Origin of the sequence: Pantoea sp. GM01 (assembly GCF_000282675.1) — a bacterium.
Lineage (GTDB): Bacteria > Pseudomonadota > Gammaproteobacteria > Enterobacterales > Enterobacteriaceae > Pantoea > Pantoea nemavictus.
On record NZ_AKIU01000044.1, the window covers coordinates 1 to 57671 of the forward strand.

Consider the following 57671-nt stretch of genomic DNA (forward strand, 5'->3'; position numbering starts at 1 on the left):
GCGGCGCAAAAAGCTGCCTCCGTTTCATGTTGCTGGTAGCTAACCAGCAACACATTCAAGATACAAGCGGCGCAATTTATTGCGCGATAAATCGCGCCGCTACCGAATCTTCGATGAGGAAATAACGTGCATCACTGGCCGTCATTACGCCATTCATGGCGACCATTTTTTTAATCCGCCAAATGTAACCAGATGAAAAAATATTCGCAGACTTTGCGTCAGTTGTGGCTGAAGATTTCTTAACATCTAATTAGCAATTAAAGCTAAAACGCTTAACGTCAAAAGGTGTTTATTAGCTCTACCGGCAATCATCACCAGCCGTGAGCATTGAGGGAATGTGAAGCGCTTTATCAACAATTGAACAACTCGCAGCTTTAGCCATTGGCTCAGCTATTATTTCCGAGGAGAATGGCCATGAAACAATTAATTAATGACGTAATTTCTATTTTTACACCGCAATCTGTTAAACCCGTTTTAATTCGCGCGGATTTAACCCATCGTGAACTTTCTTCGATTCATCCGGTAGGATTTACTTCCGTCAGCTGGGCCACCTCGATGGAAGAGTTGAATGACGCTTTCGTGCAAAAAGCCCTTGCTGCTGGCGCGGTGGGTTATCACATCACCGACGTCGAGTCACACGAACCGGCGCACGATGGTCAACATGTTATGGCAGCCACAGCGACTCTCTATCATATCAATAGCAAAGTGGCTTATGGCTAATCCCCGTCATTCTTCAAGCTGCAGGTGCGATAGCCGCGTATGCTCACCCCGGTCACTTACTAAAATAAGCTCCCGGGGATTCGCGTTCTTGCCGCCTTCCTGCATCTGGAATTATTTAGGGTATTAACTCTTAATCTTTCATCATCGGCAGGCTTTTTTCTGCAAAGTAATCAGCGAGAAAATCAATAAAGATCTTAATGCGCGGTGATTCAGAAGCGCGTTGGGTATAAACCGCCCAGATATTTGCTTCCTGATACCACTGCGGTAAAACGTGCACCAGTTTATTTTCGGCCAAATAGGGCGTCACATCCCAGGCAGAACGTAATGCAATGCCGTGTGATTTTAAAGCCCAGTTGAGAATGACTTTTCCGCTATTCGATGCGTAATGGCTATTCAGCCGACAAACGATTTTATTATCGCCATCGGTTAAGGTCCAATGACCAAAGGTATTGTTATTTTCATTAATGATAAGACAGCTGTGATCGATTAAATCATCCAGCGTCTCAAGCGGACGCGATTGCGCTAAATAGCGGGCGGATGCACAAAGAATACGCCGATTCGACGCCAGTTTTCTGGCGATATAGGCGTGATTGACATCATCACCCACGCGAATATCCACATCCGTTCCTGACTGCAATAAATCGATATCGCGATCGGTGAGAATTAGTTTGATGTTAAGCGAAGGATGGCGCGTCATGAATTCTGCCACCGCATCGGATAAATAATCCTGCCCAAAGCCAAATGAGCAGGTGACGGTCAAATCGCCGGTTAATTCTCCGCGCCACTGCTGGAAGTTATTCAGGAAAGCGTCCATCTCGTGCACCACCTGCAGCGCGCCTTCCAGCGCCTTTTCACCTTCGGGCGTCAGGCGCATCACGCGATTGGTGCGGAAAAACAGCCGGGTTTCCAGCTGCTTTTCGAGGATGGCAATACGTTTGCTAATGTAGGAAGGCGACTGGCCCAGCTCCGTGGCGGCTCGGCCAAAGCCTTCATAGCGCGCCACGCTGATAAACACATACAGATCTTCGACCGAAGGCCAGCCCTGCAGCGGCTTCTGATAACTCTTCCCGGCAAGCAGTATCTTCATAACCATCACAGCGTTAGAGAAATTTTGCTGGTTATAACACAGAATCCAGAAAGCGCTGAAGCTGGCTTAAAAACAGTTCCGGTACTTCTTCGTGCGGTGAGTGGCCGCAAGGTAAGGCGTGGCCTTGCACATGACGCGCTTTATCTCGCCAGGTATCAACCACGTTATAGAGCTGGCCCACCGTGCCCTGCTCTCCCCATAACAGCAATAACGGCGATTCAATCCGTTTATCGCTGTCCTGCGCATCGTGTTCTAAATCAATGGTGGCCGCCGCGCGATAATCTTCACACACCGCATGAATCATCGCTTCATTTTGATAACAGCGCAGATAATCGTTAAAAATTTCCTCTGACGTCGCGCCCGGCGTTTTTAATTGGCCATTAATGTGCTTACGCAGGAATAAAGCCGGATCGTGACCGATCATGGTCTCCGGTAATGGCGAAGGCTGAATCAGAAAGAACCACCAAAAATAACGCGTGGCGAACTCTTTATTGGTTAACGCATACATGGTGGCGGTTGGCGCAATATCGACAAATACGCAGCTGGAGAGTTGTTCCGGATGATCGAGCGCCAGGCGATGACCCACGCGCGCGCCGCGATCGTGGCCAACAAAGGCGACGCGTTCCAAATCTAACGCATCAATCAACTGGCTGATGTCTTCTGCCATCACCCGTTTCGAGTAGGGACGATGCGTCTCGTCGCTCGGCGGTTTGTCGCTATCACCATAACCACGCAAATCCGGCAGGATGACACGGTATTTCTGTGCCAGCTGCGGCGCAATTTTACGCCACGCCAGATGATTTTGCGGATGACCGTGCAGCAACAGCAAAGGTGGACCTTCGCCCCCCATCGCGACGCGCAAAGTTATGCCGTTCGCTAAACGCACATCGCTGAGCGTAAAGCCTGCGATAAAAGGTGAATCGCCGCGCGCTGTTATCTCACTCATGCTGTTCATCCTTCACGGTATTGCCGCGTTTGAACCACGGACGTTGTGCAAAGTGTTGTGTTTCAAACTGCGCGATATCCGCTTCATACTGCAGCGTCCAGTCCACTGCACTGCCACCGCCCAACAACATTTCGCGTTTCAAGGCGCTAACCGAGAACGCAATGCGTTGATTATTGAAGAGGATCGCCTGCTCTTCCAGCGACACGGTAATGCGGTTGTTAGCAGGATCGTTCGCCACCTCGCTCAGGCGCTGATAATCTTCTGCGCTTAACGCCAGCGTCAGAACGCCATTGCGCTGACAGTTGTCGTCAAAGATGCCGGCGAAACTGGTACCAATAATGGCGCGAATTCCCAGCTGATTCAGTCCCCACACCGCGTGTTCCCGGCTGGAACCACAGCCGAAATTGGCGCCCACCAGCAAGAAAGAGGCTTTTTCCCAGCCGGGCTGATTGAGGATGAAATCGGGATTCGGGCTGCCGTCAGGCAAAAAGCGCAGATCGAAGAACACACCACGATCTAAACCTTGACGATCGATGCCTTTGAGAAACTGCTTTGGCATGATCACATCCGTGTCAATATTGGCCGCCGGTAACGGCGCGAGCGTGCCTGATATGTGGTTGAAAGCTTCCATATTAAACCTCTTCTGTCATGAAACGGCGGACATCAACCAGATGACCGGCAATCGCGGCGGCGGCAACCATCGCCGGACTCATTAAGTGCGTACGGGCACCCGCGCCCTGACGGCCAGGGAAATTACGGTTGGTGCCTGAAGCACAACGGTCGCCGGGCGCTAATACATCCTCATTCATTGCCAGGCACATTGAGCAGCCCGACTGGCGCCATTCGAAACCGGCATCAACGAAAATCGCGGCCAAACCTTCTGCTTCCGCCTGCTGACGTACCTGAGTTGATCCCGGCACGATAATCCCGCGCACATGCGGCGCGATTTTATGTCCTTCAACAATCGCGGCGGCGGCGCGTAAATCTTCAATGCGACCGTTGGTGCAGGAGCCGATAAAGGCGTGGGTAATGGCAATTTCCGCTAACGGCGTGCCGGGTTCCAGTCCCATATATTTCAGCGCGGTACGCAGCGTTTGCTGTTTAACCGCATCTTTCTCCTGCGCGGGATCGGGAACGCAGCCGGTAATCGCGCTGGCTTGATCCGGGCTAATCCCCCAGGTCACTTTGGGTTCGAGATCGCTACAGTCGATGGTGATGCGGCTGTCGAACTGTGCATCAGCATCGCTGCGCAGCGTACGCCACTCCGCGAGGGCTTGCTGCCATAGTGCGCCCGTCGGCATCTGCGGCTTACCCGCGATGTAGGCAAAAACTTTTTCATCCGGCGCAATAATCGCGCCGCGCGCTCCGGCCTCAACCGCCATGTTGCACAGCGTCATGCGCCCTTCCATGCTCAGCGCCTCAATCGCTGCACCGGCAAATTCGATGGCATAACCGGTCGCGCCTGAAGCACCAATTTCTTCGATCAGCGCCATGATGATGTCCTTCGCCGAACAGCCAAACGGCAGCTCGCCGTTCACCGTGACGAGCATGGTTTTCAGGGTGCGATAAATCAGGGTTTGCGTGGCAAGCAGATGTTCGATTTCTGAGGTGCCGATACCGAAACCGAGCGCGCCAAACGCGCCGTAGGTAGTGGTATGACTGTCGCCAGCGGCAATCACCATGCCTGGCATCACCAAACCTTGTTCGTGTGCCACCACATGTTCAATCCCCTGGCGCGGGTCCATCACATCAAACAGTTCGATACCGAAATGCGCGGCGTTTTGCCGGAAGTAATCAACCTGTAATTGCCCGCCGGCATCGGTCATCGCTTCATCACGCGCGGGGCGCGTGGGGTTAACGTGATCAACATTGAGCAGAATGGTGCCCGGATTACGCACCGGACGCTGGTGATCGCGTAGGCCGCTAAACGCCTGCGGGCTGGTGTATTCATTCAGAATCGAGCGGTCGATGTAGAGCAGCACATGCCCTTCATTATCTAACTTGCGAACCAGATGCTGATCGATCAGCTTTTCATACAGTGTTTTGTTAACCATGTCGTTGCCCACGCGAAAGTGTAAAACAAGTCATTAGAGACGTTAGGGTAATACAGTTTGTCGGCGGGGAATGAACACGCTCCGTGGAGTGATGTTTTATGAAATGTGCAGAACGACTGACAATCGCCTTGAATCATGGTGGGCCGTCATTCATAGCGGCTTAGTTAGCGGCTCATTAATGAATTTGTCTGAGGGTTTTATTTGACCTAAGTCGCGTCTATCGATATAAAGAATAACCGCGCTGCTTAAGCGGTTTATCCCGGTTTTATTTCCTCTTCTGCCTATATTTCACGCTATTTTCTTTTTTGTAAGTTAATTAATTAACACCAATACTTTATTAACTAAAAACAAGTTAATCATTTCGTAACAATCTCTTAATGTGCAAACCGAATTTTTAACGTTCACCTGCATTGCATAATAAGTAGGACTGGAATGACTCACACCAAAAAGATCGTGTCTGCCCTTTCGCTGGCAGCGCTGCTTGTCTCTTCAGCGGTACGTGCTGAAGATGCACCGGAAAAAACTGACGTTCTGCTGATCGGCGGCGGTATCATGAGCGCCTCGCTCGGTACCTGGCTGCAAGAGCTGCAACCGGGCTGGAAACAGTTGATGGTTGAGAAGCTCGACGGCGTAGCGCTGGAATCGTCCAACGGCTGGAATAATGCCGGTACTGGTCACTCTGCTAACATGGAGCTGAACTACACGCCTGAGCGTGCAGACGGTTCAATCGACGTTAGCAAAGCGCTGGAAATCAACGAATCCTTCATGATTTCGCGCCAGTTCTGGACTTCACAGGTGCAGCGCGGCGTCTTGCACGATCCACGTTCGTTCATCAACTCGACGCCGCACATGAGCTTCGTCTGGGGCGACAAAAACGTCGAGTACCTGACCAAGCGTTATGATGCGCTGCAGAAAACCACCCTATTCCAGGGCATGAAGTTTTCTACCGATCATCAGCAGATCCAGCAGTGGGCTCCGCTGGTGATGGAAGGTCGCGATCCGAATCAGAAAGTTGCAGCCACCTGGACGCCAGTCGGCACCGATGTTAACTACGGTGAAATCACCCGTCAGCTGATCGGTAGCCTGAAAAAAGATCAGAACTTCAAGCTGGAAACCTCTGCAGAAGTGACTGATTTTAAGCGTAACGGCGACAACTCATGGCACGTGACCATTAAAGATGTGAAGAGCGGTGATAAGCGCTCGGTTGATGCGAAATACGTGTTTATCGGTGCGGGCGGCGGCGCGATCAAGCTGCTGCAGAAAACCGGTATCCCGGAAGCAGACAACTACGGCGGCTTCCCGGTCGGCGGCTCGTTCCTGATGACCGAAAACCCAGAAATCGCTAACCGTCACCTGGAAAAAGTGTACGGTCAGGCTTCTGTGGGTGCGCCACCGATGTCTGTTCCCCACATCGATTCACGTACCCTCGACGGTAAGAAAGTGGTGCTGTTTGGCCCGTTCGCGACCTTCTCTACTAAGTATCTGAAGAACGGTTCGCTGTTCGATCTGCTGAGCGCGACCACCACCAGCAACATCATGCCGATGACGCATGTTGGTATCGACAACTTTGACCTGGTGAAATACCTGATTGGTCAGGTAATGCTGAATGATGATGACCGCTTTGCGGCGCTGAAAGAGTACTACCCGAACGCACGTAAAGAAGACTGGAAACTGATTCAGGCCGGTCAACGTGTACAGATCATCAAGAAAGATGCAGAAAAAGGTGGCTTGCTGAAACTGGGCACTGAAATCGTGACCGATCAGCAGAAAACGCTGGCCGCTCTGCTCGGTGCATCACCGGGTGCATCAACTGCCGCGCCAATCACGCTCGATGTGATGAAAAAGCTGTTCCCAGAACAGTTCGCTTCACCGGAGTGGCAGCAGAAGATTCGCGCTATCGTGCCAAGCTTTGGCCAGAAGCTGAACGGCAACACCGCGTTGACGCAGCAAGTTTGGGATAACACCGCAGCCACGCTGCAGTTGACCAAACCGCCAGTGATTAACATGGGCGACCAGACTGTTGCACCGACGCAGGCCAAACCGCGTACGGAATCAGGCAAGCAGGATATGGCGCTGTAATTCACGCCAGAACGAAATCAAGCCGGACAATGTCCGGCTTTTTTTGTATCCGCAAATCGCCAGGCGTGGAACGGGCTATTACGCGTTTAACTTAGATAAACGCCCAGAGCACCCAGGTCAGAGCGAAACCGCTAAGCCCCATAATCGTCGTCAGTACCGTCCAGGTTTTCAGACCATCCGCCACCGACAAGCCAAGATAGCGCGTGACAACCCAAAATCCCGAGTCATTAACGTGCGATAAGCCCAATGCGCCAAAGCAGGCTGCAAGCGCGAGCAATACCAACTGCATGTCGCCCAATCCTACTGAAGCCGTGCTCAATAATCCGCAGGTGGTGACGATGGCCACGGTGGCTGAACCCTGCGATGCGCGCAACGCTAAAGAGAGAATAAACGCAGCAGGAATAAGCGGCAGATTGATCGTTTGCAGCGATCCGGCAAGCGCTTTACCTACTCCAGATTCCACCAGGACCTTGCCAAACGCGCCGCCCGCGCCAGAAACCAGAATGACACCCGCCGCCGTCGAAATGGCGTTATTGGATAAACTTTCCAGTTTGTCTTTGGTCCAGCCACGACGAATCCCTAATAACCAGCCCGCTAACGCCACGGTCACTAACAGTGCAATGCCCGGAGAGCCGACCAGCGTTAAGGTATTGAGCAACATGCTATCAGGAGCCAGATACGGAGGAAGTAATGTGCCCAGCGTAATCAGGATTATGGGCAAGACAATTAATCCGGAAATTAACAGCGCGCCAGGTACGTTTTGCTTAGCTTCAACGACTGGCTTCTGGTCGCAGGATTCCGTTAGCTGCAATTGCTCGAGCACCTGCACCGATAAATTATATTTTTTGCGATTAATCGCTTTAGCAGCGAAATAGCCCACCACCCCAACCGGAACAGAAACCGCAATGCCCAGCATCATTAACCAACCTAAATCCGCATTCAGCAGCGTAGCGGCCGCTGCAGGCCCCGGATGCGTGGGTACAGTGACATGCACCATCAACATCATACCGGCCATCGGCAAACCAAATTTCAGGGTTGATACACGCAGCACCTTGGTAAAGCCATAAATCAGCGGGACAACGATGATAAAGCCGACATCGAAAAATACCGGTAATCCAAGGATAAAGGCCACGGTAGTCAACGCTGCGACCATTCTTTGCGGACCGCACAGCTTTGCAAAACGGTTTGCCAGAGCGTCTGCGCCCCCTGAGGCTTCAATAATGGCCCCCAGAATGGCACCCAATACAATGATCAGCGCAATGTTACCTAATAAACCGCCCATACCGCCCAGGATCACTTTCATGATATCGCCAGCCGGGATGCCCGTGGTTATTGCTACGAATAGGCTGGAAACCAGCAAAGCAATAAAGGGATGAACTTTGGCTTTTATCACCAGTATTAACAGCAGTAAGACGCTTGCCAGCGCGATGGATAAGAGCAATGTGGTAGACATCTGATAAACCTCTAATAATTTTATGCTGCAGGTAACTATAAAAAAAATGGTGTTGGCGTAATGACAGACAAAGCGACGCACACCGATTGGCTATAAATCGATGTGATCAATAATATTTTTAATTTTGTGTGTGAAAGATTGGGAATGGATGACTCTTCGCGTGTGAAGTAGGTAAATCCAGGGTACGTTTTAGCATTATCAATCCTTGATAGTTGGCATTTTATTCGATGATTCTTCTCACCCTGCGCCGGTCAGATGCAGGGTTTCAGGAACAATCGTCATGTTAAAATAAGTTAATATTTGTTTGTTAGTGTTAACTTTGCCAGTTATTCAAGTTAATAAATGCGCTGCAAATCACATTAAATGGACAAATCTGCCAAATAAAACAATTATTCACATAACATTTCATATCTTCACAAATGGGAGTTGGTGAGCTAATCAGGCTGCCGGGCAATAAAGTTTTTTGCGAAATGGGAAGAGAGTTTGCAGAGAGCGAGTGACGACAAGGCGGTTACCTATCCCCAGCAAGGCGGATAGGTGGTGAATTCGCAGCGTTATGCTCCGGTTCCAGCAGGAGGGGTGGCGGGAATGCGTTTCCCTTTCAATATATTTCTCAACGCTGGTTCGGCATATTTAGTGATTAAGAAAGCGATGTAGTACAGCACGGTAGCCACCACAATTGGCATCAGCATCATGACAAACTCATTTTTAATATGCACGTTGAGCTTAATCAGCGTAGCGATCATCAGATTTTCATGGATGAGATAAAAAGCGTAACTTGCGAAGCCGACTGCGGTGAAAAAACGTAGCGAGAGAATGCGCTCCAGCTGCTTAGAGTAGAAACTCACAATAAAGAACAGCATCACCAGCACCAAAGGAATAAGCGTGATGACTCCCGCATTCTTAACGAAGTAGCTGAAATTAATCAGCAGCGCCAACCCTACAATGGCGTAATGAAACAGTTTATCGCGTGCATGCATGCGCTCATAAACCAGGCAGCCAACCATAAACCACGCATAATGAATGAAGCCAAACTTGGATATAATATCGATTAACAGCGGGTGACCTAAAGATTTAAGAACCGAGGATGCGGAAAGCAGCAACATCGGTACTAATAATGCCGGCAAACAATATTTTCTGCCCAGCGTAAAATAGACTGCACCGATAATCAGATAGAAAACCGCTTCGACATACAGTGACCAAAACGATCCCGCCATTGATTTAAATTCAATCCCGGTTAACTGCGTCAGGGTTTCTGGATTGGTGAATATCAGCCCAGGCAACAGATTCCTGACATACGGTGTCATCACCGACCATTCCGGGAAGAAGCCCCCCACCGCGAACAGCAGCATACTGGCAATAAACATGGCGGGAAACAGGCGCAGCCAGCGTTTTTTTAGAAAACTGAGGTAGCTCTCTGATTTATCCAGGGTCATAAAAATGACAAAACCTGAGATCATGAAAAATAACTCTACGCCGAGCCAGCCATAGTTAAATATTGGAAAATGTTGAGTTGCCGTGACATAGGGTAATAATTCCGGCCATCGCGCATAAGCATGATAACCAATAACCAGCAGAATCGCTAAGCCGCGCATTCCATCAAGATGCGTTATACGTGCGTGCATAATTCCCTCAGGAAAGATGACCGGAAAAAGATAACTCAAATTAACCTGACGCAGTTTTACAAGCAATAAGACTAATTCTGATTAACGACATCATGAATAAACAGCAGACCTAATAAATAGACTCCGTTATTAACACTGAAAAGTGGCATTGATAAAGTTGTTTTTATGGCATCGGATTGAGAAGGCTCATTGCATTTAAATGATTTTTTCTAAGATAGAGAAAATAAAAACAGGCCATTTATGAGTTAAGCATTAGATGGCCTGGGGAGAAATATCGCCTGTAAAATTAATCCCTGCGGAATTTCTGCTTTAACTATCACAATTTGTTATGAGGGCCGGGACCTACCGATTCACGCACCATCAACTCACCCGCAAAAGTTTTATCATTACGCATTTCGCCACCATCCAGCATTGAGATCAGGCGTTCGATAGTTTCCTGAATCATCTCGGTCACCGGCATCTTCACGCTGGATAGCGCCGGAATGGTGAACGGAGCCAGCGGAATATCGTCAAAGCCCATTACCGCGACTTGTGCCGGTACGGCAATGTGGTGATCGGACAACGCTTTCAGCGCCCCCACCGCCATATCATCGTTACTCGCCACCAGCGCACTAAATACACGCCCCTGTGCCAACAGGTGTTCCACCGCCGCCATGCCGTTTTGCGCCTGCCATTTGCCTTCGACGATTAACGCCTCATCAACCGCAATACCCTGTTTTTCCAACGCGGCTTTGTAACCCGCCAGTCGTTCGCGTCCCGTCGGAGAATCGAGCGAGCCGGTGATAAAAGCTATCTCGCGATGTCCGAGGGCAATCAACTGCTCAACCGCTGCGGCGCTGCTGCGCTGCTGATCGGAGTAGATGCAATAGCTATGGTGCTGACGCAGGCGACGATTGATCACCAGGATCGGGTGTTTGTGCTGTGCAATGATGCTATCCATCTCATCGGTAGTGAGAAAACGCGGATAGATAATCACACCATCGCAGCGCAGATCGAGCAGGAACTGGATCGCGGCGCGCTCCTCCTCGGCGCTGTGTTTGCCATCAACCAGTAACAACTGCCGCCCCTGCTGTTCCATCAGGCGTGCGGAGTGCTGCATCAGTTCGGTGAAATAGCTGCCGGTATACAGGGTATTGGTGATTACCAATCCGATGGTTTGGCTGGATTTGGTCGCCAGGTTTCGCGCCAGCAAATTAGGGCGAAAATCGGTTTCGGCGATGGCCTGGTACACCTTCTCACGCTTTTCCTGGCTGACATAACCGTTGCCGGACAGCACCCGGGAAACCGTCGCTTTCGATACGCCTGCTACTTTTGCCACCTCAAGTATGGTCGCCATGTTTCACTCTTTTTCCATGCTGATGGCATCAGTTTACCTAAGCTGCGAATTATTCGGCAATTTTTCTACCCTCACGGATTCATGCCCTGCCGCTGTTAAACGATCAACTTCACACTTTCATCCAACAATTTTTAAATTTCTTGCCTGATGCATCTGGCATCTTCATGATTTTGTGAAACCGGTTTCTCATGACGAACAATCGCGCAGAAAACCGCTGTACCTCTACTTAAAAAAATCAGAGACCAAAAATCCATGGCTAAAAATTATGCGGAAGTCTCACGTGCCATCGTGGCTTCGCTCGGCGGCTTAAACAATATTGAAGCGGTGACGCACTGCATGACGCGCCTGCGTTTCGTGGTGAAAGACAGCAGCCAGATCGACAACGCCAGCCTGAAAGCGACTCCCGGCGTCATGGGCGTGGTACACACCGACACACAGTGTCAGGTGATTATTGGCAACAACGTTAACCTCGCCTATCAGGAAGTGCTGAAGCTCGGCACGCCAAACAGCGACGGCGCCGCGCCGGCGAAACGCAAAATCACCCTGCGCAGCATCGGTGCTGGCATTCTTGACGCGTTGGTTGGCACCATGTCGCCACTGATTCCAGCCATTATCGGCGGATCGATGGTGAAGCTGCTGGCGATGATGCTGGAAATGAGCGGCGTGCTGGAGAAAGGTTCATCGACGCTCATTATCCTCAACGTGATTGGCGACGGGGCCTTCTTCTTCTTGCCCATTATGGTGGCAGCTTCGGCGGCGTTGAAATTCAAAACCAATATGTCGCTGGCCATTGCCATCGCCGGCGTGCTGGTGCATCCAAACTTTGTTGATTTGATGGCCAAAGCGGCGCAAGGCCAGGCGGTGGAGTTTGCCGCTATCCCGGTAACCGCGGTGAAGTACACCTACACGGTTATCCCGGCGTTGGTGATGACCTGGATTTTGTCGCACATCGAATACTGGATTGATCGCATCACACCTGCGGTGACCAAAAACTTCCTTAAGCCCATGCTGATCGTGCTGGTGGCCGCGCCAATCGCCATTGTGCTGATTGGCCCGCTCGGCATCTGGATTGGTAGCGGTATTTCCGCGCTGGTGTATACCATTCACGGTTATCTTGGCTGGTTATCAGTGGCGATCATGGGTGCGCTGTGGCCGCTGTTGGTAATGACCGGCATGCATCGCGTGTTTACCCCCACCATTATTCAGACCATTGCCGAAACCGGCAAAGAAGGCTTGGTGATGCCTTCGGAAATCGGTGCCAACCTGTCGCTCGGCGGCTCTTCCCTGGCCGTGGCGTTTAAAACCAAAAACCCTGAGCTGCGCCAGACGGCATTTGCCGCCGCGGCTTCGGCGATTGTCGCCGGTATTTCCGAGCCCGCGCTGTATGGCGTGGCGGTAAGGTTGAAACGCCCGCTCATCGCCAGCCTGATCAGCGGCTTTATCTGCGGCGCGGTGGCCGGTATCGGTGGACTGGCCAGCCACTCAATGGCTTCGCCCGGTTTGTTTACCAGCGTGCAATTTTTTGATCCCAGCAATCCGATGAGCATTGTCTGGGTCGGCGGCGTCATGGTGCTGTCGGTGGTGCTCTCTTTCATTCTCACGTTGATTCTTGGCTTCGAAGATATTCCGGTCACGGATGCCGCACAGCCAAAAGCGGCCGTCGATGAGACCAAGCCAGCCAACGTTAATTTATCCAAGGTGTAATTTTATGTCTGAAGTGACATTTCCAGCAGGATTTTTGTGGGGCGGCGCGTTAGCCGCCAATCAGTCAGAGGGGAGCTATCTGGCAGACGGTAAAGGCTTAACCACGGTGGATATGATTCCGCACGGTGAGCACCGCATGCCGGTAAAACTGGGACTGGAGAAGCGTTTTGCGTTACGCAGCGATGAATATTATCCCAGTCATGACGCCATCGATTTTTACCGTCGTTATAAAGATGATATCGCGCTGATGGCGGAAATGGGCTTCACCGTATTTCGCACTTCCATTGCCTGGAGCCGCATTTATCCGCAGGGCGATGAATTAGCCCCGAACCCGCAAGGCATCGCCTTTTACCGTAGCCTGTTTGCAGAGTGTCAGAAATACGGCATCACGCCGCTGGTCACGCTAAGTCACTTTGACGTGCCGATGCATCTGGTGACGGAATACGGCTCGTGGCGCAATCGTAAAATGATTGAGTTCTTTAGCCGCTACGCGCGTACCTGCTTCGAAGAGTTCAATGGCCTGGTGAAATACTGGCTGACCTTTAACGAGATCAATATCCTGCTGCACAGCCCGTTCTCTGGCGCCGGTTTGGTGTTCGAACCGGGCGAAAATCCGGAGCAGGTGAAATATCAGGCAGCGCATCACGAGCTGGTCGCCAGCGCGCTGGTAACGAAGATCGCCCATGAGATTAACCCCGACAATCAAATTGGCTGCATGCTGGCGGGCGGTAATTTTTATCCGTGGTCATGCAAGCCGGAAGACGTCTGGGCGGCACTGGAGAAAGATCGCGAAAATCTGTTCTTTATCGATGTGCAGGCGCGCGGTGCTTACCCCTCTTATGCGGCTCGGGTGTTTCGCGAAAAAGGCGTTGAGATCGCCATGGAGCCGGAAGATACCGCCACGCTGCGGCATACGGTCGATTTCGTCTCCTTCAGCTACTACGCCTCACGCTGTGCATCGGCAGAGATGAATGAGCAAAACAGCAGTGCCGCCAACGTGGTGAAATCACTGACCAATCCGCACGTGAAGCGCAGCGATTGGGGCTGGGGCATCGATCCGCTCGGCCTGCGCATCACCATGAACATGATGTATGACCGCTACCAAAAGCCACTATTCCTGGTGGAAAACGGTTTAGGCGCCCACGATGAAATCAACGCCGACGACGAAATTAATGATGATTACCGCATCAGCTATTTGCGACAGCATATTCAGGCGATGGGTGAAGCGATTGCCGACGGCATTCCATTGATTGGTTATACCACCTGGGGTTGTATCGATTTAGTGGCGGCATCGACCGGAGAGATGAGTAAGCGCTACGGCTTTGTCTATGTCGATCGCGACGACAAAGGCAACGGCAGCCTGCAACGCATTCGCAAAAAATCGTTCTGGTGGTACAAGCAGGTGATCGCCAGCAACGGACGTAATCTGGAATCGATGTAATTACGGGTAAAAACGAGGATTTTGTAGGGTGCGCATGGATGCGCACATGGAGGCCATACATAGCACCCTACAGATCCCGATTATGCCCCTCCAACGACAAAACGCTGTCGCTGCAGGATTTCCGCCTGGCGCGGCGTGGCAATTGGCCAGGCTTGCTGCGGGAACAGATACAGCCGAATACTGAACAGATGAAACAGCGGCGTCAGTACCCGTTCATCGCGCTTCGCTAGCTGCTCCAGCATCAACAGCAGCAAATCCAGTTCATCCTGTAAATCCGCATGCGGCGGCGTTTGTAGCGATTTCAGACGTCGCTTCAGAAACAGCGCCAGCTCATGAAACATCTGTCCGCTATCCAGCTGATAGTGCTGCAGCAGTGCTTTATGCCGTGCGTAATAATCAAAGCTGTTGACGCCCAGCCACACTTCTTTGAGCAACATCCCGGCTGAGCGCATATCCGGATGCGGATCAAGCCGTAAACGCGGCAACACCACGTTAACCTTATCCAGCATCAGGCTAATAAAACGTTGTCGTCCCAACAGTGATGAACCATTACGCTCGGTCTCTTTAATAAAGCGCAGCAGCTCGCGCAGGCCTTGTCGCACCGCACGGCGCGCGGTCCAGGACGGCCGTTTATTGCGCATAATGGCGGTGATGATCACGGCGATCAGCACGCCCGCCATCGTGGCGATGGCATTGTTGATCAGTAAAACCAGATCGGGTTTCAAATGGTGACCCAGCCCAATAAAGCCGGGAATTTGAATCGCTACGCTCAGGCCAATCATATTGGTGGAGGGACGGGCGATCATCAATGCAAGCATCATCAGACCGGGCGCGAGGCAGATCATCAATGCTTCAAACGAGGTGGCCTGTGGCAGCAACAGCGCCACATAAATCACGCTGATAATAATTGCGACGATAACGCCACGTACAAACAGCTTCATCGATGTCAGTGGCGTATCCTGGCTCGCCAGCAGCGAGCAGAGAATCGCCGCCATCACCGGCGCTGATGCGCCATCACGCCAACCCGACGCCATCCACAACAGACAGGATCCAAAGGTGGCGCAAAACGCGGTTAACGCCGAAAGTCTAATCAGCCCTTTGTCGAAAAAGCGGTGGGTGCGTTTGCCGCGCGCCAGCGTAGTGTCGCCAGAAAGATCGCTCACCAATCCCCCGACACTTTGATACGCCCCGGCAATACGCACGAAATCCGCCAGCCGCTCCATCAATCCGGTGAATAACAGCCAATTTTCCGTGGGCAACGCGCCCTGCTGCCATGCGGCGTTGAGTTCAGCCTGGCAGTCGCTCAGCGTCTGCTGGATCGCGCTGGTTTCCCCTACCGCTTCGCCGTCGTTAAGCCAGTGCAGAAACAGTTGGAAAGTGTGCGCGACGTTTTCGGGAAAGGTGATTTGCAGGGTGGATAGGCGCTGCAGGCGCATCTCGATCGCCGTCAGCGTCGGAATTAAATAGGAGAGATGCTGGTATTGCACGCTCACCAAACGAATCAGCCGCCGCGCGGCATCTCCCTCATACACGCAGTGCGTGATCAGCACTTCCACCTGCTGTGGATGAGTCGCCATACGAATCAGGATGTCATCGCGCTCGGGCGAATTATCGCCCGGAATACCGGACAGCAGGTCGCTGCAGAGCTTGCGCGCATTGAGATACCAGTGACTGACGCTCTGCTCCAGCAGGCTGCGCATCGATACCGGGAACAACAGCGCATGCACCAGGCTGCTGCAGACAATGCCGAGCGTGATCTCTTCGATGCGTGATATCACCGTACTGGTGATGGACAGCGGCGTAGCGACTTCCGGGAAACCCATGATCGCCGCGCTGTAACCGGCGAGCATAAACACGTAACTTTTTGGCGTACGGTCATGCAGCGACAAATATAAGCAGACGCTGACCCATAACGAGACGCAGAAACAGAACAGCAACGGATGCTGTACCGTCGGCGGAAAAATAAAGAAGATGAATACGCCGCCCAATAAGGTGCCCAGCAGGCGAAACACCGATTTAGAGATGGTCGAGGCTGAATAGAGCTGAGAAGCCAGCAGCACGGTAGTGACGGCCCAGGCGGGTTTATCCAGATTGAGTTCAAGGGCGAGATAGAGTGCCAGAAAGGCGGCCAGACAGGTTTTTACAGCAAAAAAAACGGCGTTTTTTGAAAACCACTGCATGACACAAAGACCAGGATGTACTGAATGTTGCGTATCCTGCCAGAATGTAAAAAACCCTCACCCCGATAAATACGTCAAATTGTTTCGTAATCGAAAAACATGTTCATCAACCGCATTGTTAGCACGGATGAAACGTAAGCGTGGCTAATGGAGTTAACCTGATGAGTCCCGTATTTCCGGCTAAAATGCCCACTACCCGCCGATTCACCGGTGGGAAACAGGGATCAGTTATCAGGCAAATAAATGTGTACTGGATCACACTTTGCTGCAACCCACCCTGTTGTTCTGGTTATCCATAAAATAATTTCGCGCATAAATCTCCCTGGTAAAAGCGACAGCGCAGCAAGAACGTTCGCCAGTAATGGCAAACGGAAGCATCAGTACATTTTTAAGCGCAGCGATGTTAATATTTACGCGCTTAATCAGGCGCTGATCCTTGCGAAGAACTTTCGGGAACGCAGTATGTTATGTAAACAACTTCATCATCGGCAAGCTGACTTGCTCCTCTCCCTGCTTCACGCCTGCAAGATTTTAATTAATGCCGTTTTCGTGCTGTTGTTTATTTCTCATGCGGCTTTTGCTGAAATAAAAGACGATAAAGCCAACCGTATTGTCAGCGGCATTATTAGCTTTACCCATTGGCCGCAATTAACCCGTGCCCCGCAACTCTGCGTATTCTCTTCGGCCCAGCATCTCTCCTTGCTGCCCAAAGCTGCGCCTGCGGCAACACCCTTCAGCGTGGTCTATTTGACCAATGAAAGCGAACTGGCGTTACAACACTGCGACGCGGTCTATTTCGGCGACCAGTCGCCGCAGCAACAGTTAGAACTGGCGAAACAATTCCAGGGCAAAGCCGTGCTGACGCTCGCGGAGAATAACGCAGACTGTACTGTTGGCGCCGCGTTCTGCCTGATCTTCAATACCGATCACACGCTGTTCTCCGTCAATCTTGATTCGCTTGCTCGCAGCGGCGTCAAGGTGAGTCCGGATGTGCTGTTGCTGTCGCGCAATGGAAGCAAATAAGATGAAATTCGAAAAATTAAGTCATGAAAAATCATCGATCCGCAATACGCTGCGCAAAATTAGCACCATTAACTCTGCGGTTATTTTACTGCTGTGCTGGCTGTTGCTCTCGTCTACTTCCCTACTGTTTATTAAAAGCTACGAGAAAAGAAATCTCGAGTTGATTGCCGCCACGCTCAGCACTACTTTGACTGCCGCCACGGTATTTGAAGACAGCTACGATGCGCATAATAAAATCGCGCGATTGGGCAATGAAGGGATGTTCGACTCGGCGAAACTGGTGACGGACGATAACACCGTGCTGGTCGACTGGCATGATCAACAAGAACAAACCGGCTGGTTCTCGCGTTTATTGCGCGAGTGGATTTATCTCAAGCCGCTCACCGTTAATATCAACCACTCTGAAGCCACCGTCGGCATGCTGACGCTGGAAGGCACCGTGACCGGCGCTGCCGAATTTATTCGCTACTCGCTGATGATTTTGACCAGCGGTATGTTGTGCGTTTTAATTATCTCCTTCCTGCTGAGTGAATTCCTGCATCGCGGCATTCTCGCCACGCTGCGTAACATCACCAGCTCGATTCATTACGTGATTCAATCTGGCGATTTTTCCTTACGTATTCCGGAGAGCCCGACCCGCGAATTCCAGCTATTTTCCGATGACCTCAACTCGCTGCTGAGCGAAATGCAGACGCTGCAGACCTCGCTAATGCGGGATAATCGCTCGCTGGCCGCCAAAGCGCTGGAAGATCCGTTAACCGGTCTGGCGAACCGCACGGCGTTTGTCGCTCAGCTCACCCGATTACTCGATCAACAATTTGCCAAAGAGCGCTTTGCCTTGCTGTTTCTTGATGGCGATCGCTTCAAAAGCATCAACGATAACTGGGGCCACGCCGCTGGCGATGAGGTGCTGAAAGCCATTGGATCACGCCTCTCCTCTTTGGCTTATCAGCAGGATTTGGTCGCCCGCTTAGGTGGAGACGAGTTTGCCATGCTGGTAAGCAGCCGGGCCAGCGAGGCGCACCTGCAACTGCTGATGCAAGAGATTCACGAAAGCATCAAGCATAAGATTGTGATTGCGGAAGGCACGCCGATCACCACGTCGGTGACCATTGGCTACGCCTGGTCGCAGCACGGCGACACGGTCGAGTCGATTCTGGAGCGCGCCGATATGAACATGTACAAAAACAAGGGAATGAGTAAGGTACGGATATGAAGATAAGAATTTTGCTGTTGATGGCGATGTTGGCGCTGGTCGGCTGCCAGTCAAAAGGACGTTTTACTGATGCGCAGATTGCGGCAATGCGTGATGCCGGTTTCAGTGAAAATAACGAGGGCTGGGGATTGGGCTTATCGGACAAAATACTGTTTGGCGTCAACGAATCGGAACTGACGCCCGCCAGTAAAAATACCATTCAGACGATGGCAAATAATCTGGCGGCAACCGGCATTACCCATGTGCGCATTGATGGCCACACGGATAATTACGGTAAAGCGGATTACAACCAACAGCTATCGTTGAAAAGAGCCAACGCCGTGGCGGCACAGTGGGCGCAAGGCGCATCGATTTCGCGTGACACTATCGTTACGCGCGGCTTAGGCATGAGCGCGCCGGTCACCACGAATAATAGTGCGCAAGGCCGCGCCCAAAACCGCCGTGTAGCGATTGTGATTACCGCGCCGTAATCAATTGGCGCTCGAGCGCATAGTGATATAAACGGTCGCGCGCCAAATTCTTCATTTTTACTTCGCACATTATATCGAACGCATTAAACGACAGCGCCCAATCATTTAACGTCTGATTAAAGTAGTAATCAGAGTGGGCGCGAAGTTTCGACTTCGATATGGCTAAATCCTGCTGATCGGGAAAACCGTGATCGGGGATGATGCCTTCCTGAGCAATTGAATAATGCAGCACCGGTCGCACACCGCGCCATGACTCGTTGAGCAGTGCGATGCGTTCATCATCGGCCTGAATATAGTGGTTCTCTTTCACCCAATGATGGTGAATATCCAGCACCACCGGGCAGAGATTGCGCGCCTGTAACACATCATCCAGCGAGCAGGAGATTTCATCATTCTCCACCGTCAGCATATTGCGCGCTTCCGGACTCAGGCGGAGAAACGCCGCGCGAAATCCATCAATGCCCTTTTTACCGTTCATATGGATGTTGATTTTGAAATCCTGGAACTGCCGGCCAAAGCCCATTAACACCGCGCAAGTGGCGTGATACTCCACATCCTCTATTGCCCGATCAACCACGCCCTCATTATCGGACGCTAGCACCGTATATTGGCCGGGATGAAACGAGAGACGGATATGATGACTGCGCGCCAGATCACCGCAGCGGCGCAATAACGGCGTGAGTTCGGCTAACAGTTCGCCATACAGCTGGGTTGCTTCAGGCACGGTATAGAGCGGCAACAGATCGCTGCCAATACGCATCATGCGGAGAGCCTCAGGTTCTTTCGCCAGCTGCTCAAGTGTCAGGTAGAGGTTTTGTAGATTGTTTTGCGCCAGCAGATTCAGCAGCGTAATGCGTGCATCATCATCCAGACTGAGAAAGCGCGTGCGGGTGGTACTTTTAAAGGGATACGGCTGTTTAGCCTGTTGATCCAGATACTTACAAGCAAAGCCTAATTTCATTTTATCCCCCATTTAATCAGCTTGAAAGCTTAGCTGTGATTGGGGAATGTGCCAGGTGCAGGATGCAGCTGCACCTGGCGCAAAGCATAGGTCACCATTTATGGCGACCACCACAGGTTACACGTCCGGGAAGGTCATGCTGCTGCCCGGCGCTTCGCGATGCAGATGGATAAAGTTCAGGTGACGTTCGTACTGATCGAGAATATCGATGATCACCTGCTCTTTGTTGTAATCCATCAAATCATTGCCCTGGCTGCCTTCCAGCAGGAAGGTTTCGAGGCGGTAGTAGGTTGATTTACCGCTGCGAGCGCGGTAGGTAAAGCCCGGGACCGAATACTGCTGAGGCCAGATCTGATAGACGAAGTCCTGCTCTTCACCCAGCAGCACGCGCAGATCAAGGTGGCCCAGCGGCTGCGCTTCATCGGGTTCAACGCGCTCCAGCGAAACACGTCCGCCGCGCAGTTCCAGCTCTTTCGCCACATCCTGCATCGCCGGGAACAGCACCTCTTCCATCATTTTCTGCGTATAGCGCGTACCCGGATAGTTCATCAGGCGCGACAGGCGCTTCTTCCAGCTCAGACGATCGTTACTCGCCGGAATGTAAGGCGCAGTATCGCGGCTGGCGCTGGCGCGACGATGATCTTCAACCTTCAACGATTTATACAAGCCGGCCATCACAAAGAAGATCACGAAGCTGAACGGTAAGCCCATAATCACCGTGGCGTTCTGCAAGGCAGAAATGCCGTTGGTCATCAGCATGCCCATGGTCAGCACACCAATCGCTATCGACCAGAAGATACGCAGCCAGTTTGGCGCATCGCTATTGATGTCTTTCAGCTTCGAAGTGAAGTTACCCAGCACCAGCGAGCCCGAATCCGCCGAGGTCACGTAGAACAACATACCGGTGATGGTGGCAACCGAAGCACTGAGTTTAAACGCCGGATACTGCGCCAGCAGGCTGTAAAAACCACGCTCAGCATGCGCCATCACTTCCTGCGCAAAGCCCGCATCGCCGTGAATAATTTCATACAGCGCCGCGTTACCAAACACCGACAGCCACAGCAGCGTAAAGGTGAACGGAATAATCAGCGTGCCCAATACGAACTCACGAATGGTACGGCCGCGCGAAATACGGGCGAGGAACAGACCGACAAACGGTGACCATGCCACCCACCAGGCCCAGAAGAACAGAGTCCAGCTGTTCATCCACTCTTTCGGTTGATCAAAAGCAAAGGTGTTGAGCGTCATGCCCATAAAGCGATTGACGTAGTCGCCGACGTTCAGCACCAGCGCGTTGAGCAGGAAATCCGTTTTGCCCATAAACAGCACGAACAGGATCAAGCCCAGCGCCAGTGCGACGTTGAGTTCCGACAGAATACGAATGCCTTTATCGACGCCGGAGGTCACTGAAATGGTGGCGATAATCACCGACAGCACAATCAATGCCGCCTGGGCAGTGAATCCTTCGGGGATATCAAACAGCACGTTGAGGCCGTAGTTCAGCTGCACCACACCAATCCCTAGCGTGGTCGCGATACCAAAGATGGTACCGATAACCGCGGCGATATCCACGGTATGGCCAATCGGGCCATTAATGCGTTTGCCGAAAATGGGGTAGAGCGCCGAGCGGATGGTGAGCGGCAGGTTGTAACGATAGCTAAAGTAGCCGAGCGCAATGCCCATCAACGCATACATCGACCAGCCAGTAACGCCATAGTGGAACAGCGTCCACACCATCGCCTGGCGCGCGGCTTCCATGGTCTGCCCGGCCCCTTCCGGCGGCTGCATGTACTGCGTTACCGGTTCGGCAACCGAGAAGAACATCAGGTCAATCCCGATGCCGGCGGCAAACAGCATTGCTGACCAGCTCAGCAGGCTGAATTCAGGTTTGGATTGCTCTGGTCCGAGCTTGATCGCCCCATAGCGTGAGCACGCCATATAGACCACGAACACGATATACACCGTGGCAGCGAGCATGTAGTACCAGCCAAACGTGGAGGTGACCCAATTCACGGTGGTCTGGATCCAGCTGGCAGCTAATTCGCTGTAAAAAATCGTGACAAGTGAAAATGTCAGAATCAGTCCGGCTGAGGTGAAGAACACCACAGGATTGATTCTGTCTTTTTCACTGGCAGGTGGATTAATCATCGATTACCTCTGGTTAATTTCCTGTAATTCATGCCAATAAAGCCCGTTTTAGTCGCCATTGATGGCGATCTTACGCGGGAAAGTGCGGTTTTCGTAGGGTGCGCGTTAGTACACACCTGCTGAGTTCCTTTCAACTCACCGCTCCGTTTTGTAACAAACGAAGCACAGCATCCTAACAAATTTCTTTTTTATATTGAACGTGCAATCAAAAAAAGTTTTAATAGTGTCCTTACATTGCGGTGGAGCTGGAGTTTTATGCCAAAGGTGGGAATGCAGCCGATTCGTCGTCGGCAACTGATTGATGCGACCCTGAGCACCATTAACGAAGTCGGAATCAACGACGCCACCATTGCGCAGATTGCGCGCCGTGCTGGCGTATCGACGGGCATCATCAGCCACTACTTCAAAGACAAGAACGGTCTGCTGGAAGCGACGATGCGCGACGTAACGCGTCAGCTGCGTGATGCGGTCGCAGCAAGGTTGAAGCCGCTGGCCGATGCCAGCACCGAAGCGCGTCTGGTGGCGATTGTGGAAGGCAACTTTGATGATTCGCAGGTGCACAGCGCCGCGATGAAAGCCTGGTTAGATTTTTGGGCCAGCAGCATGCATCAACCACAGCTCGGACGCCTGGAACGCGTCAGCAGTCGTCGACTGTTTTCCACGCTGGCTGCCGAGTTTCGTCGCGCAATTCCCCGTGAGCAGGCGCGTCTGGCGGCACATGGCCTCGCCTCGCTGATTGATGGCCTGTGGCTGCGCGCCGCGTTAAGTGGCAAACCGTTCGATTTAGCCATCGCCAGAAGGCTTACCACCCAATTCATTCGTCAGCAGTTGGCTGACCAGAATCACTGAGGAAGGAGAAATCATGTCCCGATTCACCGAGCAACACCTTTATATCGATGGCGCACGCGTTCCGGCTGCATCTGGCAACACATTCCAGACCATCAACCCGGCAAACGGCGAAGTGCTGGCCGAGGTTCACGAAGCCGAGCGCGCGGATGTTGATCGCGCTGTCGCCGCGGCGAAAAAAGGCCAGAAAATCTGGGCGGCGATGACCGCAATGGAACGTTCACGCATTCTGCGTCGTGCGGTTGATATTCTGCGTGAGCGCAATGATGAACTGGCCGCGTTGGAAACCCTCGACACCGGTAAACCGCTGAGCGAAACCCAATATGTCGATATCGTCACCGGTGCCGATGTGCTGGAGTATTACGCCGGCTTGATTCCTTCGCTGGAAGGCCAGCAAATCCCGCTGCGCGACACCTCTTTCGTCTATACCCGTCGTGAGCCGCTGGGCGTGGTGGCCGGTATCGGCGCGTGGAACTACCCGATTCAGATCGCCTTATGGAAATCGGCACCCGCGCTAGCTGCCGGTAACGCGATGATCTTCAAACCAAGCGAAGTTACGCCGCTGACCGCGCTGAAACTGGCAGAAATCTATACCGAAGCGGGCGTGCCGAACGGCGTGTTTAACGTGGTGAACGGCCGCGGCGCGGTGACCGGCCAGCTGCTGACCGACCATCCGGGCATTGATAAAGTCTCCTTCACCGGTGGCGTGGCCAGCGGTAAGAAAGTGATGGCGAATGCCGCGGGCTCAACGCTGAAAGATGTCACCATGGAACTGGGCGGTAAATCACCGCTGATCATCTTTGATGATGCCGATCTCGACCTCGCCGCAGATATCGCCATGATGGCCAACTTCTACAGCTCCGGCCAGGTTTGCACTAACGGTACCCGCGTCTTCATCCCAGCCAAACTGCAGTCGGCATTTGAAGCAAAAATCGCCGAGCGCGTGGCGCGCATCAAAGCGGGTGACCTGAATCATCCTGACACTAACTTCGGTCCGCTGGTCAGTTTCGCGCATCGCGACAACGTGATGCGCTTTATCGAATCGGGTATCAGCGAAGGTGCGCGTCTGCTGTGCGGCGGTAAACGCCTGAGCGGCGCAGCATTCGACAAGGGTGCGTGGGTGGAACCGACCGTGTTCACCGACTGCCGCGATGAGATGACCATCGTGCGCGAAGAGATCTTCGGGCCGGTGATGTCAATTCTGAGCTACGAAAGCGAAGAAGAGGTGGTTCGCCGCGCGAACGCCACTGAATTCGGCCTGGCTGCCGGTGTCGTGACGCAGGATCTTAACCGCGCGCACCGCGTGATTCACCAGATTGAAGCCGGTATCTGCTGGATCAATACCTGGGGTGAATCGGCCGCTGAGATGCCAGTCGGAGGCTATAAGCACTCTGGCGTTGGCCGCGAAAATGGCCTGATGACGCTGCAAAATTACACCCAGGTGAAATCAGTGCAGCTCGAAATGACCCGTTTTCAATCCGTATTTTAATTTTGGCTTTTTAACCTGAGGAACGACTAATGGAATTTGATTACATCATTATCGGAGCCGGATCCGCAGGGAACGTTTTGGCGACAAGACTGACCGAAGATAGCAGCGTCAATGTGCTGCTTTTAGAAGCGGGCGGCCCAGATTACCGCTTCGATTTCCGCACGCAAATGCCTGCGGCGCTGGCTTTCCCATTACAGGGCAAACGCTATAACTGGGCATACGAAACGGAACCTGAGCCGTATATGAACAACCGCCGCATGGAGTGCGGACGCGGCAAAGGTTTGGGCGGCTCATCGCTTATCAACGGCATGTGCTACATCCGCGGTAACGCGATGGATTTGGATAACTGGGCGAAAGAGCCTGGCCTCGAGAGCTGGAGCTATCTCAACTGCCTGCCCTACTATCGTAAATCTGAAACGCGCGATATCGGTGCCAACGATTATCATGGCGGCGAAGGCCCGGTAAGCATCACCACCTGCAAACCCGGCAACAATCCGCTGTTTGCTGCGATGATTGAAGCGGGCGTGCAGGCCGGTTATCCGCGCACGGACGATCTTAACGGCTATCAACAGGAAGGTTTTGGTCCAATGGACCGCTTTGTGACGCCGAAAGGTCGCCGTTCCAGCACCGCGCGCGGTTACCTCGATACCGCGAAAACGCGTCCGAACCTGAAAATCATCACCCATGCCACCACAGACCGCATTCTGTTTGACGGTAAACGTGCGATTGGCGTGCAGTATCTGCTGGGTTCCAGCAATACCTCACATAAAGTGCAGGCGCGTCGTGAAGTGCTGCTGTGCGCGGGTGCGATTGCATCGCCACAGATTCTGCAGCGTTCCGGTGTCGGTTCGGCTGAGTTAATGAAGCAGTTCGATATCCCGCTGGTACACGATTTGCCGGGCGTGGGCGAAAACTTGCAGGATCACCTCGAAATGTACCTGCAATATGAGTGCAAAGAGCCGGTTTCGCTCTATCCGGCACTCAAATGGTGGAACCAGCCGAAAATCGGTGCCGAGTGGCTGTTTAACGGCACCGGCGTCGGCGCCAGCAACCACTTCGAAGGCGGCGGCTTTATCCGCAGCCGCGAAGAGTTCAGCTGGCCGAATATTCAGTATCACTTCCTGCCAGTCGCGATTAACTACAACGGCTCGAATGCTGTAGAAGCACACGGTTTCCAATGCCACGTTGGCTCAATGCGCTCACCAAGCCGCGGCTATGTGCGCCTGAAATCACGCGACCCACGTCGCGATCCGGCGATTCTGTTCAACTACATGTCGCACGAGCAGGATTGGCATGAGTTCCGCGATGCGATTCGTATCACGCGCCAAATCATTAATCAGCCGGCGCTGGATAAGTATCGTGGCAAAGAGATCAGCCCAGGCCTGGATTGCCAGACCGATGAGCAGCTGGATGAATTTGTGCGCAACCACGGCGAGACCGCTTATCACCCGTGCGGCACCTGTAAAATGGGTACCGATGAAATGGCAGTGGTAGATGGTGAAGGTCGCGTGCACGGACTGGAAGCCCTGCGCGTGGTGGATGCCTCAATTATGCCGTTGATCATCACCGGCAATCTCAACGCAACCACCATTATGATTGGTGAAAAAATCGCGGATAACATTCGTGGTCGCCAACCGCTGCCGCGCAGTGAAGCGGATTACTTTGTCGCCGGCGATAAACCGGTGCGCGCTGAACCGATGCGCGGATAACCACGCCGTTTGCAGGGTAACGTTCTGTTACCCTGCTCTTCTCTTCATACCTACCAAAATCAATCAGTTATTACGCCGTCTGGCTATGCTATGTCTTAGCCGTTACCATGTCTGCAAAAGTAACCTTGCACAGTGATTGACGGAAAGTGATATGACTTCAGTGAATAGCGCTCATCATGATTTAGCCGATACGTTCGCCTCGTTTTCTTTTCATCAGAGCATGCTGCTTAATTTGCTGGCGGTGATGTCTCCCTTATCGAAAACGGCGATCATGGCGGCGTTAAACGCTTTTGACAGCAAACCTTGTCGTATCAACCATCCCGAGTTAGATGCCTTACTGGAGGAGTTTCAACAAGCGGGATGGATTGCCCTGGTGGAACAACGCTGGCAGCTCACTAAAAACTACGAAAATAAGGTTGTTTTGCAGCTGTTACGCCATCCCGAAGTCCTACACGCCGTTCTTGATCATTGCAGTACCTATCGCACCAAAGTCGTCGATATTCATAAGACACTTATGTGGATGTCTGCGCTGGCGGGAATGATGGATCAGCTCACAGAACACACTATCCGTTGGCGCTATTACGGAAATTTCCAACTGGACGATCATCCTGCCATTAAACTGATTGCGGATGAGGCGGGAAGAGAGGCTTTTACCCTGCTGCATCACGATGTGCAAATCCTGCTGCTCTCCACCGCGCTTAGTGATGCCAGCGAGCAATTCAAGGTCAGCCCGCAACTCTGGCAGTTCGCACGTAACTTCGCCGCAGCTTTACCAAACATTCCTGGGATGATGATTGACGCCTTAGCGTTTGAAGCACTGTGGCGCGACGATCGTGACTTCCTGAAAACCGAATTACCTTATGCAGCTCAATGCTGGTTGGCTTTGTATCAGGGAGAACCTCAGTCAGCGATGCAAGCCTGGCAGCTACTGGTAAAACAGCTGCGTAAGCTTACCGGCAAACGCAAACTGCAACTGCCGCCGGAATTGGCGATATTAGCTGCCATCACCCTGTTTTCACGTACTGAACCGCAACAGCCGGCCGAATTACTTGAACTTACAGAACAGAGCAAAAACGACAATATTGCCTGGTGGTTATTTGAAGGATTAATCACTAAGCGATTTGGTATCACGCCTAAACAGCGCAGTTTTGAGTACATCGATAAGCCGCTCATCGGCATAGCCGGCATGTTTCAAGCCCTGATTCTGTACTGGCTTGGCGATATGCAACACCCAGAACAACAGCGTTCGCGCCTGCTGGAATTTGCGAAACAACTGGAAGAACGGGGTTATACGCTTCCCGCATTTGAAATGCGAACCCTTTTACATCATCAGTTCTCTGAACCTGCGCCTGAAAAACCCCGCCAGCGTCAGGCGATTAGCCAGCTTTGGCAGCGTAAAGAGACATGGGAATACGCGCTGGAAGCACTGGCGCAACTTTCGCCAAAGAGTAGCGAAAGCACGTCACGCCTCGCCTGGCTCTTGTCGCATAACGGCTATGGGATTGAGATGATTCCCGTGGAACAGAAACGGAATCAGCAAGGCTGGAGCAAGGGACGCTCCATCGCGCTAAAACGCCTGCGCCACGAATCCGATAAGCTGCCGTGGCTGGTGGCGCAGGATCGCCAGGTCGCCAAACATATCACTTCGCACTACAACTATTACGGTTCGGATAGATATGAAGTTGACGCCAATAAAGCGCTGCCGCTGCTGGCCGGACATCCCGCTGTTTTCTGGCAAGATGCGCCGGATGTCCGCATCGATGTTGAGTCAGGACAAATCCAGCTCTCGATCAGCGAAAAGCACGGCCAACTTTGCCTTAGGCTCAACCCGACTTTCGACAGCCGCGATCAGGTCGTGATCGTTAATGAAACGCCGACCCGATTAGTCGCCTATGTGGTGAACGAAGCACACAAAAAAATTGCCGCGGTACTTGGTGAAGAGCTGCGAATTCCCGCAACCGCACGCGACAAAGTTTTGCGTTCGATTACTGCCGTTGCGCCACTGCTGCCTATTCAGGCCGATCTGCCTGAGTTCACTGCCCACATTCCACACGTCGAGGCAGATGAAAAAATTTATGCGCAGCTGTTGCCGCTGGGCGAAGGTTTACGCTTGCAACTGCTGGTTCGCCCTCTCGTCAACGGCAGCTGGCTGCCGGTAGGTCGTGGCAATGAGATTGTGCATGGTAAGCAAGACAAGCAAGCGGTGCAGACCCGACGCGATTTGAAACGCGAAGAGGCCAGCATGCAGCAAATTTTGCAAGCCTGCCCCCTATTGACGGAAACGGAGCAGGACAATCAGGAATGGCAATTTAACCAGACGCAGGATGCACTGGAAATGCTGAGCCAATTGCGAAGTGTCGATAGCAACTTACTCGAATGCGTCTGGCCCGAAGGTGAGCGGATGCGCTTTACCGGCCGCCGTGATATGCGTGCGTTAACGCTTAACGTGATGCGTCAGGGAGAATGGTTCGCGTTATCCGGTGAGTTGAAGCTGGATGACGATAAAGTGCTAAAACTGCGTGAATTGTTGAAACTGGTTGAGGAGAGCGAGGGACGCTTTATTCGCCTTGGCGATCAAGAGTGGCTGGCACTGGATCATCAGCTGCGCCAACGTTTGCAACAGTTAATGCTGATGGCGGTAAAAGACAATAAGGCGCTGACGGTTACTACATTAACCCTGCCGTTTATCAAAACGCTCGCTGAAGAAGTCGGCGATTTGCGTGGCGATAGCGATTGGCAGCAGCAGTTGCATGAATTAAAGGCCAGAGAGAAACATCTGCCTGGCCTACCGAGCACGCTCAAAGCCGAATTACGCGATTATCAGCTGGAAGGATTCTATTGGCTTTCACGTCTGGCGCATTGGGGTGTGGGCGCCTGCCTGGCGGATGATATGGGACTGGGGAAAACCTTGCAGACGTTAGCGCTGCTGCTGGAACGTGCTCCGCATGGCCCACAACTGGTTATCGCCCCCACATCCGTGACCTACAACTGGCTGAGCGAAAGCGCTAAATTTGCGCCAACGTTGCAGATGCGCGATTTTCGCTATCGCCGCGATATCGCTGATATCGGCGAATTTGATGTCGTGGTTGTCAGTTACGGCATGCTGCTGCAGGAAGCTGAACGCTTTGCCGCTACGCAATGGCACAGCGTGGTATTGGACGAAGCTCAGGCGATCAAAAATGCGCAGACCCAGCGCGCAAAAGCAGTGATGGCATTGAAGGCCGATTTTCGCTTAGCGCTCAGCGGTACGCCGATTGAAAACCATCTTGGTGAGCTGTGGAGTTTGTTCCGTTTCATTAATCCGCGTTTGCTGGGCGATCAAAAATCCTTTAGCCAAAAATTCACAGTGCCGATCGAGCATGGCAGCAAGCTCGCCGCTTCGACGTTGAAGCAACTGATCAAGCCGTTTGTCCTGCGCAGAACCAAAGCTCAGGTGCTTGACGAGCTTCCGCCGCGCACAGATGTTCTTCACCAAATTCCCCTGAGCGAGAGTGAAAAACATTGGTACGAGGCGCTGCGCCAGCAAGCCATCGAGAACCTGCAAGAGAGCAAAGACCTCAGTACCATTCAGGTGCTGGCGGAGATCACGCGCCTGCGCAGATTTTGCTGCAACCCTTCACTGGTTCTGCACGACGTTTCGCTGGAGAGCAGCAAGCTCAAGGCCTGCCTTGAAATCGTCAATGAATTACGCGAAAACCACCACAAAGCTTTGGTGTTTAGTCAGTTTGTTGACCATCTTGCCCTGCTGCGCGCAGCACTCGATGAACAGAATATCGCTTATCAATATCTGGATGGTTCAACGCCTCCGGCTGAGCGGAAAAAGCGTGTAAATGATTTTCAGGCGGGTACGGGCGATCTGTTCCTCATCAGTTTGAAAGCCGGTGGTACCGGACTTAATTTAACCGCGGCAGATTACGTTATTCATCTCGATCCGTGGTGGAATCCTGCGGTAGAAGATCAGGCCAGCGATCGCGCCCATCGTATCGGTCAGGATCGACCTGTGACTGTCTATCGACTGGTAATGGAAGGCACGATTGAAGAACAAATAGTTGGCCTGCATAACCGTAAACGTCAGCTGGCAGCCGACTTACTGGAAGGCAGTGATAGCGTGGGGAAAATGAATACCGAGACATTGTTGTCGTTATTGCGTGGAGATTAATTAAGATGCTCATGGGCATATACCACCTTATATGCCCATTTAATTCTTTATAGAGCGGCCGCAACAGAATCCAACGTCAATTTCGCTGATTGAAAGACCACAGCAATGTCGCTAAAGCCCGGATCAAAAAATCACATTAAGGTATGTTGTAACTATAACCGTTAATTTGCCTCGTCGCATTTGGTAATACAAAGCCGCGTCCACCTGCTGACTTTTCTGCTTCAATGGGCCTCCCATTTCATGAGGACCCAACATGAATCGCCGCCATTTTTTATCCTGCCTTTCGCTTTCGGCGCTGGCCATGCGCAGCGGAATGACGTTTGCTGCTGCCACGCAAGTAACCACTAAAATTTTACCGCTGTGGCCCGATTTACCGCCAGGTGGCGGCGGCCCTTCTGGCAATGTGGTGATCTCAGACAAAGGCGCCCAACGCAATATTGTGCAGCCCACGCTTACGCTATTAACCCCTGCTAAACCCAATGGTCGCGCGGTCTTAGTTGCCGCAGGTGGCGGCTATACGCGTATTGAGATGGGTAAAGAAGCCTGGCCCGCCGCCGCCTGGCTGACGGCACGCGGCTACACCGCCTATGTGCTGAGTTATCGCTTGCCGCATGAAGGCTGGAAAGATGGCGCGATAGTTTCATTGCAGGATGCACAGCGTGCGTTGCGCATGGTGCGGCAGCGTGAAAAGCATGTCAGCGTGCTGGGATTATCGGCTGGGGGACATCTGCTCGGCATGGCCGTAACCCGCGCAGATTTTCGTTCTTATAGGGCAACGGACGCGTTGGATAACCAACCGGCTACAGCCGATCGCGCAGCGCTCATCTATCCGATTATCACGCTGGAGCCGCCCTACACGCATACTTCAACCCACAAGATTCTGGTCGGCAAAAAAGCCTCCACCAGTGAAGATGCACGTTGGTCAGTGCAGGAGTTCGTGAATCCGCAATCACCGCCCTTCTTTCTGGTGCAGGCTGAGGATGACCCGATCTCCGATCCCCACAACACGCTTATCATGGCCGATGCCTGTCAGCAGCAGCATGTACCGGTTGAGATGCATCGCTACAGCAGTGGCGGACATGGCTTTGGTATGGGCAGGCCCGGCACACCCACCGTGGCGTGGCCGGAGCTCTATGAAAAGTGGTTGAGGCGTTAACTTACCTCAGCCGCTTGTTTGCTGGCTAACCCGGCCAGCAAGGTCTGTGAACTGGCAACCGCGCCAAAAATCCCGCCCTGCATATGAATCATGCTGAGTGCCGCTTCGTGATGCTTTAATTCGGTCGCGGCACAGCAATCGGATAACACCAGGCACTCGAAGCCGCGATCGTTGGCTTCGCGCAGCGTGGTATGTACGCACACATCGGTGGTGATACCGCCGATGATCAGATTGCGAATACCGCGACTGTGCAGGATGAGCTCCAGATCGGTGGCGTAAAACGAGCCTTTCCCCGGTTTATCAATGATGATTTCACCCGGCAGCGGCGCCAGTTCCGGAATAATTTCCCAGCCAGGTTCGCCGCGTACCAGAATGCGCCCGCACGGACCCGGCGCCCCAATTTCCGCCTGCATGCGTTTCGAGCGCCAGCGCTTGTTGGCCGGAAGATCGCTGAGATCTGGCCGATGCCCTTCGCGGGTATGAATGATCGGGAATCCTAACTCGCGCATCTTCGCCAGCACCTGCTGTAGCGGCTTGATTGGCGCGCGCGTCAACGCGATGTCATAACCCATGCTGTCGACATAACCGCCCTTGCCGCAGAAGTCGGTTTGCATATCAATAACCACCAGCGCGGTATCCTGCGGGCTGCAACGACCGTCATACGGCCACAAGTAAGGAGTCGAATCAATCGCATAATCAGGCATTTTTTTCCTCCATCACCTTCACTACGCTTTCACGTTTGAATTTCACAATCAGCGTGTAACTGGCCGCGGCAGTGACCAAACCAATCACCGCTTCACCGAACTGCGGGAAGGCAATGTGCGCAATTACCGCACACAAACTCCCTATCGCCCAGCCGGCGAAGGCGCTACCACGCAGACGGCGTGCCTTACGCTGCTCGCTGATTTTGGCCATAAAGATCAAATCGACGATCATCACCGCGCCAAACGGCGGTACCACAATGCCAAGCAAACTTAGCCATTCAAGGAAGTAGGACCATACGCCAGCCAGCGCCAGTGCCCCGCCGATGACGCCAAGAATTACCGTCCACAGACGCATCTTGCTGCTGAACAGATGGCTGAAGCCCACCGCGCCGTTATACAGGCAGTGCGTGCATACCGAACCGAGGTTGATGAATACGAATAGGAAGGCGATGACTGAGAGCAGCATGCCGTGACCCATTAACATCGGCAGGAAGTTGCCACCGTTGCTCGCCGGATCAACTGCCGCGCCGACCGCGACAATCACGACGCCAAAAAGGTAGGAGATGACGTTCGCCATCGGGAAAGCCGAAAACGCCGCGATCACCGCTGATTTACCGTCTTTTGACCAGCGGGTAAAATCAGCAGTCATGGTACCCGAATCAGCGAAACCGGCGACCACCATCGTCACCGCAGTGCCCATGCTCATTACGCCCACCGCGCCGCTGCCCCCTTTAAACTGCGTAATGGTGCTGAAATCATGATGCTGGCCAATCAGCCATAAAGCCACTAAACCCAGCACCACAAACAGCGGCGCGGCGATAAGGCCGAGCACCGACAGCGCGCGCACCCCGAGAAACGTAACCGCGGTATACAGCACCATGGCGAACGCCGTCACCGCCAGCGCATTCCAGCCAAAAGTTTGATTGATCACCGTGCCCGTTAAGCCGGTCTGGAAGGCGTACCAGCCAATCACCACCGTCGACAGGAAGCCAGAGACCAGGATGTAACCTTTAGTGCCGAAGGTGCGCTTCGCCTGTAGCGCGAAGTTCATGCCGGTATTGCCAGCAAACCAGCTCAGCGCGCCGACATAGGCAAACAGCACCAGGTTACCCAGCAGAATCGCTATCAACGCGGGCCAAAAACCGAGATGCCAGGTAATGATGCCGCCGAACAGCGCGTTGGTGAGGATCATGGGAAAACCGAACCACACTGCAGATACCGAGCCGGTGGAGTGGCGATGGCTGAGCGGTACCGGCTCGTGTTCGAACTCCTGCTCCAGAGCAGGTGAATTTTTGTTAGTCATGGGCATCTCCGATTGAAAAAGGATGAAGGTGATTCCAGGGTTGAATGCGCTCGAATGCGGCACTGGCCGCCAGCACCAGGCCATCGTCCAGATGACGACCCACGATTTGCATGCCAATCGGCAGGCCGCTGGCGGTGAAGCCCGCAGGCACGGACGCCGCCGGTTGGCCGGTAAAGTTGAACGGGAAACAGAAGGAGAGCCAGTGATCGCTGCGCACCATGCGGCCATCAATAATTTCCGGCCCCTGCATATTAAGCGGGAACGGCGGTACCGCCAGCGTCGGTGACAGCAGCAGATCGTAGTGCTGCATAAAGCGCCACATCTGATTGCACAGCTTCTTGCGCATGGTATTGGCATCAGTAAAGTTTTCGGCACGCCAGTCGCGTTGCAGCATGGCGCTGAGGTGTGGCGACATGCGCGAGCCAAGTTCAGCGTGCATCTTGCGCATGCCGGTCAAATCGCTTTCAAAAGCCACCAGCGCGGCGAACGTCGCACCTTCATCGGCGGTGCCGGGATCGACTTCATCCAACTCGGCACCCAGCTCCTGCGCAAAGCGTCGCGCCGCCTTGGTGACAACGTCACGCACTTCTGCATCCACGGCGATATAGCCAAAGTCAGCGCTAAAGGCGATACGCAGTCCATTGAGCGGTTTATCCAGCGACGCCAGCCAATCCACATCACTGCAGGGAATTGAGTGGCGATCGCGCATGTCTGGCCCCGCCATCACCGACATCATCAGCGCGCTGTCACGCACGCTGCGCGACATCGGACCGATGTGCTCTAAGGATTCCCAGCTGGATACGCCGGGATAGCGCTCGTCGCGACAGCCCGGCCAGAGCGGCACGCGCCCCATCGATGCTTTCAAGCCAAACACGCCGCAGTGGGCAGCAGGAATACGCACCGAACCGCCGCCATCGCTGCCTAGCGCAATCGGACACAGGCGCGCCGCCAGGGCAGCACCGGAACCGGCGCTGGAACCGCCCGGCGTTTTGCTCAGATCCCACGGGTTGCGCGGTGAAGGGAATAACGGATTGTGTCCCACGCCGCTATAGCCAAACTCCGGCGCGGTGGTTTTGCCCAACAGCACGGCATCGGCAGCTAACAGGCGCTCAACGGTAATGTCATCTTCTTCCGGAACGAACTCGGCATAAGCATGCGATCCGGACGTGGTTTTTACTCCTGCGGTGCAAATCAGATCTTTCACCGCCAGCGGCACCCCCGCCAATGCACCCAGGGTTTCGCCGCGTGCGCGTTTGGCATCAATAGCCGCCGCCTGCTGCAGCGCCAACTCCGGCGTGGCGGTGCAAAAGGCCTGAATCTGCGGCTCGCGCAGTGCCATGCGATCCAACGCGGCCTGCGTCAACTCTTGCGCCGTTACCTCCCCGCTACGGATCAACGCCGCCAGCGTCGTGGCATCTTCATCCAACAGTGCATCAAACATGCGAATACTCCCGATTTAGCAACTAACGGAGATATTGCAGATTACGTGCCAATACTTTCCAAAAAATGACGCGTTTGAGCCAAAGCCAGATGGGATACGCTCTTGGATACAAGATCGAATACTTATGTTTCTTTACAATGCAGGCCGGGATGCGCAAAGCACAACAATGGCGCAACGCTGCGCCATGTTGAGGTGCAGACTTTGCCAAAAATGACCACGCTGAAAATAGTGGCAGCCGGTAGCCTGCGCGCAGTGTGGCCGGATTTAGTGGCAGCGATCAGCTGCCAATTCGCCCTTACCGTGAACACCGAGTTTGGCCCGGCGGGCATGCTGCGCCACGCAAGCGTTACCCTTTGCCGCGTTTTTGACCTCAGAAAAAGCGCAGACGATTTTGCAGCAGCATGGTTTTATGCCCCGCACTTAAACCGCAATGGCGAACAGCACCAGGCATAAAAGCGCCACGTACACCCGGGCATGCCACCCATCGGGAACGGCCGGAATGCATCGGCGAGCAAACATGATGCCGCTAAAACCGGCTATCACCAGCAGCACCAGGATTTTCAGGCTGATAAATCCCAGATAGCCGCTAGCGGCTATCTTTTGCCAACCGCTGATGGCGTAAGTGATAGCACCACAAATGGCCACCGGCAGTGACAGCGGATTAGCCGCGCTGACGCAATCGCGCATTGCGTAGCCGTGGCGGCGCAGTAGCGGTACGGTCATCACGCTGCCGCCAACGCCCAACATCGCGGCGATGATCCCCATCGCCGTGCCGCCAGCACTGGCGGTCAGACGAGAGAGCGATCGCGGCGTGCTACAGCTGAAGAACCCTTTGCGTAGCAGACAATCGGCGATGGTTACCAGCATGTAGATGATAAACAACCTGCGTATCCAGTTATCATCCATTTCGCCAGCCAGCGACGATCCGATCACCGCACCCAGCGCGATGAACCACAGCAGCGGGAGCAAGGTGGCTTTATTCAACTTGCAGCCGCGCCAGTTATGGTAGCTGGCCCAACCGGCGTTGAAGATCATCACTGCGGTCGAGGTGGCCACCGCGATGTGCATCGCGTCTGCCGCCAGCAGCGGTTGTTGCGCCAGCAGCTGGTAGACAAATGGCACAACGACAAAGCCGCCACCAAAACCAAACAGTACCGTGGTAATGCCGGTAGCAAACCCCGCCAGCACAATAATTAATAGCTCATTCATTACCGTTCTCAGCATCAGCAAATAAGTTACGCAGCTTACGCAGCCACCTGCCCGCTTCCCATTTGTGCAGCGCTCAATTAACCTTGCAAACCGGTCAATCTGAGACAGATAGCTAACATGCGGAATGGTCACATAGATGCATTCGATCAACTGGAGCGTGATGTGGTGGCGCTTGGCAATGACTATGCGCAGGGCTTTGTGCTGCCAGAACATCGCCACCGCCGTGCACAATTACTGTATGGCGCAACCGGGCTGATGCACGTTGCCACTCAGGCGGGAGAATGGGTGGTTCCGCCGCAGCATGCAGTGTGGATCCCGCCGAACACCGCGCACAGCGTAAAGTTCGTTGGCGTCTCGACGCGCAGTTTGTACATCGAACCGCAGTGCGCGGCAACGTTACGCGCCAACGATCGCTGCAGCGTGCTTAGCGTTTCACCGCTACTGCGCCAGCTGCTGATTGAAGCCGTTGATTTACCGCCGTTATATGCATCCGATCGCGATCGATCGCTAATAAAATTACTGCTGCTAGAGCTGGCCGCGATGCCGACACGTGAGTTCGATATTCCGCTGCCCCAGCAGCCCGCGCTGCTGGCGCAGTGTCAGGCTTTTCTTCAGGCTCCGAGCATTCATGATGCCGCCGAACGCTGGGCCAGCGCGCTGTTTATGAGTTCCAGCACCTTCCGTCGCCATTTCCTGCAGCAAACCGGCTTGTCTTTCTCCGCCTGGCGGCAGCGCGCCTGCGTTGTGACCGCGTTAGCGATGCTGGTCGCCGGGAAATCGGTGAACGAAGTGGCGCTGTCGCTGGGTTACGATAGCAGTTCGTCATTCTCCACCATGTTCCGCCGGGTTACCGGGCAGGTGCCGTCCTTTTACATTGACAACCGCTGAGTGAAATTTCGCCACTCTCTGGCGATTTCAGGCTGAAAACCCTGAGTTTCGAGCCGGAATAATCATTCTAACCTGTTGTTAGTCATGACTTTGTTCCTTTAAAGTAAGCGTGTCGACGATTTAGGTCTTTAACTGCTGCTGCACCGCAGCTAAAAAGGCGCGCAGCGCAGCGGGTTGCCGTTCACCGCCGACGAAATCAACTCACCCTGCACATCGTAAATCTGCCAGAGGAGAGTCCGCTGGAATTGAGCGCCAAAGTAAACACCGGCGAAATGAAGTGGTAGTGACGGTTCCCGGCACCTGAGCTTGCGCAGCGGAAATACCGGTGCTGCAAGAACAATACAAAGAAGCGTTGATTTGATAGGATTTTGGCCCGAATTGACAAACTAAGGTTACGGGCCATGCCCCCAAAGAGAGCGACACTGATTGGCTTGATGGCCATTTTGCTGTGGAGCGCGATTGTAGGTCTGATAAAGAACGTCAGCGAAGGCTTCGGTCCGGTTGGCGGTGCTGCGCTCATCTACAGTGCCAGCGCATTTCTGCTGCTGTTGTGCGTCGGCTTTCCTAAACTGCGCACTTTTCCGCGCAGCTACCTGATCATCGGCAGCGTGCTGTTTGTCTGTTACGAACTGTGTTTGTCGCTGTCATTGGGCTTTACCCATAGCGGCCGCCAGGCGATTGAAGTTGGCATGGTCAATTATCTGTGGCCGAGTATTACCATCGTGTTGGCGGTGATCGTTAATCGACAAAAAACCAGCCCACTGATTATTCCCGGCATATTACTTGCCGTAGCAGGGATTTGCCGGGTGCTGGGCGGCGATCAGTTTTTTTCATTGAGCGAGATAGCGAACAACGTGCGGGATAATCCGCTGAGTTACGGCCTGGCGTTGAGCGGCGCAATCATCTGGGCGGTGTATTGCGTGGTAACGAAGAAAATTGCCAACGGCAGCAATGGCATAACCCTATTCTTTATTCTCACCGCATTGACGCTATGGGTGAAATTCCTGCTTTCACCACAGCCGCCGTTTATCTTGTCCGCGGAGGTTTGGATCAGTTTAGCGCTGGCTGCTATGGCGATGGGCTTTGGTTACGCCGCGTGGAATGTTGGCATTCTGCATGGCAACGTGACAATTTTAGCCGCGGCGTCTTACTTCATCCCGATAATCTCGTCGCTGCTGGCAGCCTTTATCCTGCGCTCGCATCTGACTCCCTCTTTCTGGCAAGGCACCGCGATGGTCAGCCTTGGATCGCTGATCTGCTGGTGGTCAACGCGTGGCCAGCAAGCATAATGCTTATCCACAGAACAAAATTAACTCATTGATCATTTCCTGCACAACTTGTTTCCCGTTGCTATTATAGCGACGCAACACACAGCAATGCGTTGCTACGAGAATGTTCAGATTGGTAACGTTTACCTGGCCCGCTTTGCGGGCTTTTTTTTGCGCGTTATAAATATTTGGGTTTCTCAGTACGGAATCCCAGACCAATTAAGCGGCCAAACAGATGACGCAAAAACGGAAAGCGCCCGATAATCTGCGGAACTTTACTCGGCGTACTGCGCTTACGTTTGTTGCTGCTCATCTTGATCTGCAGGAATTGCGTGGCAACCGTCGGGAACTGGCGGCGCTGCTGCACTTTTTGCAGATCGCGCAGTGTGACCTTGCCCTGCTGAAGCGGCCTCGTCAGCATGTTCGCAGCGGCGACCGCATCCTGAATCGCCAGATTGACGCCAACGCCACCAATCGGTGACATCGCGTGTGCCGCATCGCCGATGCAAAGCACCCCAGGCTTCATCCAGTGGTCAAGGCGGTCGATACGTATCGACAACAACTTGAGCTTCTCCCACGCATCCACTTCCGCCATGCGTTCTGCGCTAAAGGGTGCAACTTCCGCAATGCTGCTTTTCAACGCAGCCAAGCCCGCCAGCTTAAGCTCATCGAATTGGTTTTTCTGAATGGTGTAACCGCACTGCCAGTAATCACCGCGATCGATGACAATAAAGTTTTGCTTCGGCCCTGTATGGCCCATGCCCAACTGCGGATCGTCCGGCTGTTTCTCCAGCCGAAACCACAGCACATCACGCGGCGATCCAAAGCTTTTACCGGTCAATCCGGCTTTGGTTTTAACCTGAGAATTACGTCCGTCGGCACCAATCACCAACGCGGTGCGGATGATCGTTGTTTCGTTACCCTGTAACGTATTCACGCCGCAGACCACCCCATTTTCATACAGTAAGTCGTCAAATTCGGTGGATTGCAGCAGCGTAAAGCCCGGAAACTGTGCCGCCTTTGCGGCAAGGAAGTTGAGGAAATCCCACTGCGGCATAAAAGCGATAAAGCGGCACTGTACCGGTAAACGTGAAAAATCAGCCATGGTGATCTCCTCACCGGCGACTTCTGCCTGTAGCTTCTCCGCCCGTTGATGCGGCAACGCCAGTAACGCATCCAGCAGGCCGAGCTGTCGCATAATTTCCAGCGTTGAGGGATGAATGGTGTCACCGCGAAAATCGCGCAGAAAATCAGGATGCTTTTCAATGACCACCGCGCGTAGTCCAGCGCGCGCCAGTAGATAGCCCAGCATTAAACCGGCTGGACCGCCGCCGACGATACAACAATCCGCCTGCAACTCCTCTCCCTGTACTGCCTGCATCGTCTACCTCAGTTTAAAAATGATAATGGTTATCATTTATAGCATACGCTGATTTTAATGTGATGAAACAAACGGTGAAGCCTGATGTGCGGGTGGCACGGCAAAATTACGCTGCATACGTCTGATCTCTTCCGCTGGCGGCAAACCAAACAGCCGCTTGAATTCGCGATTAAATTGCGAAGCGCTCTCATAGCCTACGGCGTGGCAGGCCGCAGCGGCTGTCATCTCCTGACGTACCATCAACATTCTCGCCTGATGTAAACGCACCGATTTCACATACTGCATTGGCGGTTGATGGGTGATGTTTCTGAAATGGGTGTGAAAGGTTGGCACGCTCATGCTGGCCACTGCCGCGAGCTGGCCTAGCGTTAATGGCTGAGCATAGTGCGCATGAATATGGCTGAGCGCTCTGCCCACTTTGCCAAACTGCCCTTGTAACGTCAGAGCCGATCGCAGCGCGCTGCCCTGAGGACCGGTTAACACGCGATAATAGAGTTCACGTACCAGCGAGGGACCGAGCATGTGTGCATCTAACGGATGGTTTAACGCGGTGAGAAATCGCAGCACGGTGGCGCGTAACGTCTCATCCATCGGACTCGACATCATGCTCTGCGCCGCTTGCGCCGCGAACGCCACATCCTGCTGTTCAAGCTGTAGCATTAATTCAGTCGCGACGTTGAAGTCCAGATGCATGTAGATCGCCAGCAACGGATGCTCTGCGGATGCGGCGGTTTCCATGGTAAAAGGCACCGGCACGGAAACCGCCAGATAGTGTTGCTCATCATAAAGATAAACCTGATCGCCAAAGAAACCGCGCTTGGTGCCCTGACAGACAATCACGATGCCGGGATCGTATAGCACCGGCGTGCGCGCCAGCGGACGGTCGGAACGCAGCAGGCGCACATCGGGCAATGCGGTGAGGTTGTATCCCTCATGCGGCGCTAACCTTTTGAGCAGATCGACCGTCTGCTGCTGTAAACTCGCCATCAACGTCATAACCGCTCACTCATAAGATTAGGCAACAATTAAAGTAGATAAGGCCTTACCGACCTAACATCCCGAGAATATTATGCATCTTCCACTTATTCGCGGAGTTCGGCAAATGTCTAGATTAAAAACGTTATTGATTACCGGCGTAAGCAGCGGATTTGGCCGCGCGTTGGCCGAGGTCGCACTAAGCCGTGGCTATCAGGTGGTTGGCACGGTGCGAAATGCGGCTGCCAAAGCGGAGTTTACAGCTCTGCATGCGGAAAATGCTTACGCTTATCAATTAGACGTCACCCATTTCGCAGCGATTGCGGATGTGATCAACGATATTGAGGCCAATCTCGGCCCAATTGATGTGCTGGTAAACAATGCCGGTTATGGGCATGAAGGCGTAATGGAAGAGTCCTCACTGGATGAGATGCGTCGCCAGTTTGACGTTAACGTGTTTGGCGCGGTGGCGATGACCAAAGCGGTGTTGCCATTCATGCGCGAGCGACGTCGGGGACATATCATCAACATCACATCGATGGGCGGTTTTATTACCATGCCTGGCATTAGCTACTACTGCGGCAGCAAATTTGCGCTGGAAGGCATCTCGGAAACTCTGAGCAAAGAGCTGGCGCCCTTTAACATCCATGTGACCGCTGTCGCACCCGGATCGTTTCGGACCGACTGGGCCGGGCGTTCGATGGTTCGCAGCGCGCGCAGCATCGCTGACTATGATGCGCTGTTTGATCCTATTCGTCAGGCGCGTGAGGAAAAAAACGGTAAACAACTGGGCGATCCGCTTAAAGCGGCAAATGCCCTGCTGCAACTGATCGAAAGCAATTATCCGCCTGCGCATCTGTTGCTGGGCAGCGATGCATTGGGCTTGGTACGACAGAAACTGCAGGCGTATAGCGAAGAGATTGACCGCTGGGAAGCGCTAACGCGCTCGACCGATGGTCACAACGGCTAATTAAAAAATAAGGCATAGCGTGGATTATCCATACTGGATGATCCTTCGCTATGCCTGACGCTATTTAAGCAAGTTAGACTTTACGGCTTCACTATTAGAAGCGATATTGCAAACCCACCGTCACAGTATAGTTTTTGTTAGAAATACCGGCTGCATCGCCGCCAAATGACGCTGATTGACCGCTGGTGGTATCAATAACCTGAGTGCCGCCTTTGCCTTCTTCATATTTGCTGTAGCTAAATTCGGCAAATACTTTCGCATTCGTGGTCACATAATAACCCGCATCGACCGTGGCACCGTAATAACGCGAATTCGAAGTCTTCTCACGGAAAGTCAAATCACGCATATAGTGTTCGTCATTATCATGCGCACGTACCCAATCACTGAATTTAAACAGCGCATTAAATTCGAAATCATTAATACGGTAGCGACCAACCAGACCAACATAAGGCATGGAGAAGCGCTGGCTATAACCAATACCGCGCGAGCCGTTCGGGAAATTACCCACGAAATTGCCGTTATCGTAATCATAAGAACCGCCATACGCCGTCCAGCTAAAGCGAGTTTCTTGATAACCGGCTACCGCACCAATTTTATAAGCATCATCCTGCAGGAACCAACCCTTAACATTCAGATCATATTCGTTGGCATGGTTCAAATCGGTGTTTGGATGCGAAGAGTGATCGGTCCAGCTAGACTGGTTGCTGTTCTGCCAATCGTAATCATCCATGTGGCCAGAACCTGATGCCAGCGACGTCCAGCCGCGCGCGTTCAGGGTCAGGAAAGAGAACGCATCCCATGAAAAATCGCCTTTAAGAATGGCGACGTTTTTAATTTTCCAGTCAAGCTGGCTAATTTTACGCCCGTTACTGGCGTCATAAACCAGCTCTTTCGATTTGCCACCCAACATCCCGACTGATGTTGCCACACTTACGCTGTCAGAGGAGAAGTTTGGTGCGAAATCTGCAGAAGCGGCAGACGCCGTTCCTGAAAGTGCGGCCATCATCAATACCGCAACAGTACTCTTTTTCATTATTTATCCCGTGCTGAAATTAAATTAATCCCTAAACTGCGGGCACAGACTAAAGCGCAGGAAATTGTCAGGCAAGTGTAAATTTATCGCTAAAATAATAGCGTTAAGAGTTTACTAAAATTAATTAATGAATCTGGCAAGGCGGTCGATAATGGCTGGTTGCGCTTTCAGCCATGGCGTTAAACAGGCTGTCAGGCGATCAAGATTGGCCGATTCCACAAACTTTCGGAGAAAATAAACCCGCACCGCCGTATCAGTAGCAACGCTCATTTATTCTTACAGCGAATTAATTAACTTAACTCAATTTAATCCGGATGCCACATTGACTTATTGCGCGCATAAATTTGAGTTAATTTTAGATTGCATAATTTTCACGCAAAAAAAATAAGTTCAATCCACCATCGTGAAATATTTTCAACCTGATCCTTAAGTGCAATTTTATCTGCTCGATACTCTCATTAAAAGCTGGATTCTTTCACATCGTTGGCAAACCTTCGCGCGTTTGGAGCCAGTAATGGATAAGCTGTTGTTAACAATAAGTTAGCACTTTTGGCCAAATTCACGCCAAAATGATTCTCCATATTCCTGTACAGATTAATTTATTTTGTATAACTTTACTGGGCACAAAGGTCATACGTTAACCTTGAAGGATGGAACCATGCGTCAGGATCGTAACTCTTCTTCGGCATGCGAGGCTATTGCACGCTACTTCAAAGAAGCTTCATTGCCTACTCAACAGGAAACCTTGGGACAGATTGTGGTTGAAATCCTGCGTTCTGGACGGACGCTAAGCCGCAAAACGCTCTGTACTAAACTGCTTTGCCGCATGGAGCAGGCGCGAGGTACGGAAGCAGAAATTCACTATCAGCAATTAATTGGACTGATGTTTTCCGTTGAACGTGAATCGTAAAACAGGCGCTGCCTACCTGAAATTAACCAAGTGGTTTCCGCCTCATTAGACTTGTCGCGTTAGACTGAATCCACTTTGTTATCTGCCAAAGGTCAGCCGCGATAACCAGAGAGTATCTATGTACAGAAGTGATGAAGAACGACTCACCGACATCATCATGGGCGATGCAATTTTACAGCTGCTGAAAAAATCCGGGCCAGTTTCTACCCGCGCCCTGCTTGATAAACTGCGGATTATGGCGTCACTCGAACGTGATCCGCCGCGCCGGGCCGCGCTCAGCCGCGCGATGACGGAAGTGATGCACCATATCGACGTGCCCCAGGCGAGCGGTGTGGCGCTTAAAGATACCGATAACGTCACCCACATTTTCCGCAACCGCGATGGCTCGGGTAACGGCACCAAGCATTAATTTATCGGCGGGATGACGGCCTGCTAACGTCATCCTGTCCTTACAATACGCAGTCAAAATCCGTCTTGTTTTCTCACCTAACTCTGTTAGATTCAGAGTTCGCACTCTCTCTTGTGAGCTTTTATGTCTTATTTCAACGCATTAACCACAACAAGCACCACCACCACCGCTTATGGCGGCGGCGTGCGTGTTTCTGTGGCGAAGACATAAGCTTTCAGATTCCCCAGCCCCGTCACTAGAAGAACGGGGAATAGTCTCCGTTCATAGCATGCAGAAAGGAGACGCATCATGCAGCAACCCGATTCCAAAGCACTGTTGATTATTGATATGCAGCAAGGGTTATTTCATGGCCCGCAAGCGCCGTTTGCTGCAGCATCGGTGTTAGCCAACATCAATCAACTTATCGATCGTGCCGACACCGCCGATGCGCCGATTTTTCTCGCACGTCACACCGGCCCAGAAGGCTCGCCCTTCGCCGCGAGCAGTCCGTTAACCCAGCTGATTCCTGAGTTGCACTACAAGGCGGATCGCCACCGGGTATTTGTGAAAAAATACCCTAACTGTTTTCGTGATACTGAACTGCTGACAGCGATGAAACACGCTGGCGTTGAAGAAGTGGCCATCGTAGGGATGAAGAGTGAATATTGTGTGGATACCACCTGTCGTGCTGCAGCAGATTTAGGGTTTCGCGTAGTGCTGATTGAGGATGGGCATACTTCTGTCGATAGCGGCCTGCTGAGTGCAGAGCAAATTGTTGCGCACCACAATCAAACTCTGGCTGGGCCGTTTGTAAAGCTGGCTAAGAGTGCAGAATATATTTTCTGAGTGCTAACAAAGAGGGCTAACACCCTCTTTTTTTGTTCCATAACTACATGAGCTCAATGCCAAAGCGTTTAAGTAGTGTCGCCCAGAGAATAAATAACAGGATGGTCAGCAGACAACTCGCCACCAGCGTGGGCCAAAATCCCCAGCGCTGATACAGAAATGGGAAGGCGATAAACATCGGCAATGTCGGCACCACATACCAGAAGGTGTACCACGCATGGCTGGCGATTTTGGCCTGACTCTGCCCTTCCAGCTTCATCCATATCAGCACCAGAACCGTGACTAATGGCAGAGCGGCAATCAGTCCGCCGAGCCGATCGCTACGTTTTGCCACTTCAGAAATCAATACCACCATGCCCGCCGTGATGGCGTATTTGGCGAGAAGCCATAACATCCCGTTATCCTTGCTGCATTAATGACGAATCGCGCAGCCGCACTGCGACATTTCGCCCGGCACATGTTTACCATGATGCGAATGACGCACCTGCAATTCACCTTGCTGCCACGCATTGCTGTCATCGCTTCGGTTATCCAGCAGACGATTGAGCGCTTCGGCCACCAGCAGATCACGGCGCTGCGCCCAGCTGGTCAGATGCCAGGTCGAGGCGCGCGCTTCATCGACATCATCAAACCCCACCACCGCGACATGTGCGCCCTGTGCGAAATCGCGCACCGCTTGTAACGCGCCAAACGCCAGCACGTCACTTTCACAGAACAGCGCGTTAATGCGCTCGGCAGCACGCGTTTTTTTCAAATACGCCATCATCGCCTGATAGGCCATTTCGCGATCGTTATTTCCGGCGCTGAGCTGAACCTGCAACGCCTTCTGTTCGGCTTGCAGGCTGGCGGCAAAGCCCAGCATCTGGCGCGCTGGCGTCGCATTCTGCTGGCTATGCATAAAACCAAAGCGTTGATGTCCTTGCGATAACAGCAATAATCCCATCTCTGCGCCCGCACCATAACCATCGGCAATCACCACGTTGGCATCGCGACTGGCGCTGCGGCACAGGTGCACCGTCGCCACCTGCGGCAGAATATCCGCTGCTACGCTGAGTTCATCGGCAAACAGCGACGTCAGAAATACCAACCCGCCAATGTTAAGCGGTGCCAGATTGCGCAAAGTTTGTTGATAGCTTTCGCGTGAAGTTACATTCAGTAGCACAGTGATAAAACCACGCTCATTAAGCTGACGCGTCACCTCATTCAGCAGCTTTACAATATTTGGATTGATGAATTCATCGCTGACAATGCCGACGATATCGGAATTAACGGACATGGACTGACTCTCCTGCAACTTAGCGTGCGGTGATTATTTGTAGGTAGGTAGATAAGCATTCCACGTTACCCGAATAATCTGCTATCGCCAATCACCGCTGCGATGAGCACGCATTGCGCCATCGCCCGTAATCAGCCGCTACAGTAAATAGAGGAACCGCCTGGTTAAATGGAGAGATAAACATGAATGCACCCGTTATGCGCGTTGCCAGACCCGTTACCGAACTGGCGCGAAGCCGGGAAATGTACTGTCGCGGATTAGATTTGACCGAGATAGGATCGTTTGAAGACCACGCCGGGTTTAGCGGCGTAATGCTGGGAAAACCGGGCGTGCCGTGGCATCTGGAATTTACCCTCTGCAGTGCACATCCCGTGGAGCCGCGCCCCTCAGAAGAGGATTTATTGGTGTTTTATCTGCCAGAAGAAAGTGAGTGGCAGCGTATTTGCCAGAGCATGATCGCCGCCGGCTTTATGCGCGTTACATCTTTTAATCCTTATTGGGAACAGCAAGGCCAAACTTTCCAGGATCACGATGGCTATCGCACGGTGATCCAGTGTCAGCAATGGCCGTGATCGGTAACATTCAGGTGCGCAACAATGCGCACCTGATAGCTACTCCTCCAGCAATATCGCAAAGCCGCCATAAATCATGCGTTTGCCATCGAAAGGCATATTTTCACCCAGCGCTTTCATGCGCGGATCGGACATCATTTTGGCGTTGGCGGCGTCGCGCACCTCTTTCGACGCATACTCAATCCAGCTAAACACCACCGTTTCGCCCGCCTCAGCTTTCACCGCACGGTAGAAATCGGTTTGCGTGCCTTCAGGTACATCATCCGCCCAGCACTCGACGATACGCGTGGCGCCGAACTCCTTAAACAGCGGCGCGGCTTTGGCCGCCATGGCGCGATAATCCTCCTTATTCGCTTCCGGCACCGCTACGACAAAACCATCAACGTACGACATAGCTTGTACTCCGTCGTCATTTACGCGGTCAGTAATAACCGCACAGTAATTGTATAAATGATGTGCAACAACAGCCGATGTTGAGATGCAAAATTGCGCACTTACTCGCAGATTCTGCGCGCGCCTGACGAATTACGTTACACTGACGCCTTTGATCGTTACGTCAGCGAGAAATTTATGCGCATTACCCTTGAACCGGCCGATCAGCCGTTTATTCACCGCTTGTTGGGTGAAGAGATTGACAACATTGACACCGCATCACTCCATGCAACGCAGTTACACCAGGCGCTCAACAGTGCACGTCAGCAAAAGAATCATGAAGCCGACCTCGATTGGAAGCGCAACGCGCTGTTTCTGCTGTTGTTCGTTTTTTTGTATGCCGCACTAGGCGCCTCATTAACGCTGGACCTTACCCCGCAGGTTTCCAGCCATAAAAGCCTTGCCTACGCGCTGGAAGCAGTGCCGGTGCTGATCGCGTTCTCCGGCTTGTTTATATCGTTGCTCTATCTATTTCTCACCCGCAGCGGCGCACGTCGGTTGCGTAATTGGGAGCAAGGTATTTTTACGCTGGAGAAATACAGCGGCGTGAATCTCAGCCGGCAGATTAATGAGATGGGTGCGCGTACCACCAACTATTCGCACTCGGCGATTAACGTGGCGCTGGCACTGTTTATTTGCGTGACCTGGGTGGTGATGTACAACTATTTCACCTTTACCACCAGCGGCGTGATTGGCAGCGTGATTTCACTGTTTATCACCACCATGACTTACGTGATTCTGGATATTCAGCTGCTGAAATCGAATTCATCCATCGCGATTGATGAGCCGCTGATTCCGGCAGAAGATGAGAAAGAAAAGCCTTAAATCGTCTGCTTCTAATTGAGGCATAACAGGCCGAAAGCAGACCGGTTAAAAACGTTTATAGCGGCGCTATTTATCGCTTAATAAACAGCGCCGCTACGATGCGTGCATCAAGTCATATCAGTAGTCATACCTTAACTGAGCTCACTGCCATTGCTGGCAATGACCCGACGATACCAGTCAAAGCTTTTCTTTTTCAAACGCGAAAAATCACCGCTGCCATCATCATTTTTATTGACGTAAATGAAGCCATAGCGCTTGCTGTATTGCCCGGTAGTGAAAGAGACACAGTCAATACATCCCCAGGGCGTATATCCCATCACATCAACGCCGTCTTCCGTCACGGCTCGCTTCATCTGCTCGATGTGAGCACGCAAATAGTCAATGCGATAGTCGTCATTGACCTCGCCCTTTTCATTTATCTGATCGACTGCACCAAATCCGTTTTCCACAATAAACAGCGGTTTTTCGTAACGTTCGTAGAGAATATTCAGAACATAACGCAGTCCGACTGGATCGATCTGCCAACCCCAGTCCGAGGCTTTGACATGCGGGTTCGGCACGCTGCCCTCAAATCCAGACAGTGCCGTACCGCTGCCGGCATTTTCTTTGCTGACGGCATTACTCATGTAATAACTCAGCCCGATATAATCGGCACATCCCTCACGCAGGATTTGCGCATCACCGGGCTCCATGACAATGTGGTATCCCTTACGCTGCCACTCGTTAAGAATATAAGCCGGGTAATGACCGCGCATATGAACATCACTGAACAGGAAGCGTTCCCGCATGGCTTCCTGCGCATACATGACGTCATCCGGATGACAGGAAAATGGATACAGCGGCACCATCGCGATCATGCAACCAATTTGCAGTTCAGAATTGATGTCGTGACCCAGCTTCACCACCTGCGCACTGGCGACAAATTGATGGTGCAGAACCTGATACATGCACTCTTCGGGATTTGGCTCCTGGGTAAAAATAACTCCGGAGCAGCAATAGCCGAAAAGCGGGGTTTTCCAGTTGCGCTGATTATTAATTTCGTTGAAGGTCATCCAGTATTTTACTTTGTGCTGGAAGCGCTTAATCACTACCTCACTGAAGTGCACAAAAAAGTCTACTACCTTTCGATTTTTCCAGCCGCCATATTCGGTTACCAGCAAATTGGGCATTTCAAAATGGGACAGCGTAATGACCGGCTCTATCCCATATTTCAATAGTTCATCAAATAATGCGTCGTAAAAACGCAGCCCCTCTTCGTTCGGCTCTGATTCATCGCCGCGGGGGAAAATACGCGACCAGGCAATCGATGTACGAAAGCAGCGGAAGCCCATTTCGGCCAACAACGCGATGTCTTCACGGTAGTGATGGTAAAAGTCTACTGCCTCATGATTCGCATACCGGTAGCCTTCCTGTACACCGTCAGTGATGATGCGCTCAACGCCGTGCGCCCCGCTGGTTAGAACATCGACGATGCTCGGGCCTTTTCCCCCCTGATTCCAGGCGCCCTCAACCTGATGAGCCGCGACCGCACCGCCCCACATGAAATTGTTCGGAAATGGGTTATTCATATTCACTCTCTCAATTAATTCAGATGGTGCCTGGCTGAGGCATGGCGCGAACGTCTGCTTCGCTCTGTTCTTTGAATCCTGCCACCCAGGTAAACAGAATGCCCAGCATGAATGCCACGACTATCGATACCAGGAATCCGAGAAACTGCGTCATATGCCCTTCTTTGAAGAACACCGGTAGAACGGCAATGCCAGGGATACAGTAGCTCCAGGACACCGCGTTGAAGGCTCCGGCAATGACGCCGCCAGCAGCACCGGCCAGGCAGCCACAAATCATCGGCCGCTTAAGGCGCAGTGCAACACCATAGATGGCGGGTTCGGTTATGCCGAACAGCGCGGTCACGCCCGCCGATAACGCCATACGCTTAAGCTCAGCATCCTTCGCCTTCAGGTAGACACCCAGCACCGCGCCCGCCATGCCAAATACCGCGGAAGCTTGCAGTCCAGTAAAGGTGTCGTAGCCCAAGGTTGCGTAGTTCCCGACGGTAACGGGCGTGATCCCCCAGTGCACGCCTAAGGTCACCAAAGGCATCCACAGGGCACCCACAACAAATCCAGCAATAGCGGGGCTCAGGTGATAAAGGGTGTTATAGACCCCGCCGATAGCGCCACCAATCATGTTGCCGATGGGACCAAATGCCAGCAGCGTCAGCGGCACCATGATGGCGATGCAGAACATTGGCGTGAACAGGTTTCTGATCACCAGGGGAAGGACGCGTTCAAAGAAACGCTGAACATAAGACATGCCCCAGACCATCAAAATGATCGGGATAACGGACGAGGTATAACTCAGATACTGTACCGGTAGCCCCATAAAGGTCAGCGGTGCGGCATCAAGCGGAATGCCGGCAATCTCAACCAGCACCCTGGAGATGGCGGGATTTTCCACCGCGCTCTTCATTAACGCCTGCACTGTGGGATCGGCCGAGTTAGCTGTCAGGATTTTGTTGGCCGTCAACATATTCAGGTAATCCGGCGACACCAGCGCACAGGCGGAAATCACTGCCGTGAACGGATTTACATTGAATTTTTTTGCCGCCGTAAAAGCAACCATTACCGGAAGGAAGGTAAAGCCGGTCCAGGAAACATAATTAAGGATGCGATAGGTACCACCCGCTGGATCCATTACGTCGATGGCGGTAAGAAGTGAAATAATGCCCTGCAACACGCCACAGGCGGCCAGCGGATAAAGAAAAGGCGCGAATATGCTGGAGATAATATCCATGATGCGGCTGACAATGCCCACGTTGGGAGGCTCTACCGCAGCATTTTCATCAAGGGTGAGTAAATTCTGAACCTCGCGGTAAGCATCACCGACGTGATTACCGATCACCACCTGCATCTGGCCGCTAGCCTGCATGGCGGTAATCACCCCTTTTACCCGCTTCAGTGATTCGACTTCAACCTGAGAATAATCTTTAAGCACAAATCTCAGACGCGTGGCACAGTGCGTGATACTTATCACATTATTATCGCCACCAATCAGTCTTACGATCTCTTTCGCAGAATCCGCATAATTTATTGCCATGTTATTTTTCCATTGCCAGAGGGAAATTTGCCCATCAGGAGCGAACTAATCCGGCAATGTTAGAAAAACGCTTCGGCAATGTCACCTGGTCACAATATGTTGTTGCGGGTCTTTAATTACAAAAATGTCACACCACGTGACAGCTCACTGACATTATTTACCACTAATTTTCGACCAATGGATTCAAGAATAAAAATAACCGGAACCTGCGTCGTAATATCGTATTCATTGTCAACCAAAATGCGCGACACGTGATAGGGAATAATAAAGTCTGACAGCTTCGCCAGGGTTGAATCAGCCTTACAGGTAATAGCAATAACTTTGCACTTATGAATAACAAACTGTCGGGCAAGCTTCAAAATTTCAGGGGTTTCTCCGGAAACGGAGAGCACGATGGCCACTGAACTCTGTACCATATCGGTACTCACAGGATAATAGGGATCATCAATGTGATTACTGAACTTGCCAATATTTGAGAAAAAACGCGCACCATACCTACCAAGCGTCCCGGAGCTGCCTGCGCCGGCAAAGAACACCCGCTCGGCATCACGAATGTGTCCTGCCGCATGGGTAATCAGCTCTTCAAACTCATCGTTTCTAATGCTTTTAAAGAACGTCATTATTTCTTCAGCACCATGAGGAATAAGTAAGGTGCTGTTTTTGCGCAACTGCAACTTCATACTCGCTTTAAGTTCCGAGTAACCTTTGAAATCCATTTTTTTACAGAATCGCAGAACCGTCGCGGTAGAGACACCAGAATTATCTGCCAACTCCCGTATCGTCATATAAATAACCGCGTTAATGTTCTTGATAATATAGTTGTGCACGCTACTTTCAAGCGCGTTTAGCTGAGAGAGTTTTCTGGCGTCGAACATTTATTTAAATATCCTGATGCGATAATTATGATGCTTATCATGTCACAAAGCGTGACATATCTACCGCCTTTAACGCTGAAAGCGTCATGCTCAACAAAAAGAAATTTCATTAAATGTGATAGTTAGCACATTTTGGCGCAAGGACGGCGCGAGAAGCCTCATGCTTAATGACTCACAAAGAAGTTATGGCACTGGAAAACAGGTTACAGCCCCGTTATCATCGGCCCATCTTTTCACTTACTGATAACTAAGGAGGATTACTATGCTGTCGTGTGAATTGTTTATTTACTCACACTTCTATAGTAATTGGCCGCGCTCAGGCATTGCCGCACTCGTGCTGCGATAATCCGCCCTGAGCGAAGTTTTCTGAATATCTTTACTCTCTGGGTTGTCGTCAGCTTTTCTATGACGTCAGGCTTTTTTGCGCCTGCAACTTATGAGTAAGCACATGAGCACTCTACTTTCCGCCCACGCTGTCGGCTTCGATAACGCCTTCGGTGTCCTGTTTCACGATATCCATTTCAGCCTGAAAAAAGGCGACCGCATCGGTTTGCTGGGTGATAACGGCACCGGCAAAAGCACCTTGCTAAAAATCCTCAGCGGCGAACTGGCAGCCAGCCACGGCAGCATTACCCAGGCTAATCACTGTTTACTGGCGCGTATTGAGCAGCATCTGCCTGCTGAACTGCATACTGCTTCACTGCTCGATGCCGTAATGGCGCGTTTGCCAGAACAGAGCGATGGCTGGCGCGCCGAAGCGCTGCTCGGCAGCCTCGGTTTTAGCGAGCAGCAACAGTTACATACCGTCGCCACGCTGAGCGGCGGCCAGCATATGCGTTTGCTGCTGGCGCGGGCGCTGGTCCTCCAGCCGGATCTGCTGCTACTGGATGAACCCAGCAACCACCTTGACCTGCCAACACTGCTATGGCTGGAAAACTTTCTTACCCGTTGGAGCGGCAGTTTTGTGCTGGTTTCGCATGACAGCACCTTGCTGGATCGCGTTACCAACTGCAGCTGGATTCTGCGTGATAAGGGACTGCAATACTTCCGTCTGCCCTGCACGGCCGCACGTCAGGCGTTACTTGAACAAGATGCAGCCGACGCGCAACGCTTTCAGGCTGAGCAGAAGGAGATCGATCGCGTCGAGAAAAGCGCCAAACGTCTGGCGATTTGGGGACGCACTTACGATAACGAAGGTTTGTCACGCAAAGCTCAGCAAATGGAGAAGCGCGCCAGTTGGTTGAAAGAGGCGCAAACCACGCTGAGTGAAGGATCCTTGTGGCGGCTGCAGCTGCACGGTGAAGCGCTGGAGGCCGATCGCGTGCTGGCGCTGCCTGAGATGACGATTCGGCCTGCCGCAGGTGCGCCTGCGCTGTTTTCGTTGCCGCTGCTGCAGGTGAAAAGTGGCGATCGGGTGGCGATTGTCGGACGCAACGGTTCGGGCAAATCATCGTTGCTGCGGCACTTATGGCGGGAATATCAGCAAACCGACAGCGCGCTGTTTCATCCGCGTGCGCGTCTTGGCTACTACGACCAAAGTCTGCATCAGCTGGGCGATGCGGATACGCTGAGTGACGCGCTGGCTCATTTCGCGCCGCTCAGCGACGAACAGCGCAAAATGGCGCTGATCGCGGCTGGATTCCCCTATCTACGCCATCAACAGCTAATTGGTTCACTGAGCGGCGGGGAGCGCTCCCGCCTGTTATTTATTGGATTAACCCTGGCGCGTTATTCGTTACTGTTGCTGGATGAACCCACCAACCATTTGGATATGGTGGGCAAGGAGGAGCTGGCGGAAGCGCTAACTCAGTTCGACGGCGCAGTTTTGCTGGTATCACACGATCGCCAGTTAATCGCTAACAGCTGTAATCGCTTTTGGTTGATTGAAGATCGGCAACTCAGCGAGTGGCATGATTTTGCTGCGGTCACCGCGCGCCTGCGGGCTGAGCAAGCGGAAATCACCTTTGCGCCTTCTCAGGCTGACTTACGGGAAATATCACAGGCAGCGGATGAGGATGCCCTGCTGCTGGCGCTGCTGGAGGTCGAAAGCAAGCTGGACGAGGATCTGACGCGCAAACCGAAGCATCAAAAGCCAGCGTTACAGGCGCAGTGGCGTGAGGAGATAGCGATGCTTAAAGCCCAGCTAGGCCTGTAAGTTATGTACCGGTAAATCAGGTCGCCATGGATGGCGTAATGATCGTCTGTTTAGCGTCGAGCAACTTCATTATCGCCTTCATCATTTTTCCTCACGGAATGGCCACGGAACGCCGAGTTGTGCTGAGTCAAAAGTGGCTCAGATAAGCTGTAAACAACTCAGCGGTGGTTTCTGTTGGGTAACGACGATCTTTTTTTCTTCACTGCCGTCTGGCGCAGAAAAATAACGGAAAATTTACTCCTGATTATTGTCGTAAGTGATTATGATTCTCACTTCATAAAAGGGACGCTTATGCTGACTATTTCTAAAAAGTGGCTTTTAGCCGCACTCGCTGCTGTCATTCTCCTGCTACTGATCTGGCATTTCTCTGGGTCGCGCAATAAACCGAATACCGTCGTCACCGCCGTGGTGCGCCAGGGCGACATTGAAAACGTCATTGCTGCAACCGGCAAAATGGACGCGGTTGAGCGCGTCAATGTCGGCGCGCAGGTTTCTGGTCAGGTAAAAAAGCTCTATATCAAGACGGGCGATAACGTCACCAAAGGCCAGCTGATCGCTGAGATAGACGATCAGCCACAGCGCAGCGATTTGCGCAATGCGCAGGCAGCACTCAGCGTGGCACAAGCTGATTTAGCGACGCGAGAAGCCACGCTGTTACGGCAAGACGCACAATTCAAACGTCTGCAACAGATGATTAAAACCAATGCGGTATCTCGCCAGGATTTTGATCAAGCGGCGGAAGCCTGGAGCATTGCGCAGGCGGAGCTGACGGCACAGAAAGCGCGCGTGATTCAGGCACAAATTGAGGTTGATAAGAAGCAGCTCGATCTCGGCTATACGCGCATCATGGCGCCGATGGATGGCACCGTGGTCGCTATTGTCACCAAACAAGGTCAGACGGTGAATGCGGTACAAACCGCGCCAACAATCGCCAAACTGGCGCAGCTGGGCACCATGACCATCAAAGTGCAAATCTCCGAGGCGGATATCAATAATGTGCAGCCCGGACAAAAGGCGTGGTTCACCACCTTCTCGAATCCAGACAAACGCTATAACGCCACGCTGCGTAGTCTCGAACTGGCTCCCGAATCGGTGATGAAAGATGATGCGCTGATGGGCAATAGCGAAAGCACGCCGAGCAGCAGCACCAACGCCGCAGTCTATTACAACGCCCTGCTTGATGTGCCCAACCCGGACAATGCGCTGCGCATCTCCATGACCGCGCAGGTCAACCTGCTGCGTGATGCAGCGAAAAACACCTTGCTGGTGCCGGTGCAGGCGACGAAGAGAGATGCCGATGGCAAAACCTACGTCGAAATCCCGGACCAGGATAACAAACCGGTGAAACGCACCATCACCACCGGCATTTCCGACAGCGTGGACATTCAGGTATTGAGCGGCTTAAAAGCCGGGGAAAAAGTGATCCTTGCCACCCAGACCGCGGGCGCTGACAAGGTGCTAATGTGAATATTATCGAACTGAAAAACATCCAGCGCAGCTATGTTAACGGTTCGCAATCCCTGCATGTGCTGAAAGACATCAACCTGAGCATCGCCAGCGGTGAGCTCGTGGCGATCATCGGCCCGTCCGGTTCGGGAAAATCCACGCTGCTGAATATCCTCGGCTGCCTGGATGCGCCGGACAGCGGCGACTATTTGATCGGTGGGCAGAATACCGCCAGCTTGTCGCCGGATGCGCTGGCGAAAGTGCGTCGTGAGCATATTGGCTTTATCTTCCAGCGCTATCACTTGATGCCGGACCTCAGCGCGTTGAGTAACGTTGAAATCCCGGCTATCTACGCCAATCTTCAGGGCAAGGCGCGCCAGCAGCGTGCGGCAGATCTGCTGGCACGTTTAGGCTTACAGGGCCGCGAACACCACAAGCCGGGCGAACTCTCCGGCGGCCAGCAGCAGCGCGTGAGTATTGCGCGTGCGCTGATTAACGGTGCCGAAATTATCCTCGCCGATGAACCCACCGGCGCGCTGGATTCACACTCTGGCGAGGAAGTGCTGCGCATCCTGCACGATCTCAATCGCGAAGGTCATACGGTGATCATCGTGACGCACGACATGAAAGTGGCGCAGCACGCCGATCGTATTATCGAGATTCAGGATGGCGAGATTTTTGCCGATAGCGGCCGCAAACAGGATGCCGCGCGCGCGCGTTACGTCCCTGCTGCCCGCAAAAGTCACAGCAAACTGCGCGGATTGATTGACCGCTTACGCGAATCGTTGCGCATGGCGCTGAATGCCATGAACGCCCATCGGCTGCGTACCGCATTAACCATGACCGGCATTATTTTTGGCATTGCGGCGGTGGTGACGGTGGTGGCGCTCGGCCAGGGCGCGCGGCAAAAAACCCTCGAGAGCATTTCCGGGCTCGGCACCAACGTGGTGTCGGTGTATGCCGGCGGTGATTTCGTTGAGGATGAGGCGCATCCGGTGCTAACGCTGGTGATGGCGGATGCGGAAGTGATCGCGCGTCAGCAGTTTGTCGCCGCGGTTAGCCCGGAGATGATCGCCAGTCAGCCGATTCGCTATCTCTCCAACTCGTCGAAAACCTCGGTGTACGGCGTCGGCAAAGACTACTTCCAGATTCAGGGCATTAAGCTGCTGGAAGGCAGCAACTTCAGCGACGAACGGCATGCGCGCCAGGAGATCATCATTGATACCAACACGCGCAATAAGCTGTTTGGCGAACAGGCTGAAAGTCCGGTTGGCAAGATGATCGTGCTGGGGTCGGTGCCAGTGCGCGTAATTGGCGTGGCGGATAATAATGATGGCATGTCGCCTAATCGCCTTAGCGTATGGTTGCCGTGGAGCACCGTGATGTATCGCATCAGCGGACAAACCGCGCTCACCAGCATCAGCATTAAGTTAAAAGAGGATGTGGTCAGCGGCCCGGCTGTCGAATCGCTGACGCAACTGCTGACGGCACGTCACGGCACCAAAGATTTCCTGATGTTCAACCGCGACAAATATCGCAAAGCCATCGAGGATGCGGCGGCAACGCTCACCTTGTTAATTCTGCTGGTGGCCTCGATTGCGTTGATGATCGGCAGCATTGGCGTAATGAATATTATGCTGGTGTCGGTAACGGAGCGTACCCATGAAATCGGCGTGCGCATGGCGGTGGGCGCGCGACGCGGCGATATCATGCAGCAGTTTATGATTGAAGCGGTGTTGGTGTGTTTAGTCGGCGGATCGCTCGGCGTGGCGCTGGCGTTGGTGATTGGCCCTATCATCAGCTTGCTGGCAGGTGGCATGATCACCGCGATATTTTCGTGGCAATCGGCGGGTGCAGCGTTTGCCTGTTCCACCAT

47 protein-coding genes (1 of these 47 running past the window's edge) are annotated in these 57671 nt (G+C 52.8%); 24 read left to right on the forward strand and 23 right to left on the reverse strand.

From position 1 onward, the window contains the following. Positions 1-414 precede the first annotated feature (414 nt). Entirely contained in the window at positions 415-720 is a 306-nt protein-coding gene (locus PMI17_RS12555; RefSeq protein ID WP_007890096.1) for a DUF1471 domain-containing protein, read from the forward strand. 130 nt (positions 721-850) lie between these two features. Here PMI17_RS12555 and PMI17_RS12560 read toward each other — a convergent pair whose 3' ends face one another. The 4 genes from PMI17_RS12560 to leuC are packed head-to-tail and all read right to left on the reverse strand — an operon-like array spanning position 851 to position 4807. Continuing rightward, positions 851-1807, reverse strand: a complete 957-nt coding sequence (locus PMI17_RS12560) for a LysR substrate-binding domain-containing protein (RefSeq protein WP_007890097.1) — start codon at positions 1805-1807, stop codon at positions 851-853. Between the two features lie 31 nt (positions 1808-1838). Continuing rightward, complete coding sequence (locus tag PMI17_RS12565) at positions 1839-2753, reverse strand: alpha/beta fold hydrolase (RefSeq protein WP_007890098.1); 915 nt, start codon at positions 2751-2753, stop codon at positions 1839-1841. After that, positions 2746-3384 (reverse strand): 3-isopropylmalate dehydratase small subunit, encoded by a 639-nt coding sequence (leuD, locus tag PMI17_RS12570; RefSeq protein WP_007890099.1) that lies wholly within the window; start codon positions 3382-3384, stop codon positions 2746-2748. The genes PMI17_RS12565 and leuD overlap by 8 nt, the downstream gene beginning before the upstream one ends. Before the next feature lies 1 nt (position 3385). Then, positions 3386-4807 carry a 3-isopropylmalate dehydratase large subunit gene (gene leuC, locus PMI17_RS12575; protein WP_007890100.1) on the reverse strand — a complete coding sequence of 474 codons (1422 nt, stop codon included), beginning with the start codon at positions 4805-4807 and terminating at the stop codon, positions 3386-3388. A gap of 432 nt (positions 4808-5239) precedes the next feature. Between leuC and mqo the strand changes: the two genes are divergently transcribed. After that, a complete protein-coding gene (mqo, locus tag PMI17_RS12580; protein WP_007890101.1) occupies positions 5240-6886 on the forward strand; it encodes a malate dehydrogenase (quinone) in 1647 nt (548 codons plus the stop codon). A 91-nt stretch (positions 6887-6977) separates the two neighbouring features. Here mqo and PMI17_RS12585 read toward each other — a convergent pair whose 3' ends face one another. The 3 genes from PMI17_RS12585 to PMI17_RS12595 all read right to left on the reverse strand — a co-directional run bounded on the left by PMI17_RS12585 (position 6978) and on the right by PMI17_RS12595 (position 11300). Next, positions 6978-8339 carry a GntP family transporter gene (locus tag PMI17_RS12585; protein WP_007890102.1) on the reverse strand — a complete coding sequence of 454 codons (1362 nt, stop codon included), beginning with the start codon at positions 8337-8339 and terminating at the stop codon, positions 6978-6980. Between the two features lie 554 nt (positions 8340-8893). Continuing rightward, positions 8894-10030, reverse strand: a complete 1137-nt coding sequence (locus tag PMI17_RS12590) for an acyltransferase (protein WP_238541544.1) — start codon at positions 10028-10030, stop codon at positions 8894-8896. Between the two features lie 250 nt (positions 10031-10280). Beyond that, complete coding sequence (locus tag PMI17_RS12595; RefSeq protein WP_007890104.1) at positions 10281-11300, reverse strand: LacI family DNA-binding transcriptional regulator; 1020 nt, start codon at positions 11298-11300, stop codon at positions 10281-10283. A 252-nt stretch (positions 11301-11552) separates the two neighbouring features. Between PMI17_RS12595 and ascF the strand changes: the two genes are divergently transcribed. Together ascF and PMI17_RS12605 are read left to right on the forward strand one after the other, a co-directional pair. After that, positions 11553-13004: a PTS cellobiose/arbutin/salicin transporter subunit IIBC gene (gene ascF, locus PMI17_RS12600; RefSeq protein WP_007890105.1), complete on the forward strand. Its 1452-nt coding sequence runs from the start codon at positions 11553-11555 to the stop codon at positions 13002-13004. Positions 13005-13008: 4 nt separating this feature from the next. Then, a complete protein-coding gene (locus PMI17_RS12605) occupies positions 13009-14445 on the forward strand; it encodes a 6-phospho-beta-glucosidase (RefSeq protein ID WP_007890106.1) in 1437 nt (478 codons plus the stop codon). Between the two features lie 80 nt (positions 14446-14525). Here PMI17_RS12605 and PMI17_RS12610 read toward each other — a convergent pair whose 3' ends face one another. Further along, positions 14526-16625: an FUSC family protein gene (locus PMI17_RS12610; protein WP_007890107.1), complete on the reverse strand. Its 2100-nt coding sequence runs from the start codon at positions 16623-16625 to the stop codon at positions 14526-14528. A gap of 243 nt (positions 16626-16868) precedes the next feature. On the opposite strand from PMI17_RS12610, the gene PMI17_RS12615 reads away from it, so the two are divergent. The 3 genes from PMI17_RS12615 to PMI17_RS12625 are packed head-to-tail and all read left to right on the forward strand — an operon-like array spanning position 16869 to position 19334. Further along, positions 16869-17648, forward strand: coding sequence for a YfiR family protein (locus PMI17_RS12615; protein WP_007890108.1), 780 nt, complete (start codon positions 16869-16871; stop codon positions 17646-17648). Position 17649: 1 nt separating this feature from the next. Next, positions 17650-18864, forward strand: a complete 1215-nt coding sequence (locus tag PMI17_RS12620; RefSeq protein ID WP_007890109.1) for a diguanylate cyclase domain-containing protein — start codon at positions 17650-17652, stop codon at positions 18862-18864. Continuing rightward, a complete protein-coding gene (locus PMI17_RS12625; RefSeq protein WP_007890110.1) occupies positions 18861-19334 on the forward strand; it encodes an OmpA family protein in 474 nt (157 codons plus the stop codon). Before PMI17_RS12620 ends, PMI17_RS12625 begins: the two co-directional genes overlap by 4 nt. Here PMI17_RS12625 and uvsE read toward each other — a convergent pair. Together uvsE and PMI17_RS12635 are read right to left on the reverse strand one after the other, a co-directional pair. Next, positions 19321-20295 carry a UV DNA damage repair endonuclease UvsE gene (gene uvsE, locus PMI17_RS12630; protein ID WP_007890111.1) on the reverse strand — a complete coding sequence of 325 codons (975 nt, stop codon included), beginning with the start codon at positions 20293-20295 and terminating at the stop codon, positions 19321-19323. The two genes, PMI17_RS12625 and uvsE, sit on opposite strands and share 14 nt — an antisense overlap. A gap of 117 nt (positions 20296-20412) precedes the next feature. After that, the gene (locus PMI17_RS12635) at positions 20413-22443 is read right to left on the reverse strand and encodes a choline transporter (protein ID WP_007890112.1); all 2031 of its coding nucleotides are present in this window, start codon (positions 22441-22443) and stop codon (positions 20413-20415) included. Between the two features lie 255 nt (positions 22444-22698). Here PMI17_RS12635 and betI point away from each other — a divergent pair, with 255 nt between their 5' ends. From betI to PMI17_RS12660, 5 genes are all read left to right on the forward strand, one after another. Next, positions 22699-23292: a transcriptional regulator BetI gene (gene betI / locus PMI17_RS12640; RefSeq protein ID WP_007890113.1), complete on the forward strand. Its 594-nt coding sequence runs from the start codon at positions 22699-22701 to the stop codon at positions 23290-23292. 13 nt (positions 23293-23305) lie between these two features. Then, a complete protein-coding gene (gene betB, locus PMI17_RS12645; protein ID WP_007890114.1) occupies positions 23306-24778 on the forward strand; it encodes a betaine-aldehyde dehydrogenase in 1473 nt (490 codons plus the stop codon). 29 nt (positions 24779-24807) lie between these two features. Continuing rightward, positions 24808-26487, forward strand: a complete 1680-nt coding sequence (gene betA / locus PMI17_RS12650) for a choline dehydrogenase (protein ID WP_007890115.1) — start codon at positions 24808-24810, stop codon at positions 26485-26487. A 151-nt stretch (positions 26488-26638) separates the two neighbouring features. Beyond that, positions 26639-30646: a DEAD/DEAH box helicase gene (locus PMI17_RS12655; protein WP_007890116.1), complete on the forward strand. Its 4008-nt coding sequence runs from the start codon at positions 26639-26641 to the stop codon at positions 30644-30646. A 253-nt stretch (positions 30647-30899) separates the two neighbouring features. Then, entirely contained in the window at positions 30900-31802 is a 903-nt protein-coding gene (locus tag PMI17_RS12660) for an alpha/beta hydrolase (protein ID WP_007890117.1), read from the forward strand. On the opposite strand, the gene PMI17_RS12665 is transcribed toward PMI17_RS12660, so the two are convergent. The 3 genes from PMI17_RS12665 to PMI17_RS12675 are packed head-to-tail and all read right to left on the reverse strand — an operon-like array spanning position 31799 to position 35250. Then, positions 31799-32506, reverse strand: a complete 708-nt coding sequence (locus PMI17_RS12665) for a cysteine hydrolase family protein (RefSeq protein WP_007890118.1) — start codon at positions 32504-32506, stop codon at positions 31799-31801. The two genes, PMI17_RS12660 and PMI17_RS12665, sit on opposite strands and share 4 nt — an antisense overlap. Next, on the reverse strand, positions 32499-33809 hold the full coding sequence (locus PMI17_RS12670) for a cytosine permease (RefSeq protein ID WP_007890119.1): 1311 nt from the start codon (positions 33807-33809) through the stop codon (positions 32499-32501). The genes PMI17_RS12665 and PMI17_RS12670 overlap by 8 nt, the downstream gene beginning before the upstream one ends. After that, complete coding sequence (locus PMI17_RS12675; protein WP_007890120.1) at positions 33802-35250, reverse strand: amidase; 1449 nt, start codon at positions 35248-35250, stop codon at positions 33802-33804. The genes PMI17_RS12670 and PMI17_RS12675 overlap by 8 nt, the downstream gene beginning before the upstream one ends. Positions 35251-35352: 102 nt before the next feature. On the opposite strand from PMI17_RS12675, the gene PMI17_RS25590 reads away from it, so the two are divergent. Continuing rightward, positions 35353-35703, forward strand: coding sequence for a hypothetical protein (locus tag PMI17_RS25590; RefSeq protein ID WP_193372778.1), 351 nt, complete (start codon positions 35353-35355; stop codon positions 35701-35703). On the opposite strand, the gene PMI17_RS12685 is transcribed toward PMI17_RS25590, so the two are convergent. Then, entirely contained in the window at positions 35671-36459 is a 789-nt protein-coding gene (locus tag PMI17_RS12685; RefSeq protein WP_007890122.1) for a sulfite exporter TauE/SafE family protein, read from the reverse strand. The genes PMI17_RS25590 and PMI17_RS12685 overlap by 33 nt on opposite strands. Positions 36460-36576: 117 nt before the next feature. On the opposite strand from PMI17_RS12685, the gene PMI17_RS12690 reads away from it, so the two are divergent. Beyond that, the gene (locus tag PMI17_RS12690) at positions 36577-37347 is read left to right on the forward strand and encodes a helix-turn-helix transcriptional regulator (protein WP_007890123.1); all 771 of its coding nucleotides are present in this window, start codon (positions 36577-36579) and stop codon (positions 37345-37347) included. A gap of 401 nt (positions 37348-37748) precedes the next feature. After that, positions 37749-38636, forward strand: coding sequence for an aromatic amino acid DMT transporter YddG (yddG, locus tag PMI17_RS12695; RefSeq protein ID WP_007890124.1), 888 nt, complete (start codon positions 37749-37751; stop codon positions 38634-38636). 157 nt (positions 38637-38793) lie between these two features. Here the strand turns inward: yddG and PMI17_RS12700 are convergent, their stop codons facing one another. Further along, positions 38794-39996 (reverse strand): FAD-dependent oxidoreductase, encoded by a 1203-nt coding sequence (locus tag PMI17_RS12700; protein ID WP_007890125.1) that lies wholly within the window; start codon positions 39994-39996, stop codon positions 38794-38796. Positions 39997-40050: 54 nt separating this feature from the next. After that, the gene (locus PMI17_RS12705; RefSeq protein ID WP_007890126.1) at positions 40051-40992 is read right to left on the reverse strand and encodes an AraC family transcriptional regulator; all 942 of its coding nucleotides are present in this window, start codon (positions 40990-40992) and stop codon (positions 40051-40053) included. A gap of 106 nt (positions 40993-41098) precedes the next feature. Here PMI17_RS12705 and PMI17_RS12710 point away from each other — a divergent pair, with 106 nt between their 5' ends. Next, positions 41099-41941 carry an oxidoreductase gene (locus PMI17_RS12710; protein ID WP_007890127.1) on the forward strand — a complete coding sequence of 281 codons (843 nt, stop codon included), beginning with the start codon at positions 41099-41101 and terminating at the stop codon, positions 41939-41941. A 94-nt stretch (positions 41942-42035) separates the two neighbouring features. On the opposite strand, the gene PMI17_RS12715 is transcribed toward PMI17_RS12710, so the two are convergent. Then, positions 42036-42974: an omptin family outer membrane protease gene (locus PMI17_RS12715; protein ID WP_007890128.1), complete on the reverse strand. Its 939-nt coding sequence runs from the start codon at positions 42972-42974 to the stop codon at positions 42036-42038. A 658-nt stretch (positions 42975-43632) separates the two neighbouring features. On the opposite strand from PMI17_RS12715, the gene ycgZ reads away from it, so the two are divergent. The 3 genes from ycgZ to PMI17_RS12730 all read left to right on the forward strand — a co-directional run bounded on the left by ycgZ (position 43633) and on the right by PMI17_RS12730 (position 45118). After that, positions 43633-43884, forward strand: a complete 252-nt coding sequence (ycgZ, locus tag PMI17_RS12720; protein WP_007890129.1) for a regulatory protein YcgZ — start codon at positions 43633-43635, stop codon at positions 43882-43884. Between the two features lie 118 nt (positions 43885-44002). Beyond that, positions 44003-44293: a hypothetical protein gene (locus tag PMI17_RS12725; protein ID WP_007890130.1), complete on the forward strand. Its 291-nt coding sequence runs from the start codon at positions 44003-44005 to the stop codon at positions 44291-44293. A gap of 288 nt (positions 44294-44581) precedes the next feature. After that, positions 44582-45118 (forward strand): cysteine hydrolase family protein, encoded by a 537-nt coding sequence (locus PMI17_RS12730; protein WP_007890131.1) that lies wholly within the window; start codon positions 44582-44584, stop codon positions 45116-45118. 43 nt (positions 45119-45161) lie between these two features. Here the strand turns inward: PMI17_RS12730 and PMI17_RS12735 are convergent, their stop codons facing one another. Together PMI17_RS12735 and PMI17_RS12740 are read right to left on the reverse strand one after the other, a co-directional pair. After that, on the reverse strand, positions 45162-45512 hold the full coding sequence (locus PMI17_RS12735) for a DUF3147 family protein (protein WP_007890132.1): 351 nt from the start codon (positions 45510-45512) through the stop codon (positions 45162-45164). 18 nt (positions 45513-45530) lie between these two features. Further along, positions 45531-46394, reverse strand: a complete 864-nt coding sequence (locus tag PMI17_RS12740; RefSeq protein WP_007890133.1) for a substrate-binding domain-containing protein — start codon at positions 46392-46394, stop codon at positions 45531-45533. A gap of 182 nt (positions 46395-46576) precedes the next feature. Between PMI17_RS12740 and PMI17_RS12745 the strand changes: the two genes are divergently transcribed. Beyond that, positions 46577-46966, forward strand: coding sequence for a VOC family protein (locus PMI17_RS12745; protein ID WP_007890134.1), 390 nt, complete (start codon positions 46577-46579; stop codon positions 46964-46966). Between the two features lie 39 nt (positions 46967-47005). Here PMI17_RS12745 and PMI17_RS12750 read toward each other — a convergent pair whose 3' ends face one another. After that, the gene (locus PMI17_RS12750; RefSeq protein WP_007890135.1) at positions 47006-47359 is read right to left on the reverse strand and encodes a DUF1428 domain-containing protein; all 354 of its coding nucleotides are present in this window, start codon (positions 47357-47359) and stop codon (positions 47006-47008) included. Positions 47360-47536: 177 nt separating this feature from the next. On the opposite strand from PMI17_RS12750, the gene PMI17_RS12755 reads away from it, so the two are divergent. After that, positions 47537-48223, forward strand: coding sequence for a hypothetical protein (locus PMI17_RS12755; protein ID WP_036621132.1), 687 nt, complete (start codon positions 47537-47539; stop codon positions 48221-48223). A gap of 131 nt (positions 48224-48354) precedes the next feature. Here the strand turns inward: PMI17_RS12755 and PMI17_RS12760 are convergent, their stop codons facing one another. The 3 genes from PMI17_RS12760 to PMI17_RS12770 form a co-directional block, all read right to left on the reverse strand. Then, entirely contained in the window at positions 48355-49791 is a 1437-nt protein-coding gene (locus PMI17_RS12760; RefSeq protein WP_007890137.1) for a 6-phospho-beta-glucosidase, read from the reverse strand. 19 nt (positions 49792-49810) lie between these two features. Further along, entirely contained in the window at positions 49811-51319 is a 1509-nt protein-coding gene (locus PMI17_RS12765; RefSeq protein ID WP_007890138.1) for a PTS transporter subunit EIIC, read from the reverse strand. 116 nt (positions 51320-51435) lie between these two features. Further along, positions 51436-52194 (reverse strand): MurR/RpiR family transcriptional regulator, encoded by a 759-nt coding sequence (locus tag PMI17_RS12770; RefSeq protein WP_007890139.1) that lies wholly within the window; start codon positions 52192-52194, stop codon positions 51436-51438. Positions 52195-52642: 448 nt separating this feature from the next. On the opposite strand from PMI17_RS12770, the gene PMI17_RS12775 reads away from it, so the two are divergent. The 3 genes from PMI17_RS12775 to PMI17_RS12785 all read left to right on the forward strand — a co-directional run. Continuing rightward, positions 52643-54349, forward strand: coding sequence for an ABC-F family ATP-binding cassette domain-containing protein (locus PMI17_RS12775; protein ID WP_007890140.1), 1707 nt, complete (start codon positions 52643-52645; stop codon positions 54347-54349). A gap of 291 nt (positions 54350-54640) precedes the next feature. After that, positions 54641-55816 carry an efflux RND transporter periplasmic adaptor subunit gene (locus PMI17_RS12780; protein WP_007890141.1) on the forward strand — a complete coding sequence of 392 codons (1176 nt, stop codon included), beginning with the start codon at positions 54641-54643 and terminating at the stop codon, positions 55814-55816. Continuing rightward, a protein-coding gene (locus tag PMI17_RS12785) for a MacB family efflux pump subunit (RefSeq protein ID WP_007890142.1) crosses the window boundary here: on the forward strand, positions 55813-57671 show its 5' portion. It continues 79 nt past the right edge of the window; only the first 1859 of its 1938 coding nucleotides appear in the window; its start codon is at positions 55813-55815; the stop codon falls past the right edge of the window. Before PMI17_RS12780 ends, PMI17_RS12785 begins: the two co-directional genes overlap by 4 nt.

Excerpts from the sequence above, each read along its gene's own strand:
- PMI17_RS12555 (WP_007890096.1), top strand. The coding sequence starts at position 415 with ATGAAACAATTAATTAATGACGTAATTTCTATTTTTACACCGCAATCT.
- PMI17_RS12560 (WP_007890097.1), bottom strand. The coding sequence starts at position 1,807 with ATGAAGATACTGCTTGCCGGGAAGAGTTATCAGAAGCCGCTGCAGGGC.
- PMI17_RS12565 (WP_007890098.1), bottom strand. The coding sequence starts at position 2,753 with ATGAGTGAGATAACAGCGCGCGGCGATTCACCTTTTATCGCAGGCTTT.
- leuD (WP_007890099.1), bottom strand. The coding sequence starts at position 3,384 with ATGGAAGCTTTCAACCACATATCAGGCACGCTCGCGCCGTTACCGGCG.
- leuC (WP_007890100.1), bottom strand. The coding sequence starts at position 4,807 with ATGGTTAACAAAACACTGTATGAAAAGCTGATCGATCAGCATCTGGTT.
- mqo (WP_007890101.1), top strand. The coding sequence starts at position 5,240 with ATGACTCACACCAAAAAGATCGTGTCTGCCCTTTCGCTGGCAGCGCTG.
- PMI17_RS12585 (WP_007890102.1), bottom strand. The coding sequence starts at position 8,339 with ATGTCTACCACATTGCTCTTATCCATCGCGCTGGCAAGCGTCTTACTG.
- PMI17_RS12595 (WP_007890104.1), bottom strand. The coding sequence starts at position 11,300 with ATGGCGACCATACTTGAGGTGGCAAAAGTAGCAGGCGTATCGAAAGCG.
- ascF (WP_007890105.1), top strand. The coding sequence starts at position 11,553 with ATGGCTAAAAATTATGCGGAAGTCTCACGTGCCATCGTGGCTTCGCTC.
- PMI17_RS12605 (WP_007890106.1), top strand. The coding sequence starts at position 13,009 with ATGTCTGAAGTGACATTTCCAGCAGGATTTTTGTGGGGCGGCGCGTTA.
- PMI17_RS12610 (WP_007890107.1), bottom strand. The coding sequence starts at position 16,625 with ATGCAGTGGTTTTCAAAAAACGCCGTTTTTTTTGCTGTAAAAACCTGT.
- PMI17_RS12615 (WP_007890108.1), top strand. The coding sequence starts at position 16,869 with ATGTGTACTGGATCACACTTTGCTGCAACCCACCCTGTTGTTCTGGTT.
- PMI17_RS12620 (WP_007890109.1), top strand. The coding sequence starts at position 17,650 with ATGAAATTCGAAAAATTAAGTCATGAAAAATCATCGATCCGCAATACG.
- PMI17_RS12625 (WP_007890110.1), top strand. The coding sequence starts at position 18,861 with ATGAAGATAAGAATTTTGCTGTTGATGGCGATGTTGGCGCTGGTCGGC.
- uvsE (WP_007890111.1), bottom strand. The coding sequence starts at position 20,295 with ATGAAATTAGGCTTTGCTTGTAAGTATCTGGATCAACAGGCTAAACAG.
- PMI17_RS12635 (WP_007890112.1), bottom strand. The coding sequence starts at position 22,443 with ATGATTAATCCACCTGCCAGTGAAAAAGACAGAATCAATCCTGTGGTG.
- betI (WP_007890113.1), top strand. The coding sequence starts at position 22,699 with ATGCCAAAGGTGGGAATGCAGCCGATTCGTCGTCGGCAACTGATTGAT.
- betB (WP_007890114.1), top strand. The coding sequence starts at position 23,306 with ATGTCCCGATTCACCGAGCAACACCTTTATATCGATGGCGCACGCGTT.
- betA (WP_007890115.1), top strand. The coding sequence starts at position 24,808 with ATGGAATTTGATTACATCATTATCGGAGCCGGATCCGCAGGGAACGTT.
- PMI17_RS12655 (WP_007890116.1), top strand. The coding sequence starts at position 26,639 with ATGACTTCAGTGAATAGCGCTCATCATGATTTAGCCGATACGTTCGCC.
- PMI17_RS12660 (WP_007890117.1), top strand. The coding sequence starts at position 30,900 with ATGAATCGCCGCCATTTTTTATCCTGCCTTTCGCTTTCGGCGCTGGCC.
- PMI17_RS12665 (WP_007890118.1), bottom strand. The coding sequence starts at position 32,506 with ATGCCTGATTATGCGATTGATTCGACTCCTTACTTGTGGCCGTATGAC.
- PMI17_RS12670 (WP_007890119.1), bottom strand. The coding sequence starts at position 33,809 with ATGACTAACAAAAATTCACCTGCTCTGGAGCAGGAGTTCGAACACGAG.
- PMI17_RS12675 (WP_007890120.1), bottom strand. The coding sequence starts at position 35,250 with ATGTTTGATGCACTGTTGGATGAAGATGCCACGACGCTGGCGGCGTTG.
- PMI17_RS12685 (WP_007890122.1), bottom strand. The coding sequence starts at position 36,459 with ATGAATGAGCTATTAATTATTGTGCTGGCGGGGTTTGCTACCGGCATT.
- PMI17_RS12690 (WP_007890123.1), top strand. The coding sequence starts at position 36,577 with ATGCGGAATGGTCACATAGATGCATTCGATCAACTGGAGCGTGATGTG.
- yddG (WP_007890124.1), top strand. The coding sequence starts at position 37,749 with ATGCCCCCAAAGAGAGCGACACTGATTGGCTTGATGGCCATTTTGCTG.
- PMI17_RS12700 (WP_007890125.1), bottom strand. The coding sequence starts at position 39,996 with ATGCAGGCAGTACAGGGAGAGGAGTTGCAGGCGGATTGTTGTATCGTC.
- PMI17_RS12705 (WP_007890126.1), bottom strand. The coding sequence starts at position 40,992 with ATGACGTTGATGGCGAGTTTACAGCAGCAGACGGTCGATCTGCTCAAA.
- PMI17_RS12710 (WP_007890127.1), top strand. The coding sequence starts at position 41,099 with ATGTCTAGATTAAAAACGTTATTGATTACCGGCGTAAGCAGCGGATTT.
- PMI17_RS12715 (WP_007890128.1), bottom strand. The coding sequence starts at position 42,974 with ATGAAAAAGAGTACTGTTGCGGTATTGATGATGGCCGCACTTTCAGGA.
- ycgZ (WP_007890129.1), top strand. The coding sequence starts at position 43,633 with ATGCGTCAGGATCGTAACTCTTCTTCGGCATGCGAGGCTATTGCACGC.
- PMI17_RS12725 (WP_007890130.1), top strand. The coding sequence starts at position 44,003 with ATGTACAGAAGTGATGAAGAACGACTCACCGACATCATCATGGGCGAT.
- PMI17_RS12730 (WP_007890131.1), top strand. The coding sequence starts at position 44,582 with ATGCAGCAACCCGATTCCAAAGCACTGTTGATTATTGATATGCAGCAA.
- PMI17_RS12735 (WP_007890132.1), bottom strand. The coding sequence starts at position 45,512 with ATGTTATGGCTTCTCGCCAAATACGCCATCACGGCGGGCATGGTGGTA.
- PMI17_RS12740 (WP_007890133.1), bottom strand. The coding sequence starts at position 46,394 with ATGTCCGTTAATTCCGATATCGTCGGCATTGTCAGCGATGAATTCATC.
- PMI17_RS12745 (WP_007890134.1), top strand. The coding sequence starts at position 46,577 with ATGAATGCACCCGTTATGCGCGTTGCCAGACCCGTTACCGAACTGGCG.
- PMI17_RS12750 (WP_007890135.1), bottom strand. The coding sequence starts at position 47,359 with ATGTCGTACGTTGATGGTTTTGTCGTAGCGGTGCCGGAAGCGAATAAG.
- PMI17_RS12755 (WP_036621132.1), top strand. The coding sequence starts at position 47,537 with ATGCGCATTACCCTTGAACCGGCCGATCAGCCGTTTATTCACCGCTTG.
- PMI17_RS12760 (WP_007890137.1), bottom strand. The coding sequence starts at position 49,791 with ATGAATAACCCATTTCCGAACAATTTCATGTGGGGCGGTGCGGTCGCG.
- PMI17_RS12765 (WP_007890138.1), bottom strand. The coding sequence starts at position 51,319 with ATGGCAATAAATTATGCGGATTCTGCGAAAGAGATCGTAAGACTGATT.
- PMI17_RS12770 (WP_007890139.1), bottom strand. The coding sequence starts at position 52,194 with ATGTTCGACGCCAGAAAACTCTCTCAGCTAAACGCGCTTGAAAGTAGC.
- PMI17_RS12775 (WP_007890140.1), top strand. The coding sequence starts at position 52,643 with ATGAGCACTCTACTTTCCGCCCACGCTGTCGGCTTCGATAACGCCTTC.
- PMI17_RS12780 (WP_007890141.1), top strand. The coding sequence starts at position 54,641 with ATGCTGACTATTTCTAAAAAGTGGCTTTTAGCCGCACTCGCTGCTGTC.